A 53,467-nucleotide genomic window follows, 5' to 3' on the forward strand; every position below is an offset into this window, starting at 1 on the left:
TACCCGACGCCCACATTCATCCCTTGACCGGAAGACGCCGGATCAGGCTTACTTCAACGCGCTGACGCCAATGATGGTGGCGGCATAATCGAGGCGGATATCCACTTAACAAAACGCCCGGAACTGTTCAGACAAACCGAGCCACCTCTGACTAGGGCTGCTTTTGCCGCTTCCGTGGTTGCGACAGCCTCACGATTGGGTTGGGCTGCACGGGATTTTGGACACGCTGCCGGCGTCGCTGACACTGATCGTCTTCGGGGGGAATTGTTCGCCTCGCTGGCCGCGGTGCAGCGAGTTAATGACGAGAAAGACTCATAACACGAAATACTGGTCGCTTTAGCAAAGTGGCGAGCCCCAGCAAATATAAGGTTGTTTCTATTTTCTGAGCCTACTATCGCAAGTGGACGAATCTACCTATGACTTGAAAAAAGTGGGTGGAGCGTGTGAGTTCAGAGAAATTCGAAAAGGCCATACACGCATGGCTGAACGACGCACATGGCAGGATCTACAGATTCCGTCGCGGCGCTATGAGCCTGTATAATAATAAACTCCCGCGAGAGTTCCGGTTCTTCGGCGTTTTCCATTGGCTCACCAAGACAAGCATAGCGTCGTCGGCACCAGGCTTTGCTTGGTTCTATGGGTCGATCGCGGGGACGGTTGCGGTCGCGGCCTCAGTGGTCATTTTCTCTGCGAACTCTTTCGCTGGCTTTATGGATCGGATGTCGCGCGAGAAAGCTTCGAACCCTTCTGACAACCAGGCAGACATCTTGGTGCGATTTGGCGACCTTTTGAGCGCGATCAAATCGAAAGCCTCACAAACGAGAGATAAAGATGAAGCGATAACCGCTTGTCTGAGCATTCTGGAAATCTTTTCTCGGCAGATCACGAAAGCCAAGAAAGGCGACATCTCCGTGTCCCTTGCTCTCTACAGCGGAAGCAGTCGAAGCAAGATGAAGATCCGGCATCGGAACCTGGGCAACGAGAGACCTCGCAACCGCGAATTCGACTCGGCCAATGTGCTAGGTCATCATGCCTGCCAAAGCGGCGCATTCCCCCGAGTCGTCCACGATATCCGTCATTTTGGTTCAGTTGCGATGAAAAGCCCCACGCAATCCAAGGTGAGTTATAAGTCAATCTTCATTATTCCTTTGGAAGTCGAGGGAATTAATGAGACGGTAATACGCGGGTTTGTTTCGATAGATGCCAAGCTGCCATATGCATTCTATGGGAACAGAGCCAACGTCATCATCGTTACGTGTGAGCCAGTCATCAATCAGCTTCGTGAACTGATTCAGGAGGGTAATGGTGTCCGCACTTACAAAAAATGACTCCGGTGTAATTCAATCGAACGTCTCAAGGCATGCCAAGCGCCTCAAGGATTTAAGCGATGAAGCCGCGGAAATCCGGAGGAAGCATCGCAGCGGGGAGTTAACGGCCGCACAGGCTGAGAAACTTCTCGCCGAACTCCGCAACAGGCATGTCTCGTTGATTGACCGGTTCTTCTAAGGCCTGGTGGAAGCGCCACTCAATCCCGGTCGGTCGGCGGCCTTGCCTTCGTCCCGATTGAGGTAGTCAGCCAGGCGGCGAACATCTGCGCTGACGTTGATCAAAGGGAACAATACAGAGCCTGCATCATCGCAGCCCCACCAGCGCACGCTGATAGTATGCTGACCGTAAACACGACACGATGAGCAACCGTGAGGGCAAGGATACGCTTCGCGTCGCGCTCGACCTGCCGCAAACGCATTGGCTCGAAATCTTCAACCGAGACCATGTTTTGAAAGATGTGGCCCAATTCTCCGACCGCCTTAAGGCGCACGGCAAGTATCACGTAGATCTCCCATAGCACGAAGAGCGAGACGGAAATCATACCCATTAGGCCAACGAACGAAGTCATCTCCCTACCGAGATTGTCTTTTACCAATCCCCACGTGGCAAAATATGCCGCGTAACCGATGACCGAGACGGCACTGATGTAACGAGCACTTTCCTCGTTCACCGCCTTGATGTTGCCGGCTAGCTCACTTCGATAGCCCTTGATCTGTTCCTCAATTGCCCGGGCCTTTTCTCGATACTCCCGGGCTCTTTCTCGGTATTCGTTGGCATCGCTCATCTGCTCAAGCTTTTTCCAGAGAACTTGAATTTCGTCGTCCAGAGCAAGCATATATCGCGCGGTCTCGGGGTCCATTTCTGCTCCATGATTCGGCATCGACATTTTGGAGCAACGTAGATGGCGAGACTAGATGTGCCTCGCTTTGCGAAGGCGCCCCTGATCGATCGCTTTTTGCCATCTCCTCGTCAACGATGGCCTCGCCAGTCTGCAGCAGCCAGCGGGACAGGTAGAACATGCGGCGCGCGGTGCGCAGGCGGATGATGCTCCAGATCATGCTTAAGCCCTCCTGCGCATGCGAGGCGACTGGCAAAGAACCTTGATGCCTTGAAGCAGCTCCTGGGCAATTTCTCTCCCGCTGCCGTCGAAGTGCAGGCCATCAGCACTTCCGCTTTCGGCAATGAAGACGTCGAGTGCATCCCGATCAGCGAGGCCGGACTCTGCCGGGTCGAGTTCCCTGTCTCCGCCTTCTTCGAGATCTGCCTCCCCGTCCATGACATCGAGGAGCGCGATCAGCTCCTCAATCCGGTGCTCCAGTTCGGACCGCCGTAGGCGATAGATTGCAGAAACCCTCATGACCCGGACCCCTCCATCATTTTTTCAAGCTCACCGTGGATATCGGCAAGCTTGTCGTGAACCTCGCCGGCTACGGCGCCAAGCGCATCGCCAGCTTTTCGCGTAACACCAGCACGGTTGCCGACCGCCATGATGATGGCCTGGTTGAGAGCGATAGCGGCATCAAGCCTATCAACGAGGTCGAGAGGCCCAAGGTATTCTGTCGAAGGCCGGGTCATGCTGCGGCTCCTTGCAAGTAGCCGAGCGCGGCCTTCATCATCGCATCGCCGGCATCGCTGTTATAAACGCCGCCGTCATCGGTCATGGCGATCTGAAGGGCTGCAATTGCCGCGTCCCGGGTTTCTGCAGGTTTCGACCAATTCTTCAGCACTTCGAGCTTAGGACCGTACGAAACGTTGCTGTAGGCATTCGCGCCAGCGTCGTCGCGGGGAGCGTTATTGTTGAAGTCCTCAAGGCTGGCCTGATAGTCGCGAATTGCCTGGAGAAGGATGCTCGGCTCTCGCTCCGCTGCGCGGCGATCGAAGCAATCCGAGTTGATCGGATCCCACATCTCGCGGATCTTCGCGACCATCTCCTCGCAGTGGAAGGCAGCAAAGACAAGGTTCTCGCGTTGATCCGGCGTGAAATGGTAGAGGTCATGTTGGCCCGGCCACTTGCAACGATTGCCGCCTACCATCTCCTTGACCATATCCGAGAGGATCGACACCATGCGGCGTGCATTCTCAATCGGATCTTCCAAATCTGACACATCAAGCTTTCGCGCGGACATAGCTCCGCCGGCCGACTGAATCGGGTCCTTCATTTCCAATCTCCTTAAAGGGTGTGGGTTATCGGCGGCTCGATGAGACGGCGACCCTCTCAAGCGATGAAATTTCGACAAGCACTGCGAGGCGATCGGCGCTACCGGCAACCCCCCAGCCGCGGGCGTCATCCCGCATTAGTTCGGTAGTCAGCTCCTGCACCCGATCAGCGGCGCGCTGCTGGACGGTCTTGCGGGCTTCGGCAATCTTGTATTTGGCCGTCATCCATGCGGACTTCAGGGCACGAGAGAAGGCTTTTCGGCGGGCTGCAGCGTTGGCAGGACGAGCGAGCGCCGTATCGCGGCGGTAGAATTTCCAGGCCATGCCCATTATGCGACCCAGGTCGAATTTAGTCATACCTTCGGCGGCGGCCGGAATCGGTGAGATCGGCATTTGCTTTGTCCACTTGAGAAATTATCAACCGTGCTTGAATTAACCTTAATTGCAGGTTCAGTCAAGCGGACTTGATAAAAAATCAATTGCAGCTTATAAAATTCGCATGGTCACATCCGAACAAATCCGAGGCGCTCGCGCCATGCTGGGCCTCACTCAAGCCGAACTCGCATCCGCAGCCGGTATATCGACGACCGGCCTGAACAATATTGAGCGGGGTACAGCCGACCCCAAAGCTTCGACATTGCGAGCGATCCAACAGGCGCTTGAGAGCGCCGGCGTCGTTTTCCTTGACGGCGCCTATTCAGGTTCCGGTGGCCCTGGCGTGCGGCTCGCTCGCCCATCTGGCAGAAGCATAGACACTGACGAAAGCCAGACGATCCAATACCGAGACATGTACGAGAACGATGCTCCACCCGGAGCCGGCGGCTAACAAATGAACGAGGGCAAAAATAGTCCTGGTCCCGAGCCAGAAATCAGCGCCATGATTTTTGGCTGCGGCGTGCTCGGCGGAGTAATGGCGACCGTTTTCGGGATTGTTGCTGCCGGTTCGTCCAGTTCGCCCTGGATCAGCGCCGCGGATTCAGCGACGTTGATTTCGGGCTTTGGCGGCGCCGCTCTCGGCGGCGGGATATCTTGGCTCCTTGCAGGCCAAGCAGCACGCCAAAGCATGGCGCGGGAAGAGAAGCAGCGCCTTGATGCATCTATGGCGGTCGCGGCGTCTGCAAGCCTAAAGCTGCTAGTGATAACGAACGCGCTCTATACTTTTCAGCGGCATATAAGCAGCGCGCGCGCTACCCGCCCACCCAATGCGCGGCCACATGAGGTAATCCGCCCAATCACGGGGCTCGTTTCCTATCGCTCGCACTTCCTAGCGACAGACTTCCAGCCTTTTTTCCAAGTTGATCGAGGCGACATTCCAAATCGAGCGTTGCGTTTGGAAACCCGTTACGAGGCGTTGGTCAGCACAATTCAAACCTATAACCGTGAGCATCTTGAGTTGCAGCAGATGCTGGCCCCTTATCGCCCCCTTAATCACGATGGCCTTGAGCGCATTCGCATCGCCGCTGACGAAACAACGATTTCCCTCATCGCGACAAAGACGCAGGTTCTCGACGATCTGATGACGGCGGTTATTAAATTCGTGGATACAGATTACGGAGAAGCCCAGGCAATTTGCTCCGAATGGGACGAGATATTGCACGGACTGTTCGGCAAGCGGTTCCTGGGCCTACCGTCAACCTGAGGGTAATTCGCCTGCAGGCGGAGAAGGGCGGGGCCGCGATGTTGACCTCTGTCTCTCGGCGGGCCGGGTCAGCCACAACAAGCGAGTGGGTCCGCCAAACCCTTATCGAGGCAGCCGCCAAGTTGGCGCTTACGTCGCCGCGGACCTGACGGCTGCGGTGCCGATCCTTATTCAAACACCATAACAAACCATAACCGTGACGGGACGAGGCGCTAACTTTTGCTAACAGGCGAGCGCTGTTTTGGCTTGATTAATTTTGATTAAAATCAAGTTGCCTCACGTCGAGATCCGGGCAAATCAGTTTTGTATCAATTGTGGGAAACCCTAACAGCGAGGTTCGCGCCACCGCGGCGCAGATTCCCGGCGCGACCTGCCCGCTACTGGGCGAGAGGTTTCCTCTTGAGTGAACCTGACCGGCCGCGGAGACAAAACCACGCCCGGAATGCAAAGCTGGCTTCAGGTTTTCAGGTCAGACATCACACGAAATTCTTATCATGCCGCCACCTACCTAATTGACGGTCTGCAGCCGAGGGGCAAGCGAATGCTTGGCGTCAGCTTCGGCAAGGGCGCTTAGAACCCGATCTACATACACGAAGGACTGCGCGGCTTCGGCGAGCCCTTCTGTTTGCGGATTTACAGCCAAGCGATCAATGGCAACGCCGAGCAGTTCTTTCGCCAAGCGGAGGAGGGCCTGCGCATCTGCCAGGACTACGAGTTCGGTCTCGTCGATCGAGGCGAGGGCGGCGCGCATCTTGTCTCGGGTATCGTCTCCGCTCCTGCCTACTTGTTCCCGCAGGAGGTCCACGAAGTCGACCAGATCGGCAACCGATTGAAATTTGTCGTAACCTGTGCGCATCTTGGCGTCCTTCTTCCTGAAAACCGGAAACCGGCAATGGCCTATCGTCTGATCCAGATCGTTTGCATCGCCTTGATGGCAGCGGCCATTTATGCGGTGAATGTAGTGACGGACGGCATCGGGCATCTCCTGGGAGACAACTTCGATGCCGGCTTCCTTGTCGGCATGGGCTTCACCATTTTGGTCTACCTGCTTATTTGCTGGGTAGACCCATCATCTCGCCCCAGAGGGGCCGGACACAAGCAGAGCCCGAACGACCGGACTTACTAGCCGGTCCGCTTGGCTCTGTTTGGATCCAGCAATCAGCGCCTTGATGATTTCGGCGTTGGGGTTGCCTACAAGCGACCGGGCTAAGCTTTCCCTCGTTGCCTCGCCCCGGTTCGGGGCGATCAGCCGGATTATCTCTTCCAGCTTATCGAGGGCCATTGAGCGAGCGGCGCCGAGTGTTCCGCCGGCCTTCCAGGACTCTTTCAGCCCGAAACCATCCGTGCCGCCACCGAGTTCGCGTTCAGCAGCCTGTCGCGCAAAGGTCTCGCTGTTGCCGGTGACAGTGTTCGCTGTTTTGGCAAATGCCGTCTCGTTTTCCAGGACGCGGAAGAGCCGATCGGCTCGCTCCTGCCCAAAGAGCGTGGCAAGGCGCTCGCGGTTCCAATCGCCAGAGGATTTGATTTCCCGGTTCAGTGCCGCGATGTCGTTGGCATTGTTACCGAGGATCCGATCCAGTTCGGCGCGGGCGCCCTGAGATAGGCGGAGCGGAACGGCAGATGGGCCGACCATCTCGCCTTGCGGCTGGACGCCTCGCTCCACCTCGTCGACGAGCTCGGAAGGCCGCGGCGCTGTCCTCCCGCTGTCCAGGACCGTCTGCCCACGCTGCAGCGCCTCGTTCTGCCTCTCCAGTTCGGCAAACCGGGCATCTACTTCCTTCAGACCGGGAACGCTGTTTGCCAGCACCTCGTCAACGCTCTGGCGGGCCATGGTGAGGGCGCGTAGCGCGTTAGGGTCCGTTTCCGCTGCTCGCATGCCGTCGAGCGCCTGGCGCGTCTGGAAGAGCGTCTGAGGGTTCGGATCGAGAGTATCGGTGCCGGTGATGTTCAGCATTTCTCGAGCCCGTTGAACCGCGCGCTGCGCAGGACCGCGAAGATTGACCGCTTGAGCTTCCAAGGCTTCGGCGACAGGGGCCGTATCGGCAGCACGGGCATTCTGGAAGACGTTCGCATACTCCTGTCCAAGCGCCTCTTGGTTGGCTCGAATTCCGGCGGTGACTTCGGACGGGATGACGGCAGGACCAAAGCTTTCATCCACGGCGGCGCCGATACGGGCGTTCGCGCCGGTAGAGCGATCTAGGAGCGCCTTGCGGACAATCTCCTGCCCACGGCCGGGAGCGCCAGCCAGTGCGCCCGCCTGCTTCTGCAGGTTAGGCCCAAGATCGGCGAGCATGGCGTCCGGGCCCATCTCTGCCAGCCGCGATTCCAGCGTGGCCGGATCGATATCATCCGCCGTCACGGCGCGGCGCAGGAAAGTGAAGGCCTTCGGATCGATACCGGCGCCGCGAGCTGCAAGGCGTGTGCGGCCTACGTCGATAAGGGATTTGACGCCCTTGCCGACAGCTTGGCCGATGAGAGGACCGGCGAGACCGCCAGCCGCTCCCCACTTGCCGCCTGATAGGATTGCGTCCTCGTCACCCCCAGAACGGACGGCAGCGTCCGTGGCGCCGAGGATTCCCCCAGAAGCGGCGGAAGCACCGCTGCGTAGCAAGAGACCGCCACCACCTGCGCCGAAGGCAGCCGGCGCGGCCATGACCATAGGAACGGTACCGCCGACAGCGCCAGCGACCTCGCCGGCCGTGTGCACGACAGGGTGAGCATCGGCCGCATTCTTCGAGGCATCCTGCGCCTGCTGCAGGTTCGCTGCATAGCTGTCGCCATCGACCAGAGTGGCGAGCGCAGCCGCACCGCGCTCGGCGCCAGCCTTCAGGATGGGACCAGCGATCGGGATACCATCCAGCGCGCCGGTGAGGCCCGCACCAACGGCACCGTTCGCGCCTTCCATATCCTGCTGAGCGATGAGCTTCTGGCTCTCCTCAAAGGACGGATGCGACTTGGACTTGGCCTTGATGTTCAATTTCGCTGCGATTTCATCGACCGTCGCATTCTGTTCTTCCGGCGAGAGGTTCATGAAAGAGCCGTCTACGCGAACTCTGACGCCATCGATGTTTAAGACTTTGCCGCCGACCGCGGCCGGAGCTGATGACTGAGGAGACGCGGCGTTGATATCTGTCGCGTTGTCCAGGCTGAGGCCCGCACCCGGTTGATTGCCTTGGACCTTGCTGCGCGCGTTCTGGATGGCAAGGATCTGCTGAGCATCGAGGCCAGTGCTTCCCATCGATGCTTTTAGGTTCAAGGCCGCTTTCTGCGCAGACTCATCGTCCGGTGCCTCCATCTCATATTTCTGGCCGTCGATATCGATCTGGTACCGGTTAGGCGCAGTCTGGGTTGGTAGCCCGCGCCGGCGGCTAAGTTCCGCCTGCGCCTGCCGGCGCCGCATTTCCTGTTGCGCCTGGCTCACCAGATCGTCGTTTCGCAGAACATCGGCCATTAGCGCGCTCCCTCGTTCAAGTCGCCTGGATGGAAAAGGCCGGAAAACTCCCGGCCCGATGACTTCAGCTTGTCGGCCGTCGCCTGCAGCACGAACTCGTTGACACTCATGCCGGCGCGGTTCGCCGCATCGAAGAGATTATCCCTGAAGCCGGACATCACCTTTGCCCCTCGAAGCATAACGGGAACCCGCGACTCTCGTGATGGCGCTGCTTGCGTGTTCATCGAAACCTTCTTGTTCGGATAGTGCATTTGACCACAGGGGAGGACGCAAGGGGATAGACGCTGTGCGGACATGTGTGCCATCCTGAGCGCGAAGGATCGACAGGATGCATCCGCTGGTAGGTGTATAATGTGGCTGTGGGGCACATTATACCTTCACCCCGATCCGATCGAGATAGAACTGGACGCGCGGATCGTCCCGCCTGTTGAGACGAAGCCGCTCGATCGCGTCATCATCGCCGCAAGCACGCATTTCAAGCGCCACGGCAGAGACCTGAATAGGCGCTCCGGTCTCCGCCTGCCTCCCTATGCCGTGCTTGAAGCACCATCGGCGCACGGTTCGTTCTGAGGTGTCCGCACGGTATGCCGCCTCTTTGATGGATATTATCTCGTCAGGGAACATCGGAACTGGAATAGGTCGCATTACGCTCTCGCCCTTTCAGCTCGAATGGCATTAGCGCGGGCAATTGCCTCGCACGCTTCCCTAGCCGTGAAACCAAAGCGCGATTTCAGATCGGGGATGATGCGCGCATTGCCGGCCGGCTGATCAGCAAGCCACCGTGCGGCGCTTTCAACGGAGCGGTCGCTCATGCTGCAAGCTCCATTTCCCGCCAGCCGACGCCGTCGTTAGGCTGGAGAAGGTGATCGGGAACGCGGCAGTTAGGGAAGCCCGGAGCCGGACCCCAGTTCGCGGTGTTCCATCTGCCGATCCGACGGCCATAGCCCAAGCGCTTGAGCCAATCTTCGTCGGTCGGTGGCGCCTCAGGTCGGATCGTGGCTGCAGCGATGAAGCCCTCGAAGCGGCGCTCGTTAATGAAAGTCGCCGCGTGCAACACCGGGTGATCGGGTTTCGAGGCTAAGAACGCCTTGTAGGGATTCACAGCCTTCGCACACTGTTCCTGCTCTTCGATCATCATCCGTCGCCAGCCAGAATAGGCTTTGGACTTCGACATATTGGGGGTTCGAGGGTACTCCAGCCAGAATGCTTCATATGCTTCTGAATAGGGTTTCCCCGTCTTGGATTTGCCCCGCTGATCCGAACTCGTTTCGGACAAGAGAGAAGAAGATTTATCTTCTTCTATGGATATGGATATGGATAGTTGATCTGCCGTTGGGTGCGCCGTTGGTAACGGCTTGACGACAGCCGTTGATGCCGCATCCTTGTTTTTCAACCCTTTAGAACGCGAAGACGCAAACCCTGCGGCGACTTTTTGTTCGCGAGTTCGTTCAACCTTTTCGCGCTCGGCCGTCAGCTTTTTTTGCGTCCACCCACCTTCCGAGAGCGTCCAGAACCGCATGACCACTGGCTTAAGAGTCGCCCACTTCTTGGCGGTCACTCCAACCATAAGAGCGAGGCGTCGGTCGTCATCGGGCAGGGCACATTCAGCGGTCCGCCAGGCAAACATCAGCAGTCTGAGATAGACGCCATGCTCTTCGTTGGTGAGATGTTGCGTGTCCGCAATGTAGGCATCGGTCCAGATCGGCAGAATTGGGAATTGCGCCATGGGTGTTACCTCGCGGCATTTCGAACCGCCGAGCATGCGATATCGACGAACAGGTCAACCGTCCTGACCGCGCCGTTTCGCTGCTTGGCGATGATGAATTCGAGCTTGTGCTGGCAGGCGTCCAGACGCTCCGAACGCTCCATCTCGGCGTCCTCGTCCTTGCCCTTGGCCTTTTCCAGGTAGTAGGCCTCGCGGTACAGGAAGGCGACGGTGTCCGCGTCTTGCTCCAACGAACCGGAGTCGCGAAGGTCTGCGAGCTGCGGTCGTTTGTCCTCCCTGCTCTCGACTTGTCGGGACAGCTGCGAGAGCGCGATAAGGCCTAGATTGTTTTCCCGGGCGATCTGGCGAAGGCCAGCACTGATCTCCGAAACCTCGTTGTTGCGGTTCCCGGAATAGCGCGAAGATGCGGCGAGCAGCTGCATGTAGTCGACGATAAGCAGATCGAGAGGGTTGCCAGCTTGATCGGCGACGTCCTGCATGCGATCCACCTTGACGCGGAGGTCCGCGATAGAGAGCCCTGACTGCTCCTCGATCCACAGGGGAAGTCGGTTCATTTCCTGCTTTGCGGCTACCAGATCCTCGAAATTCTTCTCGGTCACCCGGCCGGTGATCAGATCGGTGTAGGGGATACGGATATTCCGGTCGTAGGCGATATCGGTAATGGCGCGCATCGCAAGGCGAGGGGAAGCCATCTCCAAAGAGATGAACCCGACACCTGCGCCGGCCTGAGCGGCCTTGATGCCGATCCCCAGGGCAACGGCTGTTTTGCCCATAGACGGTCTTGCTCCGAGCAACAGCATCTCGCCACGATGGATACCGCCCGTCAGAGCGTTGATGTCGGCTAGCCCCCATGTGATGCCAGTTATGCCGCTTCCGGACTGAATGGCCTGCTGCGCCTGGTCCAATGCAGCATCAGCAGCCTCGGAAATGGAGAACCGTGTCTTGCCTCGGCCATTGCCGCGCAGCTCCGTAGCAACGCCGTCGAGGGCGCGCGTTGTGGCCTTGATCAGCTCCGACGCGTCGGTGGCAGGATCTGTTGCGGCGATAGCGATACGCTGAGCCTCGGCACCGACCGATACCCGTGCCCATTGCTGGATAAGATTGGGCACGCTGATCTTCAGGCCGCCGGCGCCGTAGACGCTGTTGGACACCAGCCGCGCCATGTAGGTTGCCAGCGGCTCTTTGAGGAAGTCCGACCAGTTCTTCGCTTCCTCCGGCGGAAACATCTTGAAGACGAGACCGATCGAGGCGCTGTTATATCGCTCGGCGGCAAGCTCGATCATCTCATAGAGCCGCCTGTGAAGCGGCTCGATGAAATATTCAGCTCGGACAGTGCCGCGCACGGCGCTATGCTGCCCAGAGGACAATACGGCGCCAAGCACTTCCTGTTCGATTTCGATGACGTGACCGCACTTTTCCAGGTCGATTGATGCAACGATCTGGTTCATGCTGCGGCACTCTCGGTCTCGTCTGCCGAGATAATCTCGGCTTCAGAGCGGAGGACATATCGTGCATGCGTTCCCGCGAACGGGCCGCCGTGCTGCTCGTCGATGGTTTCAATGATGAAGCCGAAGCGGCGCAGCTTGAACACATAGTGGGACCAGCGCGGGCCGGGGTGGTCGATCGGCGTGCATCCGCGAACCCCGGCATTGACGAGATTGCGGAGTGCCCAGGCATCGCGGCCAACAACCTTGATCGGCTTGCCGTCGGGAAGAATGCGGGCGGTGATTACAAGACGCTTTGCCATCAGTAGCGGCCTCCGAGTCCGGAAAGCTCGCAGATGACTTGTGCGTGTGCGACAGACACGGGAAACCGCTTGAGAACGGCTCGGACTGCGAGCGATGGAGATTGAATTTTGAGGGTGGGTGAACTAGGTTCCTGAGTATCGAGCGGCGTGGTGGTTGCTGCGATATTCGGAACCCGGTTAGCGCTTGCCCGCGCTGCCGGGTTTTTCCTTGGCTGCATGGCTCGTCACCTCATGCAGCTTTGGAAGTCGGAAGGGAGTGGACATAGGCGTCCAACTCTTCCGTGAGGAGCAAAGTCCGCTTTCCGGACTTTCGGGGAGCGAAGTGGCCTTCGCGGATGAGCTCATAAAGCTTGGTGCGGCCAATACCGCAGTAATTGGTGGCGTCATCGATGGTAACCGAGACAGGCTTGACCGAGATGGTTGCGGACAACATTTGCGGATTTCTCCGCCGGAGTGCTTAGCGTCCGGTGGCGCATCCAAGACCGTTCGTGCTTGGACGCCTCCCACATTATGCACGGTTTCGATCAGATCACCGCCATCCTAAATGGCCGCTTTAGATTGGCGCCCTCTCTTATCTATCGCCACCGACGAGCGGCCCGCCAAAGCATACCGCTCGCCAGCCTCTTGCATCTGATCACGGATAAAGCGGGGTGACAGATCCTCGATCGGCAATAACGAAGCGGGCGGGCGTAACTTTGCCCAGGCCTGAGCCGTCTGACGCTCGACGCCATAAGTCTCACATATCGTCTTGTTCGGACTGCTGTCGGCGATCATGCCGATGCGGACGGCCATTAGGTAAACGGTCGCCCAACCGATATCACTCTCTTCGAGCCTGCTGGCCTGTGGCCTGCCTCTTGCCTTCACATCGGAAACGGAAAGGGGGACGATGCCCCTGGCAAAACTGTCAGTCATCGCGGCCAAGACCGCGAATAGCTCGGCGGGGGGCGACAAGGCCAGCGAACCAGTCCGACACGACGAGGCGCACACTGACATTATATGAGAGGCGACGGAGTACCAGCGCCGCAGATACTCGCCCGTCCGACAATCCTCATTGTCGTGAATCTCAGCTCGCAGATGGCGTTCGGTGTCTAGAAGCTGCGACCAGGTGGGAGGCAAGTGATCGCTCATGCTTTGCGGCTTTCGAGCTGAATGACGTTCGAAACCTTCGGAGCCAGAAACTTTTCCCAGGCCTCCATCAGCTTGCGCCGCTTTGCCAAGGCGTCGCCGCGCCGGTACGCTCGCTCTGTCTCATCGCCAACGGCATGGGCTAGCGCTGCTTCGGCAACTTCCCGAGGGAATGCGGTCTTGTCGCCCGCCCAGTCTCGGAAAGCCGATCGGAAGCCGTGGACGGTGTAGCTGTTGAATTTCATCCGCCGCATGAGCATTGCCAATGCCATGACCGATAGCGGCTTTCCTTTCTTGGTGCCGGGGAAGATGAATGGATTGTCGTCAGTCCGCTCCTCCTGCTGCTGTCTGATCAGCGCGTAGGCTACATCGGAAAGGGGAACGCGGTGCTCTCGGCCTGGCTTCATCCGCTCGGCCGGCACGGTCCAGACCTTGGCCTCCATATCGATCTCGTCCCACTTTGCTTCTCGAACTTCGCCGGTTCTCGAAGCGGTCAGGATCAAAAAATCGAGTGCGCGGGCGGATGTGCCGGTCCAACCCCGAAGTGCGACCATGAAGGCGGGGACATCATCGTATGCGAGTGCGGCATGGTGACCACGGGCGAGCTTCTGCCGTTTAGGGAGAAGGTGGTCGAGATGACCGCGCCAGCGCGCCGGGTTCTCCCCCGACCTGTGTCCTTTCGCCTTCGACGAATCAAGCACGCGCTCGATACGCCCGCGCACGCGAGAGGCCGTCTCTGGCTTGTCGGCCCAGATCGGCTTCAGAACCTTGAGCACATCATCCGTGTTGATCTTATCGACTGTCTTCGCTCGAAGGGGCTTGGCATAGACCTTCAGCGTCATTTCCCATTGAGCAATATGCTTGGGGTTCCGAAACTGCGGCTTCATTGCTTCAATGAAATCGTCCGACGCATCGCCGAACGTCGGCGCCTCCTCACGGTCTCGCTCCTCAATGGGGTCTTTACCTTCGGCCACCAGCGCGCGGCATTCGCTCGCGCGCGTACGTGCTTTAGATAGCGCGATGTCCGGATAAGGTCCGAGACCCATCTCCCGACGCTTGCCATCACGTGACCACATGAAGATCCAGGACTTGCTGCCTGCATCAGAGACATTGAGATAGAGGCCGCCACCGTCGCTGTGACGTCCAGTCTTCAGTTTTGAGGACTTAACCACCACGTCGGTGAGCTTCTGCAAAGACCGTCCCAAGGGGTTTCCCCATACTTTTCCCCACTTCAAAGTGGGGATGACCATGAACATCTGCGAACACTCTAGAACAGATGAGCAGGGGGCGCCACAGAAATCCAGCGAACGCGGACGTTAGCGGACGGCCATGCACGATAGTATTGCGGACATCTTCTCCGCCATCCTTCCCAAAAAAGATCATTCAGCATTTCGTTTGTGACGCCCGGCTGCGAATCCGCATCGGGCGTTTTGCCGTTCGAATGGAATCGAATTCAGTTCCCCGCAGAATCAAAAATGGGAATCACCGCAGGCCGGATGTGATTCACGAGCCTCCATCTCTGGTCATCGGCGCAAACCAAATCCTCCGGCACGACAAGCAAGATGTGCCGAAAACCCCGAATCCGGCGGAAAATCGGTATCATTGCGGCACATAACGCCTGTTCATCCACATGTGAGATCCCGCTAAACCCCTGCAAAACCGGGCGTTTCTTAACGAAGTATAAAGAAGCCGGCGGGGCGTATGTCGATTTTGTGTCCTTTGAGCAACAGGGGTCTGTGAAGGCAGATGCAAACAGCACAAAGGAGGCAGTTGGTGATTGCGTGACGGACGGCGTCTTGTATTTTCAACCTCGGAAGCGAGGGCGGTTGATCGTCCGACTTCTTGAAACATGGGGATGGGGCAGGGAACGCTGCTCTAACGGCGAAAAATCCCAGACCCGATCGAAACTTTGAATTGGAGGTCACCAATGACAATCAAGAGCCTTCTTCTCGGCTCCGCTGCTGCTCTCGCAGTAGTATCCGGTGCACAGGCTGCCGACGCTATCGTTGCAGCTGAACCGGAAGCAGTAGAATACGTTCGCGTTTGCGACGCATACGGCACTGGCTACTTCTACATCCCGGGCACCGAAACCTGCCTCAAGATCGAAGGCTACGTTCGTTTTGACGTAAACTTCGGCTTCGGCGATGCATACGAAAACGGTGGCCTGGAAGACTGGGACGTCCGCACCCGCGGTCAGGTTCAGTTCACTGCCAAGAGCGACACCGAATACGGCCCGCTCACCGGCGTTATCGTCTACCAGGCTAACTACCGCCCGGCTGGCGTTCTCGGCGACGTTCAGAACGAAACCGTTCTCGACACCGCTTACATCGACATCGCTGGCCTCCGCGTTGGTAAGTTCGTCAACTGGTGGGATGATGACTTCTCGGGCGAGTTCGACACGCTGAACTCCGGTTCGACGAACTTCAACACCATCCGTTACCAGTATGAGTCTGGCGACTTCTACGCTGGTATCGCTGTTGAAGAACTCGGCGGCCAGGATTTTGCTTGGGAAACCAATGGTAACGACGTCGGTATCGACGTTGGCGTTGGTGGCACGGCTGGTGCCTTCACGTACCAGGTCATCGGCGGCTACGACATCGACGCTGAAGAAGGCGCTGTTCGCGTTAAGCTCGGTGCTGACATCGGTCCGGGTACCTTCGGTATCGCTGGTATCTACTCCAGTGGCCAGAGCGCTTACTACACGGCTGGCGAATGGTCGGTTGCTGCTCAGTACGCTGTCAAGGCTACCGACAAGTTCACCATCACTCCTGGCGTTCAGTACATCGGCAACACCGAACTTGATGCAGACGGCAACTACGACGACGGCCACACCTGGCTCGCTGGCGTAACGCTCGACTACCAGATCGCAGAGAACCTCTCCACGAAGCTGGCAATCAACTACGGCAATGCTGACGACGGCGCTGGCAACAGCACGGACGGCGTAAACGGCTTCTTCCGCCTGCAGCGCGCATTCTAATCTGATCTGACTTCGGTCTAATCAGGAAAGCCCGGCTCTTGAGCCGGGCTTTTTGCTTGTGTGGAGTTCAGGATCTAAGCGCTTAGCCTGTGGACCGTGGTCGCCTAAGCGCATTCCTCGATAAACCGCTCCAACTGTGATGGAATGGAATCGACATGCAGCAGCGGCGCGTGCCCCTGCTGCCGGGCGGTCAAGCGCACACTGTCAGGATGGCGCCTCAGCATCGCCGCAACTGTCTCCTCGGACAAAAGCTTTGAATTCTCGCCGCGCACGACCAAGAGCGGCGCAACCATCATCGCCGCAAACTGCGTCCAAAGATCCGGCAATGGCTTGCTGAAATCGGCGGCCGTCATCGCTTCCGCGATAGCGGTATCGAAGTCGCTCACGATTCCATCTCCGGTCTCACGATAGATTGCCTGCGCCATCTCCAGCCAGTCTGCTGCCGACAGTGCCGCAAAGTCTCTGCCATGCAGCTCCCGCAGCATTCTTCCCGCGTCGTCCCAGCTATCGGGCTGCCGTGCCTTGCCGAGATAGTCCTGGATATGCCGCAAGCCTGCCAGTTCCAGCACCGGTCCGACATCGTTCAACACCACGCCTGCCAATAGCTCCGGCTTCATCACGGCAATCAGATGCAGGATCAGTCCGCCGCGGGAGGTGCCGATGAAGATGGCGTGGTGGATGCCAAGGGTCTCGCAGAGGGCGAGCACATCCTGTGCCTCGACGGCGATGTTGTAATTGGCCTTGTTGTGATCCCAGTCGGAGAGCCCGCGGCCGCGATAGTCGAGGGCGATGACGCGGCGGGGTGATTTTGGGTTGGTCGAGAGCACAAACGCCAGCTGATGGAAGTCGCGGGAGTTGCGCGTCAGGCCGGGCAGGCAGATGACGGGAAGGGTGCCTGCATGGGCGCTGCCATAGTCCCGCGCATGCAGGCGCAGGCCGTCGGCCGTGGTGATCGTCCGTGCCACAAAGCCAGTTCCGAAATCGGTCGACATCGCCATCTCCCTGTCGAGAGAGAGGTTAGCGCCGGCGCATCATTGCGCAAGCGCTCTCAGGAGGAACGGCCGCCGATCATGTCGCGCACGATATCGGGCGTCTGTCCGAGGCGAGCTTTGTAGACTTCGTAGTTCTCCAAAACCCGCTGCACGTAGTTGCGGGTCTCGGGGAAGGGGATGCGCTCGATCCAGTCGACGATCTCGTCGATATTCTTGCCACGCGGGTCGCCATAGCGGGCGATCCATTCGGGCACGCGTTTCGGGCCGGCATTATAGGCGATGAAGGTGAGGATATAAGAGCCGCCGAAAGCGTCGATCTGCTCACCGAGATAATGGGCGCCGAGCGTCGCGTTATAGCCGGCGTCACCTGTCAGCTTGTCGGCGGAATAGGCGATGTTGTGCCGCTTGGCGACGGCCTTGGCGGTGCCGGGCAGAAGCTGAAGCAGACCGCGGGCGTTGGCGGCAGAGACGGCAGCGGGGTTGAAGGCGCTTTCCTGGCGGGCGATGGCGTATGCCAGTGCCTTGCCGGAGCCCGATATGTTGGCGCTCGCCGGAATGACGCCGACGGGGAAGGCAAGCGCTGCGACATCGATGCCGCGCGAATAGGCAATCTTGCCGATCTGCAGCGACAGGTGATGGTCACCGGAGCGCTCGGCCTGCGCGGTGAGAATCGCCAGTTCGCCGGGGCTCTGGATCTGGTCGGCAAGCGCCAGATAGAGTGCTGCGGCCCGCCAGCCGTGACCTGCCGCTTCTAGGCGCGCAATGGCCTGCACCGCCTCGCGCGATTGCAGGTTCTGCCGGTCCTCATTGGTCGGCGACGGATAGGAAACATTCAGCGTCTTGCGGCCCAGCCGTTCGCTGGCGAGCTGCCCGTAGAAGGTGCTCGGAAGGCTCGCGGCCTTGGTGTAGAACTCCTTCGATTGACCGGGACCACCGGCTTCCGCCGAGCGTCCGAGCCAATACCAGGCGCGTGACACGGAGAGTGGCCCGCTGGAAATCTGCAGGATCTTGCGGAAATGCTGTTCGGCCGCATTCGGGTCCTGAAGGCCGCGCAATGCATACCAGCCGGCATGGAACTCGGCCTCGACGATATCGGTCGGGCTCGTCGCCACGCTGTTGGAAACGATGCGGTAGGCAGCGGCAAACTGTCCCTGATCGACCAGCCCGCGGCTGATGATCCGCTGCTCGTTCCACCATTCGCCGGCATTCACCAGCTCGTCGCGCTTCGATGGCATCTGCGCCAGAAGCTTTGCTGCCTCGGCATATTTCTCCTGTTTGCGGAGGTATTCGATGCGGGCGAAGAGATAGCCGGGGTCGGTGCCCCATGTCTTGTCGACGCCGTTGAGCAGCACCGCGGCGTTCGGCGCCTTGGCGGCGACGGCCGCCCAGGCCTTGTAGAGCGATTGCGCCTGTCCCATGTCGCCGAAGCGCTTGGCTTGTGCCGTGCGGCCACGATACATGAGATAGTCCATGCGCGCCTTATGGTCGGCAGGCGTGATCAGGCCCGAAAACTCGGCCAGGATCTTGTCTTCGGTTGCCTTGTCCAGCCCCTGGCCGCGCCAGACCTTGCGGATATATTTGGCTGCCTGCGCCTGCTTGCCGGCCGAAACCAGCGCGCGCGACAGGATGATGGCGCCCTCGTTTGTCTCCGGCGCGGTATCGCCGAAAGCGGCAAAGACAGCCGCCGGGTCAGGGTTTTCGTCGTAGAGTGCGCGTTCCGAATTGGCACGCAGCCGCGAAAGACCGGGCCAGCCTTTCAGCTCCTGCGAGGCGCCGGCGATCTCGTAGGAGGGTATACCCTTCTGCCCGGACATGGCGATCGCCCAGGTCAGGATATGGCGGTCGAGCGTTCCCTTCGCCATGCCGTCGCGAATGGAGATCGCCTGCTGCGGATCCTTGGCAGATAGCGCGTCGAGGCCGCTCTTCAGGTCGCCGTTAACAGGCGCGACCGTGCGCGGAATGGCGCCGGTCATGATCGATTCCGGCATGGATGTCTGCGGCACATAGCCGATCGGCTTGACGTCGGGGACCGGAACATCTGTCTGCGGTAATGGCGACGCGACGCTGCTCCACGCGGCGGCCGATAGGCCGAGGGCGGTCAGGGTCAGGACAGCTCTTCTCATCCGGGATACTCGCAACGAAAACGTGGCCCCAAGTCTCGCAAACGGCATCTTAATGAAAGCTTACCGGAACCGGTAAACTTCGTTCACATTTGATATCGGAATTTGCCCTAAACCGATCTCAGCATGCTTGTCGCGGCGTTTTCACCGCTCTATGGTGCGCAACTCTTATCCAAAGAATGCGGCCGAAGCGTGGATTTCGGCCTTAGGGAGTTCTGCATGTTCAAGGGATCCATTCCCGCCCTCGTCACCCCCTTCACGGATTCTGGCAATGTCGATGAAGCGGCTTTCGCCGCCCATGTCGATTGGCAGATCAAGGAAGGAAGCAGCGGCCTCGTTCCTGTCGGCACGACCGGCGAATCGCCGACGCTGTCGCATGCCGAGCACAAACGGGTGGTGGAACTCTGCATCGAGGCGGCCGCCAAGCGCGTTCCTGTTATGGCCGGTGCCGGATCGAACAACACGCGCGAAGCGATCGAGCTTGCCCAGCATGCCGAAAAGGCAGGCGCGGATGCCGTTCTCGTCGTTACGCCCTATTATAACAAGCCGACCCAGAAGGGCCTGATCGCGCATTTCTCGGCGATCGCCGAGGCGGTCAAGCTGCCGATCTATATCTACAACATCCCCGGCCGTTCGGTGATCGACATGTCGCCGGAAACGATGGGGGCGCTCGCCAAGGCGCATTCCAACATCGTCGGCGTCAAGGATGCGACGGGCAAGATCGAGCGCGTCTCCGACCAGCGCATCACCTGCGGCAAGGATTTCCGCCAGCTTTCGGGTGAAGACGCAACGGCGCTGGGCTTCAACGCCCATGGTGGCGTCGGCTGTATTTCGGTCGTTGCCAATGTGGCGCCGCGCCTCTGTGCGGAGTTCCAGGCGGCAACGCTGGCTGGTGATTACGTCAAGGCGCTGGAATATCAGGACCGGCTGATGCCGCTGCACAAGGCAGTGTTCATGGAGCCGGGCGTCTGTGGCGCGAAATACGGTCTCGCCAAGCTTGGCCGCATGAGCCGCAACGTTCGCTCGCCGCTGGTCGCCTCGCTGGAAGCCGGTACTGAAGCCGCCATGGACGCAGCGCTCCGTCACGCCGGCCTGTTGAACTGAACAGCAGATGAGGGCGGGCTCGCCCGTCTTCACAAGCACGGGTGGTTCCCCTACATAAGTGGCAGGAAATGAGGGCGCGCCGTCGTGCGCCCCAAGCAGTTGGAATTTCGTCATGGCCCCCAAAGGCAGCCAGCGCATCGTCAAGAAGGTCGTCGCCGAAAACCGCAAGGCGCGCTTCAACTACGAGATCATCGATACCTATGAGGCCGGGCTCATGCTGATGGGCACCGAGGTCAAGGCGCTGCGCGACGGCAAGGCCAATATCGCTGAATCCTACGCATCGGATGAAGGCGGCGAAATCTGGCTGATCAATTCGTATCTGCCGGAATATCTGCAGGCCAACCGCTTCAATCATGAGCCGCGCCGCCGCCGCAAGCTGCTGCTGTCGGCACGTGAAATCAATCGCTTGCGCTCCGGCATCAACCGCGAAGGCATGACGCTCGTGCCGTTGAAGATCTACTTCAACGAACAGGGCCGCGCCAAGATGGAGCTCGCCCTCGCCAAGGGCAAGAAGCTGCACGACAAGCGCGAGACGGAGAAGGAACGCGATTGGAACCGGCAGAAGAGCCGGTTGCTCAAGGATAATCGCTGATCCTCAGCGCCTTCGGGCATTGCCCGCGCGCTAAAGGACAATCGGACCGTAATCGAAGATCACGGTCCGATGGAACAAACTCATCACGGAAGAAGGATGCAGCCGGATCACGCAGGTGAACCGGCCAGCCGGTCTTATTCGTCGGTCTCGGCAGCTGCGGGAGCCTCGACCTGCCTCTGCGGCCGCTCGGAAGGATCGCGGCCGATTTCCGCCTTGAGCGACAGGAGATCGATGAAGTGATCGGCCTGGCGGCGCAGGTCGTCGGCGATCATCGGCGGCTGGGTTGCCATTGTTGAGATGATCGAAACCTTGCGGCCGCGGCGCTGCAGCGCTTCGACCAGCGTCGTGAAATCGCCGTCGCCGGAGAAGATGACGAGGTGATCGACGGTCTCGGACTGTTCCATCGCGTCTATCGCGAGTTCGATATCCATGTTGCCCTTGATCTTGCGGCGGCCCATGGAGTCGGTGAATTCTTTGGCAGGCTTGGTTACAACCTTGTAGCCGTTGTAATCGAGCCAGTCGATCAGCGGGCGGATCGAGGAATATTCCTGGTCTTCGATCAACGCCGTATAATAGTAGGCACGCAGCAGGTAGCCGCGTTTCTGGAATGCTTTCAGCAGCTTGCGGTAGTCAATATCGAAGCCGAGGCTCTTGGATGCCGCATAAAGGTTGGCGCCATCGATAAAGAGCGCAATTTTTTCCCGTGGGTCGAACATCGCCTGCCAATCCAATTAGAGTAATCCAAATAGTCTCTCGTCAAAAACACATAAAAACAATGGCTTAACTGGCGAGAGGAATAATCCGTAATTTATGAATTATTCATATACAGGAGATTTAGGGCACGATTCGGCATATTCCAAGCAACTATTGGTGGAAATGTCATATTCTCCGTGCGATTTTAACAGGATAGGCCGTAAACCGCAGGCTTACGCACGAAAAACTTGAATTCGCCGGGTTTTAATTGTATCGGGCGTACCAATCCCGAGATCACGACCGCAAAGGACAGGCAATGGCCCGTGTCACAGTTGAAGATTGCATCGACAAAGTAGAGAACCGCTTCGAGCTGGTTCTGCTTGCCAGCCACCGCGCCCGGCTGATTTCCCAGGGTGCCTCGATCACCATCGATCGCGACAACGACAAGAACCCGGTTGTGGCTCTGCGCGAAATCGCAGACGAGACCCTGTCTCCCGACGACCTGAAGGAAGACCTGATCCATTCGCTGCAGAAGCACGTCGAAGTCGACGAGCCCGAGCCCGATCCGGCCAGCCTGATTGCTGCTGGCGGCGTATCGGCTGCCGATGGCGAGGATCAGGACGATCAGCCGGAAACCATCACGTTCGACCAGATGTCGGAAGAAGAGCTTCTGGCCGGTATCGAAGGCCTCGTGCCGCCGGAAAAGAGCGACGACTACTAAGTCGCTGCCTGTCCGGTGCGCCAAATGATTTGACGATTACCAATCGTCAATCTTGCGCCTTTATTGCTACGGCATAATATTGATGATCCGTGCGCCAATCGTTGATTGGCGCGCTTTTATTTTTGTCGGAGTATTTTCGGGATGATGCGTCAGTACGAGCTCGTGGAGCGGGTGCAGAAATACAAGCCCGATGCCAATGAAGCTCTGCTGAACAAAGCCTATGTCTACGCCATGCAGAAGCACGGCCAGCAGAAGCGCGCCAGCGGCGATCCCTACATCTCCCATCCCCTCGAAGTCGCCGCCATTCTGACCGACATGCATCTCGATGAATCGACGATTGCGGTCGCATTGCTGCACGACACGATCGAGGATACGACAGCGACCCGCGCCGAGATCGACGAGCTGTTCGGCGAGGATATCGGCCGTCTCGTCGAGGGTCTCACCAAGATCAAGAAGCTCGACCTCGTCACCAAGAAGGCTAAGCAGGCCGAGAATCTGCGCAAGCTGCTGCTTGCCATTTCCGACGACGTGCGCGTGCTGCTCGTCAAGCTGGCCGACCGTCTGCACAATATGCGCACGCTCGACCATATGGCCGCCGACAAGCGCGCCCGCATTTCCGAAGAGACGATGGATATCTATGCGCCGCTCGCCGGCCGCATGGGTATGCAGGACATGCGCGACGAGCTCGAGGAGCTCTCCTTCCGCCACATCAACCCGGAAGCCTATGAGACCGTCACCAAGCGCCTGGAGGAGCTCTCCCAGCGCAACGAAGGCCTCGTCAAGAAGATCGAGACGGAACTGCGTGATCTGCTCGTGGCGAACGGCATGGCGAGCGTTTACGTCAAGGGCCGCCAGAAGAAGCCCTATTCGGTCTTCCGCAAGATGCAGTCGAAGTCGCTGTCCTTCGAGCAGCTGTCGGATGTCTACGGTTTCCGCATCCTCGTCGATGAAATCCCGGCCTGCTACAGGGCGCTCGGCATCGTCCACACCCGCTGGCGCGTCGTTCCCGGCCGCTTCAAGGATTATATCTCGACGCCGAAGCAGAACGACTACCGTTCGCTGCACACCACCATCGTCGGCCCGTCCTCGCAGCGTATCGAGCTGCAGATCCGCACCAAGCGCATGCACGAAATCGCCGAATACGGTATCGCCGCCCACACACTCTACAAGGACGGCGCGACGACGCCCGACGGCGATATCCTGTCGCGCGAATCCAATGCCTATTCCTGGCTGCGCCATACGATCGAGGCGCTGGCCGAGGGCGACAGCCCGGAAGAATTCCTTGAGCACACCAAGCTCGAACTCTTCCAGGACCAGGTCTTCTGTTTCACGCCCAAGGGCAAGCTGATCGCCCTGCCGCGCGGCGCCACCCCGATCGATTTTGCCTATGCCGTCCACACCAATATCGGCGACACCACTGTCGGCGCCAAGATCAACGGCCGCATCATGCCGCTGGTGACGCGGCTGGCGAACGGCGACGAAGTCGAAATCATCCGTTCCGGCGTGCAGGTGCCGCCGGCCGCTTGGGAAGAGATCGTCGTCACCGGCAAGGCGCGTGCTGCCATCCGCCGCGCAACCCGCATGGCCATCCGCAAGCAATATGCCGGCCTCGGCCACCGTATTCTCGAGCGCACCTTCGACCGCGCCGGAAAGATCTTCTCGCGCGATGCGATGAAGCCTGCACTTCACCGTCTCGGCCAGAAGGATGTCGAGGATGCGATTGCCGCTGTCGGCCGCGGCGAGATGTCGTCGCTTGACGTGCTGCGCGCCGTCTATCCGGATCACCAGGACGAGCGCGTCACCGTCAAGCCGAGCGGCGACGAGGGCTGGTTCAACGTCCGCAGCGCCTCGGGCATGATCTTCAAGGTTCCGGGCAAGAACAAGGAAGGCGCCGAAGCGGGCCTTCTCGCAGGCGAGCCCGGTGTCGACGCGGTTCCGATCCGCGGCATCTCCAGCAACATCGCCGTGCAGTTCGCGCCGACTGGCGCCGTCCCCGGTGATCGCATCGTTGGCATCATGGAGAAGGGGAAGGGGATCACCATCTATCCGATCCAGTCCTCCGCCCTCCAGCATTTTGACGACCAGCCGGATCGTTGGATCGATGTTCGCTGGGATCTCGACGAGGCCAACAAGTCGCGCTTCATGGCCCGCATTCTGGTCAATGCGCTGAACGAGCCGGGCACCCTTGCAAAAGTGGCGCAGACGGTTGGCGGTCTCGACGTCAACATCCGTATCCTGAATACGGTGCGTGTTGCCGCCGATTTCACCGAAATGACGCTGGATATTGAGGTCTGGGACCTGCGCCAGCTCAACCAGATGCTCGCTCAGCTCAAGGAACTGGACTGCATTGCGACGGTGCGGCGCCTCTACGACTGAGGCGTCTGCACATTTTATGATCGTTTTGTGACCACAATTGCACGACGATAAGGCCATGTATGCGCAAGGCGCATGGCTGCACTCGTATTAGAGCGTTGGTAATTGTGCGCTGCAGCACCTATCTTCCGTGTCATCAGAGAATGAACGAAAGAAAGAGACAACGCTATGTTTGGTCCTATCAAGAAAATCGCCCGTGCCCTTCGCGCTCCGAGCGCCCAGGAACGTGAAATGGCCTACCTGAACGGTTCGCATGACCGTATTGATCTTGAGTATCGTCAGCGTCAGGTTGACCGCGGTCTGTTCCGCGCCCGTTAATCTGCGAATAATACTTCCGAAATTGTGATGGGGCGCTCTATGTGATGTGCGCCCTGCGCGAAGAGACTGGACGGCGCGGCTGGCGGTAACCGTGATTATTCGCCGCTCTTGTCATGGTGAGGTGCCCTGCACTAAATAGCCGCCATGTTGTTCCGCCGTAGAAAACCCGCAGGATTCCGAGAAAGAATGCGCGAGGCCTTTTGGCCCCGCAAAGGCTTTCTGCGCCCCATGCGTTACTTGAAGATGCGCGTCCTCAGATTGACGGCCTCGCCGCATGCCGTTGCGGCGGGCGTGGCTGCCGGCGTCTTCGTGTCCTGGACGCCATTCATCGGCGTGCATTTCATCATGGCCTTCGTCATCACCTACTTCCTGTCGGGAAGCATGGTGGCCGCCGCACTCGGATGCGCCGCCTTCGGCAATCCGCTGACCTATCCCTTCATCTGGGGCATCACCTGGGAAATCGGGCATCTGCTGCTGGCGCGCAAGGATACGCTGGCCGGCCAGCAGATCGATCTCCACGAGATGTTCCATCAGCTGCATTTCACCGAGCTCTGGCGCCCGGTGCTGGAGCCGATGCTGATCGGCGCCATCCCGCCGGCCGCCGTCACATCCGTTGTGCTTTATATGCTGACATACTACACCGTCAGCGGCTTTCAGTCGCGCCGCCGCACACGGTTGATGGATCGCGCCAAGCTCCGTCTCGCCATCGCCGAGCATGACGTGCCGACGGTATGACGTCTCGCCCGCAGAAGGACCTTTCATGATCATCGGCATTGGCAGCGATCTCATCGATATCAGGCGCGTCGAGAAATCGATCGAGCGTTTTGGCGAGCGTTTCACAAATCGCTGCTTTACCGATGTCGAGCGGGCGCGTTCGGACCGCCGGGCAAACCGGGCCGAATCCTACGCCAAGCGCTTTGCCGCCAAGGAAGCCTGCTCGAAGGCTCTTGGAACGGGCATCGCCCAGGGTGTCTTCTGGAAGGACATGGGCGTCGTCAATCTGCCGAGCGGCAAGCCGACGATGCGCCTGACGGGCGGGGCGGCCGAAATCCTGCAGGCAATGATGCCTGCAGCGCACCGGCCGGTCATTCATTTGACAATAACCGATGATTATCCGCTTGCTCAGGCATTCGTGATCATCGAGGCGCTGCCGGAAGGCATCTGAGCCGCGGCCTGTCGTCGCTTTTAATGTTCGCGCCATTGCCGCCACCGGCCGAAGCCGCTAGAGAGAAGCAACTATAGAATTGCGCCGCTTCGGCGCCTTTGAGGAATAAGACTGCGTGTCCGAAAAAGCCGATACCAAGCCGAACGCTCTGTGGGAAAACATCAAGGTCATCATCCAGGCATTGCTGCTGGCGATGGTCATCCGCACCGTCTTCTTCCAGCCTTTCACCATCCCGTCCGGCTCCATGATGCCGACGCTCCTGGTTGGTGACTACATCTTCGTCAACAAGTTCGCTTACGGCTATTCGAAATACTCGCTGCCTTTCTCGCCGAACCTTTTCAGCGGCCGCATCTTCGAAAGCGAGCCGAAGCGCGGCGATATCGTCGTCTTCCGCTTCCCGCCGAATCCGGAAGTCGATTACATCAAGCGTCTCGTCGGCCTGCCGGGTGACAAGATCCAGGTTACCAACGGCGTGCTCTTCATCAACGGCAAGCCAGTTCCGAAGGTCGCCGACGGCACCTTCAATTCCGACTATGCGCAGGATCCGGGCCAGGACGTTCCGGTCTTCCGCGAAACGCTTGATGACGGCAAGACCTATGACACGCTCGACCAGTCGCCGGTTTCGCGCGGTGACAACACCCAGGAATTCGTCGTCCCCGAAGGCCATTACTTCATGATGGGCGACAACCGCGACAACTCGCTCGACAGCCGTTTCGACGTAGGCTTCGTTCCGGCTGAAAACCTTGTCGGCCGCGCCAGCGTCATCTTCTTCTCACTCGGCAACGACACCTCGTTCCGCGAAATCTGGAAATGGCCGTCCAACATGCGTTGGGACCGCCTCTTCAAGGTTGTTGAATGACGAAGGCTCAGACGCTCTCGGCGGCCGACCGTTCCAAGCTTGAAAGCTTGATCGGTCATGAGTTCGCCGAGAAGGGGCGCCTGGACCGTGCCTTGACACATGCCAGCGCCCGCACGCAAAAGGGCGGCAATTACGAACGTCTCGAATTCCTCGGCGACAGAGTGCTCGGCCTCTGCATCGCCGAGCTGCTTTTCAAGACGTTCGGCAATGCTGCGGAAGGCGAGCTCTCGGTGCGGCTGAACCAGCTGGTCAGCGCCGATACCTGCGCTTCCGTTGCTGACGAGCTCGATCTGCATCTTTTCATCCGCACCGGTTCGGATGTGAAGAAGCTGACCGGCAAGCGAATGATGAATGTGCGCGCCGACGTGGTCGAAAGCCTGATCGCCGCGCTCTATCTCGATGGCGGGCTGGAGATCGCCCGCAGCTTCATCCTGAAGTATTGGGAGAAGCGTGCGGTCCGGGCCGATGGTGCCCGCCGCGACGCGAAAACCGAATTGCAGGAATGGGCGCACGCGAAATTTGGCGTGACGCCCCTATATCGTGTTGAAGAACGCAGCGGCCCGGATCATGATCCGCGCTTTACAGTGACCGTTGAAGTGGCCGGTGTGGCTCCTGAAACGGGCGTGGACCGTTCCAAGCGCGCAGCCGAACAGGTGGCTGCGACGAAGATGCTGGAACGTGAAGGTATTTGGCAGAAACCCTCTGCCGGGAATTGACGGAACAATGACCGAAGAAAATGACATCGCGCCTGACGGCGCCGCAGAAACGCATGGCCCGACCCATTCCGGTTTCGTTGCCCTGATCGGGCCGACGAATGCCGGCAAGTCGACGTTGGTGAACCGCCTCGTCGGCGCCAAGGTATCGATCGTCAGCCATAAGGTGCAGACGACGCGTGCCGTTGTCCGCGGCATCGCGATCCACAACAACGCCCAGATCGTCTTCATGGACACGCCCGGTATCTTCAAGCCGCGCCGCAGGCTGGACCGCGCCATGGTCACCTCCGCCTGGGGCGGGGCCAAGGATGCCGACGTCATCATGCTCTTGATCGACAGCGAGCGCGGATTGCGCGGTGATGCCGAGGCTATTCTGGAAGGGCTGAAAGACGTCCCACAGAGGAAGATCCTGGTTCTGAACAAGATCGACCGAGTCAACCGCGAACTGCTTCTGGCGCTCGCGGCAACGGCGAACCAGACAGTCCAGTTCGACCAGACCTTCATGATCTCAGCCGAAAACGGTTCGGGTTGCGACGACGTGATGAACTATCTGGCGGAGACCCTGCCTGAAGGCCCCTGGTATTATCCGGAAGACCAGATCTCCGATCTGCCGATGCGCCAGCTGGCCGCCGAAATCACCCGCGAGAAGCTCTTCCTGCGCCTGCATCAGGAGCTTCCCTACTCGTCCCACGTCGAGACCGAGAAATGGGAAGAGCGCAAGGACGGCTCGGTGCGCATCGAGCAGGTCATCTATGTCGAGCGCGACAGCCAGAAGAAGATCGCGCTTGGCAAGGGCGGCGAAACCATCAAGGCGATCTCGTCGGCCTCCCGCCGCGAGCTCTCCGAAATCCTCGAGCAGAACGTCCATCTTTTCCTGTTCGTGAAGGTGCGCGAGAACTGGGGCGACGATCCCGAGCGGTTCCGCGAAATGGGACTGGATTTCCCGCGATAGGGGGTAGTAGCGGCGTTAAAGGTGAGTTGGCGTTAGTAGCCCCCTCATCCGGCTGCCGCCACCTTCTCCCCGCCGGGGAGAAGGGGACTTGCCTCAACCTCTCTATCCCTTCTCCCCGCGGGGAGAAGGTGCCCGAAGGGCGGATGAGGGGGCTCCGGGCGCTTCGCTGGCAGAAAACCACCTAGCCACACCCACATCCTTGTTTTTCAATAAAAAATCCCAGCTGTTCGCGGAACAAAACCACCATCCCGCGCATTTTTCGCCTTGAACGGCGCGCTGGACATGATGCGCCGCTTTTTTCGGGCGCAGGGCTGGGATGGCAACGTCAAAACCGACACACTCTTTCAAGACACCGTGCGAGCAGTGTCCTCTGCGGCCCTTGCCGCATTTTCGTGAATTCAGCGGTGACGAACTGGATTTCGTCTCGCGCTTCAAGAAGGGGGAACTGGCCGCCGATGCCGGTGCGACGATCCTCGTCGAGGGCGCCAACAGCGCCCATCTCTTTACGGTGCTCTCGGGCTGGGGTTTCCGCTACAAGTCTCTGGAAGACGGACGCCGTCAGATCCTGAACTATATCATGCCCGGTGACCTGATCGGTCTGCAGGGCACGATCATGGGCGAGATGCAGCATTCCGTCGAAGCCCTGTCGCCGGTCTCGCTCTGCGTCTTCGAGCGCGATAAGCTGATGACGCTCTATAACAAGCACCCCTCGCTCGCCTTCGACATCACCTGGATCGCCGCGCAGGAGGAGCGCATCCTCGACGAACATCTGCTGAGCATCGGCCGTCGTACCGCGCTCGAGCGCGCCGCCTATCTCGTCGCCTTCCTCTATGAGCGTGGCAAGCGGCTCAATCTCTTCAACGGGCGGAAATTCATTCCGATCACCCAGCAGCACATCGCCGATACGCTCGGCCTGTCGATCGTCCACACCAACAAGACGTTGAAGAAGCTTGCCGAGCGGGGGCTGATCCGCTGGCAGGAACGGGGTTGCGAAGTGCTGAACGGCGAGGGGCTGCTGGATATCGCCGGCTGGGAAGGACTGCCTAGCGGGAAACGCCCTTTCATATAAGCGTTTCAGCAACTATGTCTTTTTTAAATGCAAATCAGTGCTATGGAAAATAAGGTCCGGACATGCCACTTTTTCTCCCGGTTCGCTGTCTTATGGAGCGAAGGGGACGTCGGGTTGCAGGTCGAACCGTTTCCGGTGCGGCGAGCACCCGTCCAAGAGGGCATCTGAGGTAAAAATGCGGTTTGATAAGACGGTGCGCGCCGTCAGCGGCGCACAGCGAGGGGCATAAATCATGAACGCAACCCGTGTTCTGGTTCTGGAAGACAGTCTTATCATTGCCATGGAAGCAGAAGACATTCTGCGCGCCGTCGGCGTCGAGACAATCGACATTGCCAACAGCCTGGATCAGGCCATGGAGGCCGTGAACGCCGAGAGCTACGATTTCGCGCTTCTCGATGTGAACCTCGGCGAATCCATGAGCTTCGGCTTTGCCCGCCATCTGAATGACCGCGGCATTCCTTTCGGCTTCGTCAGCGGCTATTCCGATAGCCAGGATTTTCCAGCCGACCTGCAGCAGGTGCCTCTGCTCGTAAAGCCCTTCGACGAAGGTGCGATGCGCGATTTTCTGGACAAGCTCTTTCCGGGCGAATGACGGCTTCCATGACATTTGCGACGCCTTGCTCTAGGATTGATTCCTAAGTCTGAGGTTTGTTGCCGATGCAATGGCAGGATCATGCAATCGTTCTGGGCGTAAAGCGCCACGGCGAGACAAGCGTCATCGCCGAGGTGATGACGCGCGATCGCGGTCGCCATCTCGGTCTCGTCCGCTCCGGCCGTTCGCGAAGCATGCAGCCGGTGCTGCAGCCGGGCAATGAAGTCGATGTCATCTGGCGCGCGCGTCTCGACGAGCATCTCGGCGAATTCAGGATCGAGCCGCTGCAGCTGCGCGCCGCGCGGCTGATGGAGAGCGCCACCGCCGTCTACGGCGTGCAGGCGATGGGTGCATTGCTGCGCCTGCTGCCCGAGCGTGATCCGCATCCGCATCTCTACGACGCGCTGGAGGTCATTCTCGACAATCTCCACAATCCTGCCGATGCAGGCGAGCTCTTCGTCCGCTTCGAACTCGCGGTGCTGAACGACCTCGGTTACGGCATCGATCTCAGCGAATGTGCGGCGACAGGCGTCAAGACCGATCTCGCCTATGTCTCGCCGAAATCCGGCCGCGCGGTGTGCCGGGCAGCAGGTAGGCCCTATGCCGACAAGATGCTGCTGCTGCCGTCGTTTCTGGCGGGCGAGGGCAATCACGCGGCCGATTACGACAATCTCGCCGCCGCCTTCCGCCTGACCAGCTTCTTTCTCCACCGCCATGTCTACGAGCCGCGCGGCATCGAGGCGGCATCGGCCCGCGACGGTTTCATCCAGTCGGCACTGAAGGCGATCAACGCCTCGGCAACAGCCCTGCCGCCGGATGGCAAACTCTCCGCCTGAAGCGCGGTTTTTCACCGGTGGAAGACATGCTGCGGATTTGGCGGTTTACCGCGCCGCTCTTGTTCCCTATCTCTCCGGCAACGGCAGATGGTGGAGGAATAGGACATGCTGACCAAACCTGACGACACGACCGCGATCACTCTCTGGAACAGCCGCGAGATCCCACGTCTCGGCATGGGCTGCTGGGCGATCGGCGGGCCGTTCTATGCCGGCGATATCCCGCTTGGCTGGGGCGAAGTGGACGACGGCGAATCGATCCGCGCCATCAACCGTGCGGTCGATCTCGGCATCCGCTTTTTCGATACCGCCTCGAATTACGGGGCAGGGCATTCCGAGGAGGTGGTTGGCCGCGCCATCGGCAATCGCGACGACATCGTCATCGCCACCAAGTTCGGCCATGCGACCGACGAAAAGACCAGGCAGGCGACCGGCGCCTTTGCCGACCCGGCCTTCATCCGGCAATCGGCGGAAACCTCGCTGCGTCGCCTGCGCCGCGAGCGGCTGGATCTGCTGCAGTTCCATCTGAACGACTTTCCGCTCGAAGCCTCAGACGAGGTCTTCGGGACGCTTGAGACCCTGAAGGCCGAGGGCAAGATCGACGCTTTCGGCTGGAGCACCGACTATCCGGACCGGGCGGCCCGCCATCTCGATCGCAACGGCTTCGTCTCCGTGCAGCATACGATGAATGTCTTCGAGCCGGTGCCAGAGATGATCGCGCTCATCGAGAAGAACGGCCTGATCTCGATCAACCGCGGCCCGCTGGCCATGGGGCTGCTCAGCGGCAAGTTCACGCCGGGCAAGACTGTCGGCGAAAAGGACGTTCGCGGCGCAAGCCTCGACTGGATGATCTATTTCAAGGACGGAAAGATCGCCCCCGAATTCGCCGCCCGTCTGGAGGCGGTCAGAAATCTCCTGACCGATGGCGGCAGGACGCTGACGCAGGGCGCGCTCGGCTGGCTCTGGGCCCGCTCGCCCCGCACCCTGCCGATCCCGGGTTTCCGGACGGTCGCCCAGGTCGAGGAAAATGCCGGCGCCCTGGCGAAGGGCCCGTTGCCATCAGATGTGATGAGCAGGATCGACGAGGCGCTATCCGGCCTCTAGGTGCGGTTGCGCACCTTGAAAGCCCAGCCTTCCGGCCGTTCCTCGATCACCGTCACGGTGTCGCCGATGGCGATCGTGCCGGTGCCGCGCGGTGTTGCGTTCCAGCCGAACAGCGGCCCCGGTACACGCCGGTCCGCCGACATGCGCACACGGCCCATCGCCGGCATCGGGTTCGGCACGTCGCGCGAGCCGGTGACCTGGTCCTGGGTCGTCATGATGCAGCGGGCGCAGGGCTTGACGAGATCGAGCCGGATGCCGGCGATCTCAATCGCCGCCCAGCGGTCTTCGGGCCAGGGTTCGTCGACATCGATGACGATGTTGGGGCGGAAACGTTCCATGCCGATTTCGCCTTCCGCATGGCTGGCCAGATCGGCATTCAGCGCCTTCAGCGATCCCGTCGTCGTCACCAGGATCTGATAGCCGTCGGCAAAGGTCACCGGCGTGTCCGGCCCGGCCCATTCCGGGCTGGCAATTCGCTCGGCGGCGGCATCGAAGAACACCAGCTTGACCTCGCGCCCCAGCCATTCCGACAGCCGGCTGTTGCTCCCGTCATCGGCAACGGCGGCATTCACAGGTGTCTTCCAGATGACGACAGCCATCCGCCTGTCCGGTTGCGGCGGCGGAACCGCGATCTCGCCCTTGCCATCCATAAGCAGACGGAACGCTGCGGCTTCCGGACGGACGTCGATGCGCGCCAGATCCTGCAGTTCGCGCTGGGTGATGCATTGTCCTTCAGCGTCCGTGATCATCGCCCGCCGGTCGCCCGGCAGGCCGAATGCGTCGATCGCAGAAGAGGGAAGCGCAATGCCCCTGGCGCTCTTGAGCGGGTAGATGAAGAGATCGCTGACCTGCATGCTGTCTCCTGAAGCCTAGATTTCGTCCATGAAGTCGGCGAGGAAATCGCGCAACCGCTTGTCGCGTTCCGCCGCCAGTTCGCGTCCGGCTCCCGTCTGGAAGCCGTCGGCCAGTTTGAACAGTTTGGTCTGGAAATGGTCGATTGCATAGCGCTTGTCGTCGAGCGGGCGTTCCTTGGCGCCGGGGTCGAAGGGGTCGTAGAGCCCGGAGACCATGCGCCCGGCGATGTAGAAACAGCGGGCAGCGCCGACAGCGCCGATCGCGTCGAGCCGGTCGGCATCCTGCAGCATCTTCGCTTCCAGCGTCTCGGGCGTCACGTTGGCGGAGAAGCTGTGCGCGGTGATCGCATGGGCAACGGCTGCGATATCCTCTGCCGTCCAGCCAAGCTTCTGCAAGATCCCGGATGCCTTCTGCGCCGCGAGCGCCGAGGCCTTGGAGCGGAGCGGCGAGCTCTTCTCGACGGCAACGCAATCATGCAGCAGAACAGCTGCGGCCAGAATGCGCGCATCGCCGCCTTCGCTCTTCTGGATGCGCATGGCGTTCTTGAAGACGCGCAGCACATGCGCCAGATCATGCGAACCGTCGTCGCCCTCGGTGGCAAATGGAATAAGCTCAGCCGCAAGGCTCTCGAAGGGGGCAAAGGCTTCGGCCTGATGCATTCTCGTCACCACAATCGTTGGTATGGAGGCCCGCAATAGGGCTTCGGGCAGAGAGTTGCAATGCGCCTTTCGCATGAGGGGCGAAGCCGTGGAAAACCCGGCGCCGGGATCACTCCTGAACGCTTTGTCAACCTTCCTTAATGGGAAGTTAACAGCTTATTGACCCGACTCACTATTCGGGGTATCCCCGGACCAGTTCGATTTTCCCCATTTGTATTGCGTACAGACAGCACCGAAGAATTAAGGCGGTGGACGGAGGTTTGTATGGCCCAAGTTACATCTGTTTCAGACACGGCATATGCCTATTTGGCAACGCTTTCCCGGCTCGACACGAATGGCGACGGCGTTTTGAGCCGTGGCGAACGTGCAGCTGACGAGAAGCCTGGTATTCTCGCTGAACTGAGTGAAGAGCCGAAGCATGAGCCGCGCTCGACAGCAACCGACAATGTTCTTGCCCTGATGATGGGCATGCGTACGACCGGTACCGATATGACCTTCGCGGCATCCAATGATGATGGTTCGCCCGATCTCTATCGCAGCACCTACGGCCAATACGATCTCGATATCGCCTCCTGAGGCGTACGGAGATTGTATTCACGAAGCCGGCCATTTGGCCGGCTTTTGTTTTTGCCGGAACCCCTTCGGCAGTGAGGCGTTGGACAACGATAGCCAAGCGGAAGGGAACCCTCATGAAAACGACCATCGTCATTGCTGCGCTGACGCTCGCAGTCCCAGCCTTCGCCGCCAATGCGCAGGACAAGCAGACCGCGACCGCCAATTTCGTCGATGGCAAAGGCAAGGAGAGCGGCCGGGCAACGCTGACCGCCGCAGCTAACGGCGGCGTGATGCTCGAAGTCGAGGTCTCCGGTCTGCCCGCCAACAAGTGGGTCGCCTTCCACGTCCACGAAACCGGCAAATGCGACGCCGCCACCCATCACGAATCGGCCGGCAAGCATTTCAACCCGACAGATGCCGAACACGGCTTCCTAGCGGCAAAGGGTCCGCATGCGGGTGACATGCCGAACCAGTATGTCGGTCAGGACGGCATCCTCCGCGCCCAGGTCTTCGACAGCATGGTGACGCTGGATGGCAAGAAGGACGGCATCCGCGGGCGGGCGCTGATGATCCACGCAAATTCGGATGACTATCGCAGCCAGCCGTCGGGCGATGCTGGCGAAAGGCTGGCGTGTGGGGTGATTAAATAGCCGTCCCGCATTCCTGTGAAGAGCATAGGAATGCGGGAAACTCATCCATAATAATACCGCTCCGCATACCAATCGGCCGATGCCATCGGCTTTTCCTGCGCCACCCAGCGAGCGATGTCGCTTTCCTCCAGCAGCTCCGATGTTATCTGATCTTCCAGCCCGACGAAGATCAGGTTGGTGTTTTCCCTGAGCCGCGGATCGCGGGCGAAGCCCATCTTGCTGTCGCTGGCCGTGTGCAGCAGGTTCATCCTGACGTAGAAGAACTCCGGATGGTAATCCATCTCGCTCGCTTCGGTGAAGGCATGAGCGACTTCGATGACCGATTTCTGCGGCCCGCTATAGGCGGTGATTGCTTCGTTGAGCCCGAAGGTCGCGCCATAGAGGCCGACCGATTGCGCCGGGACGATGCTGACCTCGCCGCTGACGAGGTCGATCTGCTGGCCCGAAAACCCGGCGCTGGTGCCATCGAGCGCACCGCGGAAGAAATAGGAGAACTGGCCGCGCGTCAGATAGATCGCCTGCCAGCGAAACCGCACATACTCGCCGGAATCGCCGGTCAGCCCCTTGAGCGTCTGCAGGCTTTGCAAAAATGTATCGCGGTAGTTCGGCAGTGGCATCGATCAATCTCCTTGGAAGATTAACCGGCAGCGAGTCAAAACGTTCCGTTCGCGCTATGGCCTGGACGGCTGGTTCTTGGCCGCTGCGCGTCTGCTCAGACCTGTTGTCTTCTCCTCGACAGGAGCGGCTTCGGGAAGCGCGTTGCCATTGGCCGCCGTCACCGGCAGCAGATGGCCGCCTTCGTCGAAGCTGAGCTTGATCCGCTTCACCATATCGCGGCTGAGCAGCCACCAGTCGCCGGTCTTTGCCCAATAGCGCAGCGTCACGCTGATCGTCGCGCCGCCGATCGTATCGACGAAAGCGCTGGGAGCCGGCGATTTCAGCACACGCTGATCCTGCTTGGCCAGCGACACCAGCCGCTCCATCGCCGCATCCAGATCGTCGGCATAGGCGACCGCGACCTTCACCTCGTTCTGGCGCGTCGGTTCGCGGCTGTAATTGGTGATCGGCGTGTTCCAGAGAATGGAATTCGGCGCCAGCCTGTAGAGCCCATCGCCGGTCTTGAACTCCGTCGCAAACAGGCCGATCTCACGGACTGTGCCGGAGATACTGCTGGTTTCTATATACTCGCCCACCCGGAACGGCCTGAGGATCAACAGCATGATCCCCGCGGCGATATTCTGCAGCGTGCCCTGAAGCGCCAGCCCGATGGCCAGACCGGCAGCGCCGAGTGTGGCGATGATCGAGGCCGTCTGCACGCCGAACTGGCCGAGCACGGTGATGAAGACGAGGATCAGCAGCGCATAGCGCAGGACATTGGTGAAGAAGCGCGCCAGCGTTTCGTCGATGCCGCGAACGCGGGAAATCCCCTCATAGGCCCAGCGGCTGAGAAAGCTCGCCATCGCCCAGCCGACGATCAGCAGAATGATCGCGCCGAGAATCGAAAAGGAATATTGAACTGCGAGCGCGCTTGCCTGGCTGAGCGCCGTGCGCGTTGCGACGATGACGTCTGTTGCCTGTTCCATGCCTGCTGTCATACCTCGAATTTCCATTGCCCTTCGCTAGATGGGGCAGGGTACCGGGGCGTCAACCAGTTTTATCAGGGGCAATGGACAGTACGAAAGGCGCGTTGCCGTCGGCATCGGCGCCGCGGCCTATGGCGCGGACTGCGGCAATCAGCCTGCCATCGCGCCTCAGCAGGTTGTCGCCGATCTCGATGATCCGGGTATTCGGCGTTGCATGGGGCGAGGCGGCGCGCAGCCGCTGAACAAGCTCCCGGTCGTCCTGATCGGGCACCCGCGCAAGGACGGCAACGAGTGCTGCGGCAGGTGAGCGCGACACGCCCATCCAGCAATGGACAAGCAGCGGGGCGCTGTCGTCCCAGCCGGCAGCGAAATCGATGATCTTCTTCACATGGGCCTCATCGGGCGCGACGAGATTGCCGGTGCCCTTGAAGGCGATGTCGTTCATGTGCAGCAGCAGATGGCGGTCGGCGGCGATGACGCCCGGCCGGTGAAAGGCCTGTTCCTTGGCCATCAGGCTGACCATCTCGCGGGAGCCGTGGCGCACCGCCATCTCGGCGATCCGCGAGAGCGGTGAAACGACGATACGGGGGGTCACGGCCTGGCGTTCCGGAGAGCTTCGATCGCCTCGAACCGTTCGCAGAACAGCCGTTGCGCCTCGACCGCCGGAAGCGGCTCCATCGGCAGCATCTCGCGGGTGATCCCGCGCGGCTGGCCGAAGAATTTCTGCGCCTCGGCTGGTGTGAAACCGGCAAGGCAGGTCGCCTCGAAATAGGCGGCGATCGTGTCGGCCTTCTTGATCTTGTCCTTCAGCTCGCGCGAGGGATGCGGCGGCAGGCCGAAGCGCAGATGAACGGCCGCTTCCAGCCGCTTCTCCACCGTCTTGTAGCCACCGCCGACGACGGATTTGAACGGCGAGATCATATCGCCGATCACATATTCCGGCGCATCGTGCAGCAGCGCCATCAGGCAGTCGTCGGGGCTCGCTGCATTGAGGCGGCGAAAGATATCCTCGACGGCAAGACTATGCTGCGCCACCGAAAATGCATGATTGCCCGAGGTCTGGCCATTCCACCGTGCAACGCGCGCAAGGCCATGTGCGATGTCGCTGAGTTCGACATCGAGCGGCGAGGGATCGAGCAGATCGAGACGCCTGCCGGAGAGCATGCGTTGCCAGGCACGGGGCGGCTTTGTCACGCGCTTGCCTCGTCGGAGGCGGCCGGGAAGGTGAGGCCGGTCCAGGCGGGAAGCGTCAGCGATACCGCGGTGTCGCCCGCCATCAGCGGCGTGCCTGCAGCCATGGCTTCACCTGCGCGATCGATACGGACGATGGCAAGACCGGTCTTGCCGCTAACGGTGCCGAGCGCGCCGACAGGCTTGCCTGCGGCCGTGATTTCCGTGCCCGGTGCTGGGAGGACGCCAGCCGCAGTGACGGTCACCACACGCCGGCGCGCGGTGCCGCGGTGCTGCATGCGGGAAACCACTTCCTGGCCGACATAGCAGCCCTTCTTGAACGACAGGCCGCCATTGAGGTCCATCAGCGCATCATGCGGGAAGATATCCTGCAGCGCGTAATCGGGGCCTGAAGTGACTATGCCATGTGCTGCCCGCAAGGCGTCGTAGAGCAAGGCGTCATCCGCACCATGCTTGCCTTCGCGGCGGTGCAGGGTGATTCCGGCCTTGGCAAAGCGGCTGTCGGCCGCACCGTCAGCGGTTGCATCATCCCAGGAAACGGTCACACCATCGGCCTCGATGGTCGAAAGCGTCACGGCGGCGCGCAGCTTGTACATCGTCAGCCGCTTCACCAGCGCATCGTGCTGATCGCGATCGGTCTCGATGATGAAATCAGTGCCGTCGCGCCAGATCATGAAGTCGAACAGAATCTTGCCCTGCGGCGTCAGCAGCGCGCCGGGGCGCGCCTCGTTTGGCGCCATCGAGACGATATCGGTGGTGATCAGGTTCTGCAGAAAGGATTCGGCATCCGCGCCGCCGATGCGGAAAAGCGCGCGGTGCGGGAGAAAGACGGATGGCATGGCGAGACCTGTCGCGTTCGTTGTCGCTCAGAGTTAAGTCTTCCGCGCCGCCGCTGCAAGCGGCGGGGGAGAGGGCTTGCGATCAATCGCCTGCGGTGAAGAACTTCCACTTGCCGTCAGGCGTGATGCCCAGACGGTAGAAATTGTAGCCGCCGAATTCCTGCATGTCGGAGAGATCGCCGGCGGTGACGATGCGCAACAGCTCGACACGCTCGGGCGGCGTCAATGCCTTCAGGTCCTTCTCGGCGAAATAGGGCCAGACATAGGCTTCATCGGCCGTTCCGGCGCCCACATGTACGAAGCCGGTGGAGATGACGTCGAGCATGATGGCGAGGATTTCGTCGCCATCAGGGTCGCCGGAGAGATCCTTCAGCGTTCCGATCGGGTCGTCCGTCGGCTCGCCGACGGTCACCTGCGTCTGCTGCGCGCCTGTGCCCATCAGCGGGCGCAGCCGCTCCAGATCGCCGGAAGCCGCCGCCTCGACGATCTGCTGGCGCATTTTGCGCACCGGCTCCGGCGCCTTGCTGATGTCGTAGATCACCTCGACAGGCTTGGCGTCGTCGGTGGCGCCTGGCGTCTTGTCGGTGCTCTTGCCGGCATTGTCCTTGTTAACAAGCGGATCCGGCATCGGCACGCCCGGCGCCGTTGCCGGCGGGGTCTGCGTCTGCTGCTGTTGCTGGCTGTTTTTCTGATCGGTCGCCTGCGGGTCGGGCTGGCCCGGAACCTTGTGCAGCTCGGAAAGCGCATGCGCCACCGGCGCTGGCAGAACACCTGCACCAACGCATAAAGCAACGAGAAGCGGCGCCATCAGCCGCCGCGGGGCCTTGTCCTTACCGGTTTGCATCGGGCTCTCTAATTCTACTGCAGTCTGCGGTTGGGAGAAAACTCACCAGCAAGCATCCGTTCGCGCAGCGAATCGAGCAAGGCTTCCGCGTTGTTCTCGCCGTGGAGGCGAATCGTCTCGCGCAGGGCATGGATGATGGCGGTGTCGGCAATGATTTCGGGCTCGATACCGTCGGCCATGCCGTCAGCCCAAGCCTCGTTGTGGTACTCCAAAGCCGCCTGCATCTTTTCGTGGACGATCATGTCGTCGATGTCGTTGAGGCTTGGTTCCATTTTCTTTTCCTCGAACTGCATGCCTTACTGCCTGGTTAACAACTCTATCAGCCTTTTCCCAAAACGACACGCGCGGGAGTGAAAACAGGTTAATTAAACGTCAATTTCCAAAACGCGAAGTAATTTCTGTGGCCAGTGTTGCACCTTCGTTACGGTAGCGCTCTTCTGCCACGATCGCGGATGCCGTGCAATCGGTATAGACGGAGGCGAAGGCACGGTATCCACGGTTGAAGGCCGCGGTCAGTCTTTCCTTGCGCTGAGGCTCGTCTTTCGCTTCAGAATCAAGCAGTTGCTGCATCTCATCGCGCCATTCGTCCCCGCCCGGGGCCTTGCACAGCGTTCGCAGATAATGCACCGAACCGATCACTTCGGCAAAGCGCAGCAGCTTGTCGTCATAGGGCACAGCAGCCGGTGGGGGCGGCGGCGCCTCGGGAACCGCAGGCGGTGCCTTCTTGCCCTGAGCCCACACAGGTGCGGATATCGCCGCACCGGCGCATAACAACAGAGACAAGAAAACGCGTCGTACGGGAATCATGCTGATAGTTGATACGCAAGCGATGTCGGGAACAAGGCGCAGCGCCAAGTTTCCACGCGGTTATTGTCGAAGCGCCAGCCGTTCCACGCATTCGAGCACCGATTGCGGAACCGGCAGGCGCCGGATCTCGTCGAGACTGTACCAGCCGATCGCCGCGGCATCGTCTGCAGCTTCCGCGACCGCGTCGGCATCTGCCTCCACCGTGAAGACCGAAAGATAGAAATGGCTGCTGATGCTGCCGTCGGCCGCGTGGGTCTTCAGGTCATACTCGGAAAACAGCTTCGGATTCCGGGCTGCAATGCCGGTTTCCTCACGGAATTCGCGAAGCGCCGTCTGATCCGGGGTCTCTCCGGGTTCCGCCCGGCCGCCGGGGAAGGCGTACATGTCGGCAGAGGGGGGATTGCGGCGCAGCACCAGCAGAAACCTGCCGTCCCGCTCCAAAATGGCAGAGGATGCCGCCTTGGCCGTCGATGCCGTCTCTGTCATGTCAGCTGCTTTCAAGGTTGCGCACCATGTTCCGATCGCCGAACGTGGCTATCAGCCTGAGTACCGGACGTTCGATTCGAAGGAAAGACCGCTGACCTACCTGATCTATGCCTTTGCTGCCCTCTTCGAGATCGCCGGCTGCTTTGCCTTCTGGGCCTGGCTGAAAATGGGCAAGTCCGTCTGGTGGCTGGCGCCCGGCATGGTGTCGCTGGCGCTGTTTGCCTGGCTGCTGACACTCGTGCCCAGCGAGGCGGCCGGGCGCACCTTCGCGGCCTATGGCGGCATCTATATCGCCGCGTCGATCCTCTGGCTCTGGCTGGCCGAAAACCGGGTGCCCGATCGCTGGGATATCGGCGGCGCGGCGGTCTGCCTGGCGGGCACGGCGATCATCCTCTTTGCGCCGCGCAGCTGACGCAACCGACCCTTGACCGTCGCCTGACGGGGTGCAAAGACAATCTCATGTGCGGACGCTATGCCCTGACATTGACGCCGGAAGAGCTGCAGGACCTGCTGGGAGTGGTCGAGCTGGAGGACTTTCCGGCGCGCTACAATATCGCCCCGACGCAGCCGATCCTCGTCGTCGTCTCAGGCGAGACGCCGGAGAAGGGCAGCAACCAGCCGGATCGCCGCGCCGTCCTCGTGCGCTGGGGCTTCACGCCCTCCTGGGTCAAGGATCCCAAGCAGTTTCCACTGTTGATCAATGCACGGTCGGAGACGGCGATCGGCAAGGCATCGTTCCGCGCCGCCATGCGTCACCGCCGCGTTCTGGTTCCGGCGTCGGGCTTTTACGAATGGCATCGTCCATCGAAGGAAAGCGGCGAGAAATCGCAGGCCTACTGGATCAAGCCGAAGCATGGCGGCATCGTCGCCTTTGCCGGGCTGATGGAAACCTGGGCATCCGCCGACGGATCGGAAGTCGATACCGGCGCGATTCTCACGACCGCAGCCAACTCGGCCATCGCGCCGATCCACGACCGGATGCCTGTCGTCATCAAGCCTGAGGACTTCTCCCGCTGGCTGGATTGCAAGACGCAGGAGCCGCGCGAGGTTGCCGATCTGATGAGGCCGGTGGAGGAAGACTTCTTCGAAGCGATCCCGGTTTCCGACAAGGTCAACAAGGTTTCGAACATGGGTGAGGACCTGCAGACGCCTGTCGTCCTCGAAAAGCCCCCGAAGCCTGCTGCCGCCAAGCCCGGCGACGGGCAGCTCAGCTTCTTCTGATCTCAAATTCTCTCATTTCCGGACCATAATATGATCTCGATTTCGGCTGCCCTTTCGGGCTTCTTCCTCGGCGCATCTCTGATCATCGCCATCGGCGCGCAGAATGCCTTCATTCTTCGCCAGGGGCTGTTGCGCTCGCATGTCTTCATTCTCTGCCTGATCTGCGCGCTGTCGGATGCGCTGCTGATCGCCGCCGGTGTCGGCGGTCTGGGTACGCTGGTGTCGCAATCGCCGGTGCTGATTTCGGTGGTCACGCTCGGCGGCGCCGTCTTCCTCGGTTCCTACGCCTTCATGGCCTTCCGCCGGGCGCTGCATCCGGGCGCCATGCAGGCGGGATCGCCGCAGGCGCTGGGGCTGAGGGCGGCGGTCGCCACCTGCCTCGCCTTCACATTCCTCAATCCGCATGTCTATCTGGATACGGTGGTGCTGCTTGGCAGCCTGTCGGCCGCCTATCAGGGGCAGGACCGGATCGCGTATGGCGCGGGCGCCGCAATCGCGTCCTTCGTCTGGTTCTTTGGTCTGGGATATGGAGCGCGGCTGCTGCAGCCGGTCTTCGCAAAACCCGCCGCCTGGCGGGTTCTCGACGTCATCATCGGCGTCGTCATGAGCCTGCTGGCGATCAGCCTGCTCTGGCGCTTCTTCGCTGCTTAAGCAGGCTTCTTGATGAGGGCAGGCTTCTTCAGCATCAGTGCTGCTGCCAATACGGCCTTCAGGCCGAGCGGGCGGTAGTGGGTGCTGAGATCCTGCTTGGCCGGCTGTTCCGCTGCACCAGTTTTCTTCGAGGTCACGATACTCTCCTTACGTGTTCCCTGGATGTGTTCTGATTTGCTCTTTTGTCGCGAAAAACGACAAAAGAGAGGCATCCATCATCAGGAAGTGTGTAAGGCGAAAACTTTGCGCGAGGCTTGATGCAGAAAAGCACGCATGGGTAGCGTGCTAATCAAATCTCAGATGTGACGGCCCATGTCGTCTTCGCCGACGCCGGGTTCCTCGATCGTCAGCGTGCCGTATTTCTTCTTCCAGCGGTGGGCGCCGAAGGGCAGGGAGATCAGGTAGATCACCACGGTGAAGACCATGATTTCCCAGGTAAAGCTCATCAGCAACGCGACATAGAGAACGACGCCGAGCATCAGCGGCAGCACCAGATCGCGACGCAGCTTGCTGCCCTCCTGCTTGCCGGACCAGACCGGCAGGCGGCTGATCAAGAGGAAAGCGATCAGCACGGTGTAGGCCGAGGAGATGTAGGCGAACAGCCGGTCGCTCTCCATCCCCAGGAAGCCGAGGTAGACGGGCAGCAGCACCAGCATGGCGCCGGCAGGGGCCGGCACGCCGACGAAATATTCCGACTGCCAGGGCGCGCGGTTTTCGCGCTCCGACATGACGTTGAAACGGGCAAGCCGCAGGCCGGCGGCGATCGTATAGATCAGCGCCGCGATCCAGCCGATCGAGCGCGCCTGATCGAGTGCATAGACATAAACGACGAGGGCAGGGGCAACACCGAAATTGACGATGTCGGCCAGCGAATCCATCTGCGCGCCGAATTTCGACGTCGCCTTCATCAGCCGGGCGATACGTCCGTCGATGCCGTCGAGGAAGGCGGCGAGCAGCACCATCATCACGGCCAGTTCGTATCGCCCTTCAAAGGCGAGGCGGATGCCGGTCAGGCCGGCGCAGATCGCCAGGATGGTGATGAGATTGGGAACGACCAGCCGGAGCGGAATTTCACGCAGCCTCGGCCCGCGCGCTGAATCGTTCGGGCCGTTGGGTTCGAAAGGCGGAAAAGGCGTCTCCATGTGGCGCTCCTGATCGTCTTAGCTGCGGCGGCTGATGACAGGACCCTTGGCGGAGGCGAATTCGGCAAGCACCGTCTCACCGGCAATCGCCGTCTGGCCGAGCGCGACGCGCGGCGCCGAACCGGCAGGCAGGAAGACGTCGAGGCGCGAACCGAAGCGGATGAGGCCGAAGCGCTCGCCGGCGGCCAGCGGCTCGTTGGTGTTCGCCCAGCAGATAATGCGCCGCGCGACCAGACCGGCGATCTGCACGACGCCGATATTGCCATGGGCGGTTTCGATGACTAGGCCGTTGCGCTCGTTGTCCTCGCTGGCCTTGTCGAGTTCGGCATTCACGAAGCTGCCGGAGCGGTAATTGATGCTGACGATGCGGCCGCGCACCGGCGAACGGTTCACATGGCAGTTGAAGACGTTCATGAACACCGAGATGCGCAGCATCGGCTCGCTGCCGAGATTGAGCTCGGCCGGCGGCGTTACCATCTGGATCGAAGAGACCTTGCCGTCGGCAGGCGAGATGACCAGATCGTCGTCCTGCGGCGTCATGCGCTCGGGGTCGCGGAAGAAGTAGGCGCACCACAGCGTCAGGATCAGGCCGACCCAGAACAGCGGCTTGAACAGCCAGCCAAGCAGCAGCGATGCGACGAAGAAGGCGGCGACAAAGGGATAGCCTTCCTTATGGACCGGAACGATGGTGTTTCGAACGGTATCAAGCAGGCTCATATGCGCCGGTCTCCTCGGTTTTTTCGTTACCGCTGGTTATAGAAAAACTCCGGCCGGGGCAATGCCGTGGCCGCTGCGGCGGCCTTCATGAAAGGGTTCTAAACAGCAAAACGGCGGTTCGGCCGTTTTGCTCACGTGGTTAGGTGGCGGGAGCAAGGCGCGTGACAACGCCCAGATCGTCGCTTTCGCGCACCTGCTTCAGATGTTCCTCGGCCTGTGTCGCCTCGCGCTGGCGGTTCCACATCGAGGCATAGAGACCGTCCTTGGCGAGCAGCGCCGCATGCGTTCCGCGCTCGGCGATCTCGCCGCTCTTCAAGACGATGATCTCGTCGGCGCCGATGACGGTCGACAGACGGTGGGCGATGACAAGCGTCGTGCGGTTCTTCGAGACGGCGTCGAGTGCCGTCTGGATCTCGCCTTCGGTGGTGGTGTCGAGCGCCGATGTCGCCTCGTCGAGGATCAGGATCGGCGGTGCCTTCAAAACGGTCCGGGCGATCGCTACGCGCTGCTTTTCCCCACCCGAGAGCTTCAGCCCGCGTTCGCCGACCTTGGTCTCGAAACCCTCCGGTAGAAGATCGATGAAATGGGCGATCTGTGCGATCTCGGCCGCAGTCTTCACCTCGGCGTCGCTGGCGCCGGGGCGGCCATAGCGGATGTTATAGGCCACGGTGTCGTTGAAGAGCACGGTATCCTGCGGAACCATGCCGATCGCCGAGCGCAGGCTTTTCTGCGTCAGTCCGCGGATATCCTGGCCATCGATGGTGATCGCGCCGCTCTGGATATCGTAGAAGCGGTAGAGCAGGCGAGACAGCGTCGACTTGCCGGCCCCTGATGGCCCGACGACGGCCACCGTCTTGCCCGCCGGGACATCGAAGGAAATGCCCTTCAGGATCGGCCGTGCCGCATCGTAGGCGAAATGCACGTCCTTGAAGCTGATGGCGCCCTGCGCGATCGAAAGCGGCTTGGCATCCGGCGCATCCGTCACCTCGGCCTTGACCTCAAGAAGATCAAACATCTGCTCGATATCGGTAAGACCCTGGCGGATTTCGCGATAGACGAAGCCGATGAAGTTGAGCGGCACGGCAAGCTGCAGCAGCATCGAGTTGACGAAGACGAAGTCGCCGACCGTCTGTTCGCCGCGCTGCACGGCAAGGCCCGAGAGAACCAGCATGACCGTGGTGCCGAGGCCGAAGATCACGCCCTGGCCGAAGTTCAGCCAGCCGAGCGAAGTCCATACGTCGGTCGCCGCCTTCTCGTATTTCTCCATCGACTTGTCGAAGCACTTGGCCTCCATCTCCTCGTTGCCGAAATATTTGACGGTTTCGAAGTTGAGGAGGGAATCGATCGCCTTGGTATTGGCGTCGGTATCGCTGTCGTTCATCGACCGGCGGATCGAGATGCGCCAGTCGCTCGCCCGGATCGTGAACCAGATATAGGCCCAGACCGTGAAGGCGGTGACGGCGAGATAGGAGAAGCCGTAGCCCCACCAGAAGATGAAAGCGGTCAGCAGGAACTCGATGACCGTCGGGACCGAGTTCAGGATGGTGAAGCGGACGATCGTCTCGATGCCCTTGGTGCCGCGCTCGATGATGCGTGACAGGCCGCCGGTCTTGCGCTCCAGATGGAAGCGCAGCGACAGCTCGTGCATGTGGACGAACGTCTTGAAGGCGAGCTTTCGCACCGCATACTGGCCRACGCTGGCAAACAGCGCGTCGCGCAGCTGGTTGAGCGCCAGCTGGATCAGCCGCGTCAGGTTATAGGCGATGATCAGCGCGATGGCGCCGGTCAGCAGCGGCGGAAGACTGGTGTGGAGATCGGTCTTGCCGTTCAGCGCATCGGTCGACCACTTGAAGAAATAGGGGACAAGCAGCAGCACGAATTTCGAGATCAGCAGGTAGACCGACGCCCAGACGACGCGCATCTTCAGGTCAGGCCGCTCGTTCGGCCACATATAGGGCCAGAGATTGAACAGCGTGCGCAGCAGATTGGAATCAGAAACCGTCTTGTTTGCCATGCCCATCTCCAGCCCGGGGGTGGGCTTTGACCACGAATGCATCGTTTCGATAGCGGCAATTGCAAAAGGCGGAACCGCCCTTTCGAGGGCCTCCGCCAGACAGTCTCGCCGTCCCCCGCCACATAGGATTTGACAGCGGCGAATGCAACGGCAAACCGCCAAAGAGAAAAGGCCGGGCGCTATATTCGCCCGGCCTTCATCAATAGCCGCAGATCTTTCGAACCGGTTAGAGGTGAGCGCCCGCCTTCAGCTTGCGGTGCAACTCTTCCGAATTCGGCAGCGCGTCCTTGGGAACGCCGAAGATCTGGCCGGGCAGGATGCGATCAGGATTCTTGATCTCGTCCTCGTTGGCCATGTAGATCGTTGTGTAGCGCACGCCCGCGCCATAGACGCGGCGCGAGATCTGCCAGAGCGTATCGCCGCGGCGGATGATGACGGTGTTGTTGCTCGTCGTGAGCGGCGCCTGTTCGATCGTCTTCGGCTCGCTGCTGTTGCCCGACGCCACTTCGTTGGTGGCGGGAGCAGGTGCGGCGGCCGTCGCCGGAGCCGGTGCTGCGGGAGCGGCCGGAACCGTGGTCAGCGTATCGATCATCGCCGATAGCTTTTCGAGGGCTGCACCGACCGATTTCGCATCGCGGGGCAGGGCCTGGAGCGCCGACAAGGCGGATACCGCCGACTGCGATGCCTTTGCTGCCGTTTCCTTGAACGGTGCGCCTGCATCCACCGACGGACGGAACTCGGAGATCGAGCGCAGCGCGAATTCGGTTGCAGAGCGGGCGGCGGCGAGCTGTTCGGCTCCCGGCACCTTGGCATCGGCAAACAGGCCTTTCAGCAGCGCGAACGCCTTGCCGGCATCCATGCGCAGCTTGGTCAGTTCGCCCTCTTCGAGTGGCACCATCGACGGAGCCGTCGTGGCGGCACCCGTGGCAGGCGCCGTGGTCTGCGCCGCGACGGTCACCTGGTCACCTTCCGGACGGTTGAAGTTGACGGCGGCGCGTACGAGAACCTTGCCCGAACCATCGACGACATCGACGCGGATTTTGTGATCGCCGACCGCGAGATCCATCGCGCCGTCGATGACGAAGTGGCCGTCGCCACCGGCCTTCGCCTTGCCGATCAGCTTGTCGTCGGCATAGGCGAGCACGTTGGCATTTGCCTTGGCCGTACCTGCGACGAAGATCTTGTTGCCTTCGATCTCGACCGCATTGACCATGACTTCAGCCGGTGTTGCCGGAACGGCCGGTGCCGTATTGGCGATATCGGTGGAAGCTGCCGGTAGGGCGGGTGTTGAACCGTTCGCGGCAGGCGTTGCCGCAGCGGTCTGCTGCTCGGCCTTCGGAGCGGTGATGATGCGGCTTGCTTCACCCGGCTTGGAAACCATGGCCAGCAGCTCGGCACCGCTGCCGTCCTTCGGCACGGAAACGGTCGCGACTTCTTCCGAGGTCTGAACCTTGCCGTCCTTGCCGGTGACCTTCAGCACCAGCTGGTGATCGCCGGGGCCGAGCGGATTGTCGAGAACGGCTGCGAAGTCGCCGGAAGGGCCGACATCGGTGGTGGTGACCACCTTGTCGCCATCGACGACTTCGAGCTTGCCGTTCGGCTCTGCCGAGCCGGCAATGACGGTGGAGCCGTCGGGCTCGACGCGCAGAACGTCGAAGGCGGGGACCTTCGGACCGGCATTGGCCTGATCGGCGGCGGCCGGAGCATTCGCGTCGGCTGCCGGCTGCTGGGCGGTAGCGTCGGCCGCGGGCTGCGTTGCGGCAGGCTGGGCGGCCGGAGCGCCTGTCAGTTCGGCTTCGGCCTTGAGGAGGGCGGCGAGCGCGTCTGCAGCATTTTCAGGCAGCGCCTGGATCGTCGCCAGTGCCTTCGCAGCGCCGTCCTTGGCCTTGGTGATGATGGCAGAGGTTGCCGGGTCGATACCGTCAGGCGCGGCGAAATCGGCAATCGCCTGCAGCGCGCCGGTCGCCTTGGTCTTGGCGGCTGTGAGCGCATCGGCAGCCGGGGTCTTGCCGTCGGCAAACAGCGCCTTAAGTTCCGTGAGAGACTGTCCGGCGTCAGCCGTCAGGCGGCCGACCTTTCCGGTGGTTTCAGCAGCGTCGGCAACGGCGTTACGGGCCGTCTTGCTGGCTTCTTCGACCGTATTCTTGACTTCGGAGCCAGCCTGATTGATCGCATCACCAACTTTTGACGCGTCTCCGCCGATCCGGGGCATCACCACGAAGACCATCAAAAGGATTGCAATTGCAAGCACTGCGAGGGCCAGCAAGCCGGCGCGGTTTCTCATCATTCATTCTCCCCAGGCGGCAAATGTGCCGTAGTAATCAAAAATTGCTAGCGATTCCCTGTGCTTTTCACAAGCATCCAAGCCCGTCACCTACGCTTAAGACGTAGGTTTTGCCTCATTTTTCTTGACTGCTCAGCCCCGGAATAGTTGTTTGGCCCAATGACCGATCAATCACACTCGATAAAATCCATCTGCGTCTATTGCGGCTCCAGGCCGGGACGCGACGCTGCATACATGACTGCCGGACGCACGCTCGGCAAGGAAATTGCCGAATATGGGTTAAGGCTCATCTACGGCGGCGGCACCAAAGGCATCATGGGGGCGGTTGCCAGCGGCGTGCTTTCGGCGGGCGGTCAGGTGACGGGGATCATCCCGGAATTCCTGATCGACATGGAAGCGACGCGCCATTCTCTCGGCCAGCTCAACGAGTTGATTGTAACGCCGGACATGCATGCGCGCAAACACATGATGTTCGAGCGCTCCGACGCGTTCGTGGCGCTTCCGGGCGGCATCGGCACGCTGGAGGAGATCGTCGAGATCATGACCTGGGCGCAGCTCGCCCGTCACGAAAAACCGATGGTTTTCGCCAACATCAACGGCTTCTGGGATCCGATGATGGAGCTCCTGAAGCACATGACGGACGAGGGCTTCATCCACACCGCCCATCGCGTCCAGCCGCTGGTCATCGACAATATCGCCGACATCGTTCCGGCGATCATGGCGCAGGCCGCCGAAATTGCCGCCGATCGCGGCGGCGAAGACGAAGTTCTTTCGAAAATGTGATGGTGAGCGGGCGCTTCAGCGCCCGCGCGTCGCATTCAGCATCGACACTGTATAGAGCACCAAGCCCGCCCAGATCAGCGGGAAGGCGATCATGCGCGCCGTGCCGAGCGGCTCGTGAAAGGCGAAGATGGCGATCAGGAAGATCATCGTCGGGGCGATATACTGCATGATGCCAATGGTGGAGAGCTTCAGCAGCTTGGCGCCGTTGGCATAAATCATCAGCGGTGCGGCAGTGATAAGGCCGCAGCCGAGGAGCAGGGCGGTATCGCTCCATCCGGTCTCGATGAAATGGCCTTCGCCGGTCACGAGCTCCAGGTAGAGGATGTAGAGGATTGCGGGAACGCTGAGGATCAGCACCTCGAGCAGAAAACCCTGGTTCGGGCCGAGCGGCAGCGTCTTGCGGAAGAAGGCGTAGAAGGCCCAGCTGAAGGCGAGCGTCAGCGCGATCCACGGCAGGCCACCGCCATCGAAGGCGAGTACGACGACGGCAATGGCAGCAAGGCCGATCGCCGCGATCTGCAGCGGCCGCAGCTTTTCCTTCAACAGAACCGAGCCCATGAAGATGCTGATCAGCGGATTGATGAAATAGCCCATCGCCGCATCCAGCGAGTGCCCGGCGCCGATCGCCCAGACATAGGTGCCCCAGTTGACGGTGATGAGAGCGGCGGTCAGCGTCGCCATCGCGATCAATCGCGGCGAGCGCAGCGCATCACGGATTTCCTGCGTGCGGCCAAGCACAAGAAGCACGAGGCCTGCGATCGGAACCGACCAGAGGACGCGATGGGCAATGACTTCGGCCGGTGAAATATGCGCCAGCGCCTTCATGTAGATCGGCAGCAGCCCCCACAGCAGATAGGCAGTCAGCGCAAAGGCAAAGCCGCGCGGGCTGTCTTCGTTCTTAATGATCGGCGCGGTCGCATCGACGGACATGGGGGCGTTTCCATAATTTATCGTTATGGAACCCGCTCTAACCTAACCGCTATGAATAGGCCAATTCATTTCCGTGAATGGATGTGAAGGAGTTTTGATTTGCCAGAAACCAAAACTCTCACTCCGCCGCGATCTTCCCCGCCAGCTGCCGGTTCTTCATCAACTTGTAGATGACCGAATCCATCAGCGCCTGGAACGAGGCGTCGATGATGTTTTCGGATACCCCGACCGTCCACCAGCGCACACCGCTGGAATCAATGGATTCGATCAGCACGCGGGTGATCGCCTCGGTGCCGCCGTTGAGGATACGCACCTTGAAGTCGGCGAGCACGAGGTCGTCGATCTCATGCTGGTACTTGCCGAAATCCTTTCGCAGCGCGAGGTCGAGCGCGTTGACCGGGCCTTCGGCTTCGGCGACCGACATCAGCGTCTGGCCGTCGATGGTGATCTTCACCACGGCTTCCGAGACAACCTTGATACGGCCGAGGCTGTCGAAGCGCCGTTCGACCATGACGCGGAAGCCTTCGATGCCGAAGAATTCCGGGATGGTGCCGAGCGTGCGGCGGGCCAGCAGCTCGAAGCTGGCATCGGCGCCCTCATAGGCGTAACCCGACGCTTCGCGCTCCTTGACGATGGAGATCAGTAGGTCGAGCTTCGGATCGTCCTTGCCGACCTCGATGCCGCGGCGCTTCAGGGCATTGATGAAATTCGCCTTGCCGCCCTGGTCGGAGACCATGATCTTGCGGAAATTGCCGACGCTTTCTGGCTGCACATGCTCGTAGGTGCGGGGATCCTTGAGCAGCGCCGAGGCGTGGATGCCGGCCTTGGTCGCGAAAGCCGAGGCGCCGACATAGGGCATCTGGTGATCGGGCGAGCGGTTCAGCAACTCGTCGAAGGCATGCGACAGGCGTGTGAGATTGAGCAGCCGCTCCGCATCGATCGCCGTTTCGAAACGGGTCGCATAGGTGTCCTTCAGCGCCAGCGTCGGGATCAGCGTCACCAGATTGGCGTTGCCACAGCGCTCGCCGATGCCGTTCAGCGTGCCCTGGATCTGCCGCACGCCGGCCTCGACGGCGGCCAGCGAATTGGCAACCGCCTGGCCGGTATCGTTATGCGCATGGATCCCGAGACAGCCGCCGGGAACGCCAGCCGAAATCAGCGCCTCGACGATTGCCCGGATTTCCGGCGGCTGCGTGCCGCCATTGGTGTCGCAGAGCACCACCCAGCGCGCACCGGCCTCGTAGGCAGTCTTGGCGCAGGCGATGGCATATTCCGGATTGGCCTTGTAGCCATCGAAGAAATGCTCGCAATCGACCATCGCCTCCTTGCCGGCTGCAACCGCCGCCTTGACGCTTTCGGCGATCGATTCCAGATTTTCCTCGTTGGTACAGCCGAGCGCCACCTTCACATGGTAGTCCCAGCTCTTGGCGACGAAACAGATAGCGTCGCTCTCGGCCTGCAGCAGTGTCGCCAGTCCCGGATCGTTGGAGGTCGAGATCCCCGCGCGCTTGGTCATGCCGAAGGCGACGAACCGGGCGTCCTTGGTGCGCTTCTCGCTGAAAAACGCCGTGTCGGTCGGATTGGCGCCGGGATAGCCGCCCTCGACATAGTCCAGACCGAATTCATCGAGCATCGCCGCGATCGCAATCTTGTCCTCGACCGAAAAGTCGATGCCGGGGGTCTGCTGTCCGTCCCGGAGCGTCGTGTCGAAGAGGTAGATGCGTTCTCTCATTATTTTGTCCCTAACTCCAAACCATCCCCAAGAGGCAACTCATTCCACTTGTCCTCCTGTGCATAAGCCGTAGTCCAATTGAAGCCCGAAAAACGAGGATCGAATCTAACGCCGCTTTTCTCATACTGATCTAAACGCTCATTGAGCTGTGACTGGCTAAATATAAAAAATCTATTCCTGCCAACCGTCGGAACATAAGCCAGCACATAGAAGAGGTTGTCTATCAGCTCTTTCTTTTTGATCTGCCAGAAATTTGCGGTCTTTTGCCCTTTAACATCCACCAAGAACGTAGTTTTCCGACTCGGAGAAAGCACGAATAAGTCAGCTAGTGGTGTATTGTGCCCCATTGTGAAACCGACATCGCAGCCAAGCTTACAAAGCTCGCTGGCAACAGCAAATTGCGCTGCCCATTGTGTGTGATGCCTACGCACGCTCATCACGCCATTTCCCCGCAAACCTGTCCGTCGCCCGGATCAGCTGATCCAGAATCCCCGGCTCCGAAAACGCATGGCCCGCGCCCTCGACCAGATGAAACTCCGCCTTCGGCCAGGCCTTGTGCAGCTGCCAGGCATATTTGGCCGGGCAGGGCATGTCGTAGCGGCCATGGACGATGACGCCGGGGATGTCCTTCAGCTTGTGCGCGTCGCGCAGCAACTGCCCTTCGTCCATCCAGCCGGCATTGACGAAGAAATGGTTCTCGATGCGGGCGAAGGCATAGGCGAACTCGGCTTCCTCGAATTTGCCGCTGGTCGATTTCTCCGGCAAGAGTGTGATCGTCTCGCCTTCCCAGATGCTCCAGGCATGCGCCGCCTCGAGCGCCACCGCCCGGTCGGGACCGGTCAGGCGGCGGTGATAGGCCTGCATCATCTCGTGGCGCTCGTCCGGCGGAATCGGTGCTACGAAGCGCTCCCACTTGTCGGGGAACATCTCGGAGACGCCGAACTGATAGTACCAGTCGAGCTCGGCCTTGGTCAGCGTGTAGATGCCGCGCACGATCAGTTCCGAAACGCGTTCAGGGTGCTTTTCGGCATAGGCGAGCGCCAGCGTCGAGCCCCAGGAGCCGCCGAAGACCTGCCATTTGTCGACGCCTGCCATCTCGCGCAGCCGTTCGATATCGGCGACGAGGTCCCAGGTGGTATTGGCGTCAAGGCTCGCATGCGGGGTGGACTTGCC

62 protein-coding genes and 2 pseudogenes (1 of these 64 cut by a window edge) are annotated in these 53,467 nt (G+C 60.4%); 26 read left to right on the forward strand and 38 right to left on the reverse strand.

Features of this window, described 5'->3' with window-relative positions:
• The first annotated feature begins 443 nt into the window (after positions 1–443).
• Positions 444–1,328: a hypothetical protein gene (locus AC1DNK_RS14700; RefSeq protein ID WP_477941824.1), complete on the forward strand. Its 885-nt coding sequence runs from the start codon at positions 444–446 to the stop codon at positions 1,326–1,328.
• 278 nt (positions 1,329–1,606) lie between these two features.
• Here the strand turns inward: AC1DNK_RS14700 and AC1DNK_RS14705 are convergent, their stop codons facing one another.
• The 5 genes from AC1DNK_RS14705 to AC1DNK_RS14725 all read right to left on the reverse strand — a co-directional run bounded on the left by AC1DNK_RS14705 (position 1,607) and on the right by AC1DNK_RS14725 (position 3,879).
• On the reverse strand, positions 1,607–2,188 hold the full coding sequence (locus AC1DNK_RS14705; RefSeq protein WP_477941825.1) for a hypothetical protein: 582 nt from the start codon (positions 2,186–2,188) through the stop codon (positions 1,607–1,609).
• A gap of 201 nt (positions 2,189–2,389) precedes the next feature.
• Positions 2,390–2,686 (reverse strand): hypothetical protein, encoded by a 297-nt coding sequence (locus AC1DNK_RS14710; RefSeq protein ID WP_477941826.1) that lies wholly within the window; start codon positions 2,684–2,686, stop codon positions 2,390–2,392.
• Positions 2,683–2,904, reverse strand: a complete 222-nt coding sequence (locus AC1DNK_RS14715) for a hypothetical protein (protein ID WP_477941827.1) — start codon at positions 2,902–2,904, stop codon at positions 2,683–2,685. The genes AC1DNK_RS14710 and AC1DNK_RS14715 overlap by 4 nt, the downstream gene beginning before the upstream one ends.
• On the reverse strand, positions 2,901–3,488 hold the full coding sequence (locus AC1DNK_RS14720; RefSeq protein WP_477941828.1) for a hypothetical protein: 588 nt from the start codon (positions 3,486–3,488) through the stop codon (positions 2,901–2,903). The genes AC1DNK_RS14715 and AC1DNK_RS14720 overlap by 4 nt, the downstream gene beginning before the upstream one ends.
• Before the next feature lie 25 nt (positions 3,489–3,513).
• Positions 3,514–3,879 (reverse strand): hypothetical protein, encoded by a 366-nt coding sequence (locus tag AC1DNK_RS14725; RefSeq protein ID WP_477941829.1) that lies wholly within the window; start codon positions 3,877–3,879, stop codon positions 3,514–3,516.
• Positions 3,880–3,928: 49 nt separating this feature from the next.
• Here AC1DNK_RS14725 and AC1DNK_RS14730 point away from each other — a divergent pair, with 49 nt between their 5' ends.
• Both AC1DNK_RS14730 and AC1DNK_RS14735 read left to right on the forward strand, forming a co-directional pair.
• Positions 3,929–4,312, forward strand: a complete 384-nt coding sequence (locus tag AC1DNK_RS14730) for a helix-turn-helix domain-containing protein (protein ID WP_477941830.1) — start codon at positions 3,929–3,931, stop codon at positions 4,310–4,312.
• A gap of 3 nt (positions 4,313–4,315) precedes the next feature.
• Positions 4,316–5,125 carry a hypothetical protein gene (locus AC1DNK_RS14735; protein ID WP_477941832.1) on the forward strand — a complete coding sequence of 270 codons (810 nt, stop codon included), beginning with the start codon at positions 4,316–4,318 and terminating at the stop codon, positions 5,123–5,125.
• 508 nt (positions 5,126–5,633) lie between these two features.
• Here AC1DNK_RS14735 and AC1DNK_RS14740 read toward each other — a convergent pair.
• Complete coding sequence (locus AC1DNK_RS14740) at positions 5,634–5,981, reverse strand: hypothetical protein (RefSeq protein WP_477941834.1); 348 nt, start codon at positions 5,979–5,981, stop codon at positions 5,634–5,636.
• 36 nt (positions 5,982–6,017) lie between these two features.
• On the opposite strand from AC1DNK_RS14740, the gene AC1DNK_RS14745 reads away from it, so the two are divergent.
• Complete coding sequence (locus AC1DNK_RS14745; protein ID WP_477941836.1) at positions 6,018–6,251, forward strand: hypothetical protein; 234 nt, start codon at positions 6,018–6,020, stop codon at positions 6,249–6,251.
• On the opposite strand, the gene AC1DNK_RS14750 is transcribed toward AC1DNK_RS14745, so the two are convergent.
• From AC1DNK_RS14750 to AC1DNK_RS14790, 9 genes are all read right to left on the reverse strand, one after another.
• Positions 6,195–8,576, reverse strand: coding sequence for a hypothetical protein (locus tag AC1DNK_RS14750; protein WP_477941837.1), 2,382 nt, complete (start codon positions 8,574–8,576; stop codon positions 6,195–6,197). The genes AC1DNK_RS14745 and AC1DNK_RS14750 overlap by 57 nt on opposite strands.
• Entirely contained in the window at positions 8,576–8,800 is a 225-nt protein-coding gene (locus AC1DNK_RS14755; protein ID WP_477941839.1) for a hypothetical protein, read from the reverse strand. The genes AC1DNK_RS14750 and AC1DNK_RS14755 overlap by 1 nt, the downstream gene beginning before the upstream one ends.
• A 420-nt stretch (positions 8,801–9,220) precedes the next feature.
• On the reverse strand, positions 9,221–9,388 hold the full coding sequence (locus AC1DNK_RS14760; protein WP_477941841.1) for a hypothetical protein: 168 nt from the start codon (positions 9,386–9,388) through the stop codon (positions 9,221–9,223).
• Complete coding sequence (locus AC1DNK_RS14765) at positions 9,385–10,302, reverse strand: YdaU family protein (protein WP_477941844.1); 918 nt, start codon at positions 10,300–10,302, stop codon at positions 9,385–9,387. Before AC1DNK_RS14765 ends, AC1DNK_RS14760 begins: the two co-directional genes overlap by 4 nt.
• Positions 10,303–10,307: 5 nt before the next feature.
• Positions 10,308–11,750 carry a replicative DNA helicase gene (locus AC1DNK_RS14770; RefSeq protein WP_477941846.1) on the reverse strand — a complete coding sequence of 481 codons (1,443 nt, stop codon included), beginning with the start codon at positions 11,748–11,750 and terminating at the stop codon, positions 10,308–10,310.
• Entirely contained in the window at positions 11,747–12,049 is a 303-nt protein-coding gene (locus tag AC1DNK_RS14775; RefSeq protein ID WP_477941848.1) for a winged helix domain-containing protein, read from the reverse strand. The genes AC1DNK_RS14770 and AC1DNK_RS14775 overlap by 4 nt, the downstream gene beginning before the upstream one ends.
• Before the next feature lie 229 nt (positions 12,050–12,278).
• The gene (locus AC1DNK_RS14780) at positions 12,279–12,482 is read right to left on the reverse strand and encodes a helix-turn-helix domain-containing protein (protein WP_477941850.1); all 204 of its coding nucleotides are present in this window, start codon (positions 12,480–12,482) and stop codon (positions 12,279–12,281) included.
• A 107-nt stretch (positions 12,483–12,589) separates the two neighbouring features.
• Complete coding sequence (locus AC1DNK_RS14785) at positions 12,590–12,961, reverse strand: hypothetical protein (RefSeq protein WP_477941852.1); 372 nt, start codon at positions 12,959–12,961, stop codon at positions 12,590–12,592.
• A gap of 212 nt (positions 12,962–13,173) precedes the next feature.
• Positions 13,174–14,424, reverse strand: a complete 1,251-nt coding sequence (locus AC1DNK_RS14790) for a tyrosine-type recombinase/integrase (RefSeq protein WP_477942180.1) — start codon at positions 14,422–14,424, stop codon at positions 13,174–13,176.
• Between the two features lie 677 nt (positions 14,425–15,101).
• Between AC1DNK_RS14790 and AC1DNK_RS14795 the strand changes: the two genes are divergently transcribed.
• Positions 15,102–16,151: a porin gene (locus AC1DNK_RS14795; RefSeq protein ID WP_477941853.1), complete on the forward strand. Its 1,050-nt coding sequence runs from the start codon at positions 15,102–15,104 to the stop codon at positions 16,149–16,151.
• Positions 16,152–16,255: 104 nt separating this feature from the next.
• On the opposite strand, the gene AC1DNK_RS14800 is transcribed toward AC1DNK_RS14795, so the two are convergent.
• Together AC1DNK_RS14800 and AC1DNK_RS14805 are read right to left on the reverse strand one after the other, a co-directional pair.
• Positions 16,256–17,143 carry an alpha/beta fold hydrolase gene (locus AC1DNK_RS14800; RefSeq protein ID WP_477941855.1) on the reverse strand — a complete coding sequence of 296 codons (888 nt, stop codon included), beginning with the start codon at positions 17,141–17,143 and terminating at the stop codon, positions 16,256–16,258.
• A 56-nt stretch (positions 17,144–17,199) separates the two neighbouring features.
• Positions 17,200–19,266 carry a lytic transglycosylase domain-containing protein gene (locus AC1DNK_RS14805; protein ID WP_477941857.1) on the reverse strand — a complete coding sequence of 689 codons (2,067 nt, stop codon included), beginning with the start codon at positions 19,264–19,266 and terminating at the stop codon, positions 17,200–17,202.
• A 216-nt stretch (positions 19,267–19,482) separates the two neighbouring features.
• Here AC1DNK_RS14805 and dapA point away from each other — a divergent pair, with 216 nt between their 5' ends.
• A complete protein-coding gene (gene dapA / locus AC1DNK_RS14810; RefSeq protein ID WP_112390787.1) occupies positions 19,483–20,367 on the forward strand; it encodes a 4-hydroxy-tetrahydrodipicolinate synthase in 885 nt (294 codons plus the stop codon).
• Positions 20,368–20,479: 112 nt separating this feature from the next.
• Positions 20,480–20,959 (forward strand): SsrA-binding protein SmpB, encoded by a 480-nt coding sequence (smpB, locus tag AC1DNK_RS14815; protein WP_112390788.1) that lies wholly within the window; start codon positions 20,480–20,482, stop codon positions 20,957–20,959.
• Between the two features lie 134 nt (positions 20,960–21,093).
• Here the strand turns inward: smpB and AC1DNK_RS14820 are convergent, their stop codons facing one another.
• Positions 21,094–21,675, reverse strand: a complete 582-nt coding sequence (locus AC1DNK_RS14820) for a LabA-like NYN domain-containing protein (RefSeq protein ID WP_112517113.1) — start codon at positions 21,673–21,675, stop codon at positions 21,094–21,096.
• A gap of 293 nt (positions 21,676–21,968) precedes the next feature.
• Between AC1DNK_RS14820 and rpoZ the strand changes: the two genes are divergently transcribed.
• The 13 genes and pseudogenes from rpoZ to AC1DNK_RS14885 all read left to right on the forward strand — a co-directional run bounded on the left by rpoZ (position 21,969) and on the right by AC1DNK_RS14885 (position 32,351).
• On the forward strand, positions 21,969–22,373 hold the full coding sequence (gene rpoZ, locus AC1DNK_RS14825; RefSeq protein ID WP_112390789.1) for a DNA-directed RNA polymerase subunit omega: 405 nt from the start codon (positions 21,969–21,971) through the stop codon (positions 22,371–22,373).
• Positions 22,374–22,514: 141 nt separating this feature from the next.
• On the forward strand, positions 22,515–24,749 hold the full coding sequence (locus AC1DNK_RS14830) for a RelA/SpoT family protein (protein ID WP_112390790.1): 2,235 nt from the start codon (positions 22,515–22,517) through the stop codon (positions 24,747–24,749).
• 165 nt (positions 24,750–24,914) lie between these two features.
• The gene (locus tag AC1DNK_RS14835; RefSeq protein WP_112390791.1) at positions 24,915–25,064 is read left to right on the forward strand and encodes a DUF3563 family protein; all 150 of its coding nucleotides are present in this window, start codon (positions 24,915–24,917) and stop codon (positions 25,062–25,064) included.
• A 144-nt stretch (positions 25,065–25,208) separates the two neighbouring features.
• Positions 25,209–25,799, forward strand: coding sequence for a DUF2062 domain-containing protein (locus AC1DNK_RS14840; RefSeq protein WP_112390792.1), 591 nt, complete (start codon positions 25,209–25,211; stop codon positions 25,797–25,799).
• A gap of 25 nt (positions 25,800–25,824) precedes the next feature.
• Positions 25,825–26,229, forward strand: coding sequence for a holo-ACP synthase (gene acpS / locus AC1DNK_RS14845; RefSeq protein WP_112390793.1), 405 nt, complete (start codon positions 25,825–25,827; stop codon positions 26,227–26,229).
• Between the two features lie 115 nt (positions 26,230–26,344).
• Entirely contained in the window at positions 26,345–27,088 is a 744-nt protein-coding gene (lepB, locus tag AC1DNK_RS14850) for a signal peptidase I (RefSeq protein WP_112390794.1), read from the forward strand.
• A complete protein-coding gene (rnc, locus tag AC1DNK_RS14855) occupies positions 27,085–27,804 on the forward strand; it encodes a ribonuclease III (protein WP_112537559.1) in 720 nt (239 codons plus the stop codon). The genes lepB and rnc overlap by 4 nt, the downstream gene beginning before the upstream one ends.
• A 7-nt stretch (positions 27,805–27,811) precedes the next feature.
• Entirely contained in the window at positions 27,812–28,753 is a 942-nt protein-coding gene (gene era / locus AC1DNK_RS14860; RefSeq protein WP_112517110.1) for a GTPase Era, read from the forward strand.
• A gap of 26 nt (positions 28,754–28,779) precedes the next feature.
• Positions 28,780–28,919 (forward strand): annotated as a pseudogene (locus AC1DNK_RS14865) (endonuclease domain-containing protein); the annotation flags it as partial.
• A 150-nt stretch (positions 28,920–29,069) separates the two neighbouring features.
• Positions 29,070–29,822 carry a Crp/Fnr family transcriptional regulator gene (locus AC1DNK_RS14870; protein ID WP_477941860.1) on the forward strand — a complete coding sequence of 251 codons (753 nt, stop codon included), beginning with the start codon at positions 29,070–29,072 and terminating at the stop codon, positions 29,820–29,822.
• Between the two features lie 232 nt (positions 29,823–30,054).
• Positions 30,055–30,414 (forward strand): response regulator, encoded by a 360-nt coding sequence (locus AC1DNK_RS14875; RefSeq protein ID WP_112537558.1) that lies wholly within the window; start codon positions 30,055–30,057, stop codon positions 30,412–30,414.
• Between the two features lie 65 nt (positions 30,415–30,479).
• The gene (gene recO / locus AC1DNK_RS14880; protein WP_112517106.1) at positions 30,480–31,250 is read left to right on the forward strand and encodes a DNA repair protein RecO; all 771 of its coding nucleotides are present in this window, start codon (positions 30,480–30,482) and stop codon (positions 31,248–31,250) included.
• Positions 31,251–31,355: 105 nt separating this feature from the next.
• Positions 31,356–32,351 carry an aldo/keto reductase gene (locus tag AC1DNK_RS14885; protein WP_477941863.1) on the forward strand — a complete coding sequence of 332 codons (996 nt, stop codon included), beginning with the start codon at positions 31,356–31,358 and terminating at the stop codon, positions 32,349–32,351.
• Here the strand turns inward: AC1DNK_RS14885 and AC1DNK_RS14890 are convergent.
• Together AC1DNK_RS14890 and AC1DNK_RS14895 are read right to left on the reverse strand one after the other, a co-directional pair.
• On the reverse strand, positions 32,348–33,205 hold the full coding sequence (locus AC1DNK_RS14890; protein WP_477941865.1) for an MOSC domain-containing protein: 858 nt from the start codon (positions 33,203–33,205) through the stop codon (positions 32,348–32,350). The two genes, AC1DNK_RS14885 and AC1DNK_RS14890, sit on opposite strands and share 4 nt — an antisense overlap.
• Positions 33,206–33,220: 15 nt before the next feature.
• The gene (locus tag AC1DNK_RS14895; protein ID WP_477941867.1) at positions 33,221–33,865 is read right to left on the reverse strand and encodes an HD domain-containing protein; all 645 of its coding nucleotides are present in this window, start codon (positions 33,863–33,865) and stop codon (positions 33,221–33,223) included.
• 264 nt (positions 33,866–34,129) lie between these two features.
• On the opposite strand from AC1DNK_RS14895, the gene AC1DNK_RS14900 reads away from it, so the two are divergent.
• Positions 34,130–34,441: a hypothetical protein gene (locus AC1DNK_RS14900; protein ID WP_112390823.1), complete on the forward strand. Its 312-nt coding sequence runs from the start codon at positions 34,130–34,132 to the stop codon at positions 34,439–34,441.
• Between the two features lie 113 nt (positions 34,442–34,554).
• Positions 34,555–35,070 (forward strand): superoxide dismutase family protein, encoded by a 516-nt coding sequence (locus AC1DNK_RS14905; protein ID WP_477941869.1) that lies wholly within the window; start codon positions 34,555–34,557, stop codon positions 35,068–35,070.
• Between the two features lie 41 nt (positions 35,071–35,111).
• On the opposite strand, the gene AC1DNK_RS14910 is transcribed toward AC1DNK_RS14905, so the two are convergent.
• The 9 genes from AC1DNK_RS14910 to AC1DNK_RS14950 form a co-directional block, all read right to left on the reverse strand.
• Positions 35,112–35,687, reverse strand: a complete 576-nt coding sequence (locus AC1DNK_RS14910) for a hypothetical protein (RefSeq protein ID WP_477941870.1) — start codon at positions 35,685–35,687, stop codon at positions 35,112–35,114.
• 54 nt (positions 35,688–35,741) lie between these two features.
• Complete coding sequence (locus AC1DNK_RS14915; protein ID WP_477941872.1) at positions 35,742–36,653, reverse strand: mechanosensitive ion channel family protein; 912 nt, start codon at positions 36,651–36,653, stop codon at positions 35,742–35,744.
• Positions 36,654–36,714: 61 nt separating this feature from the next.
• A complete protein-coding gene (locus AC1DNK_RS14920; protein WP_477942182.1) occupies positions 36,715–37,203 on the reverse strand; it encodes a tyrosine phosphatase family protein in 489 nt (162 codons plus the stop codon).
• Between the two features lie 41 nt (positions 37,204–37,244).
• Positions 37,245–37,817, reverse strand: a complete 573-nt coding sequence (locus AC1DNK_RS14925) for a YfbR-like 5'-deoxynucleotidase (protein ID WP_477942183.1) — start codon at positions 37,815–37,817, stop codon at positions 37,245–37,247.
• A gap of 26 nt (positions 37,818–37,843) precedes the next feature.
• Positions 37,844–38,683 carry a CAF17-like 4Fe-4S cluster assembly/insertion protein YgfZ gene (gene ygfZ, locus AC1DNK_RS14930; protein WP_477941873.1) on the reverse strand — a complete coding sequence of 280 codons (840 nt, stop codon included), beginning with the start codon at positions 38,681–38,683 and terminating at the stop codon, positions 37,844–37,846.
• Positions 38,684–38,765: 82 nt separating this feature from the next.
• The gene (locus AC1DNK_RS14935; RefSeq protein WP_477941875.1) at positions 38,766–39,527 is read right to left on the reverse strand and encodes a hypothetical protein; all 762 of its coding nucleotides are present in this window, start codon (positions 39,525–39,527) and stop codon (positions 38,766–38,768) included.
• 14 nt (positions 39,528–39,541) lie between these two features.
• Positions 39,542–39,799, reverse strand: coding sequence for a hypothetical protein (locus AC1DNK_RS14940; RefSeq protein ID WP_112390884.1), 258 nt, complete (start codon positions 39,797–39,799; stop codon positions 39,542–39,544).
• Between the two features lie 100 nt (positions 39,800–39,899).
• A complete protein-coding gene (locus AC1DNK_RS14945) occupies positions 39,900–40,358 on the reverse strand; it encodes a TIGR02301 family protein (RefSeq protein WP_477942184.1) in 459 nt (152 codons plus the stop codon).
• Positions 40,359–40,394: 36 nt separating this feature from the next.
• The gene (locus AC1DNK_RS14950; protein ID WP_477941876.1) at positions 40,395–40,820 is read right to left on the reverse strand and encodes an NUDIX hydrolase; all 426 of its coding nucleotides are present in this window, start codon (positions 40,818–40,820) and stop codon (positions 40,395–40,397) included.
• Between the two features lie 91 nt (positions 40,821–40,911).
• Here AC1DNK_RS14950 and AC1DNK_RS14955 point away from each other — a divergent pair, with 91 nt between their 5' ends.
• The 3 genes from AC1DNK_RS14955 to AC1DNK_RS14965 are packed head-to-tail and all read left to right on the forward strand — an operon-like array spanning position 40,912 to position 42,692.
• Positions 40,912–41,232 carry a YnfA family protein gene (locus AC1DNK_RS14955; RefSeq protein ID WP_477942185.1) on the forward strand — a complete coding sequence of 107 codons (321 nt, stop codon included), beginning with the start codon at positions 40,912–40,914 and terminating at the stop codon, positions 41,230–41,232.
• Positions 41,233–41,279: 47 nt separating this feature from the next.
• Entirely contained in the window at positions 41,280–42,041 is a 762-nt protein-coding gene (locus AC1DNK_RS14960) for an SOS response-associated peptidase (RefSeq protein WP_477941877.1), read from the forward strand.
• Positions 42,042–42,071: 30 nt separating this feature from the next.
• Positions 42,072–42,692: a LysE/ArgO family amino acid transporter gene (locus AC1DNK_RS14965; RefSeq protein WP_477941879.1), complete on the forward strand. Its 621-nt coding sequence runs from the start codon at positions 42,072–42,074 to the stop codon at positions 42,690–42,692.
• Here the strand turns inward: AC1DNK_RS14965 and AC1DNK_RS14970 are convergent.
• The 5 genes and pseudogenes from AC1DNK_RS14970 to AC1DNK_RS14990 form a co-directional block, all read right to left on the reverse strand.
• Positions 42,689–42,829, reverse strand: coding sequence for a hypothetical protein (locus AC1DNK_RS14970; protein ID WP_310298710.1), 141 nt, complete (start codon positions 42,827–42,829; stop codon positions 42,689–42,691). The genes AC1DNK_RS14965 and AC1DNK_RS14970 overlap by 4 nt on opposite strands.
• A 159-nt stretch (positions 42,830–42,988) precedes the next feature.
• Positions 42,989–43,834, reverse strand: a complete 846-nt coding sequence (pssA, locus tag AC1DNK_RS14975; RefSeq protein WP_112517094.1) for a CDP-diacylglycerol--serine O-phosphatidyltransferase — start codon at positions 43,832–43,834, stop codon at positions 42,989–42,991.
• Between the two features lie 18 nt (positions 43,835–43,852).
• Positions 43,853–44,554: pseudogene (locus AC1DNK_RS14980) on the reverse strand (phosphatidylserine decarboxylase); the annotation flags it as partial.
• A 136-nt stretch (positions 44,555–44,690) separates the two neighbouring features.
• Positions 44,691–46,565, reverse strand: a complete 1,875-nt coding sequence (locus tag AC1DNK_RS14985; RefSeq protein ID WP_477941881.1) for an ABCB family ABC transporter ATP-binding protein/permease — start codon at positions 46,563–46,565, stop codon at positions 44,691–44,693.
• 226 nt (positions 46,566–46,791) lie between these two features.
• Positions 46,792–48,852: a LysM peptidoglycan-binding domain-containing protein gene (locus AC1DNK_RS14990; RefSeq protein WP_477941883.1), complete on the reverse strand. Its 2,061-nt coding sequence runs from the start codon at positions 48,850–48,852 to the stop codon at positions 46,792–46,794.
• Between the two features lie 156 nt (positions 48,853–49,008).
• Between AC1DNK_RS14990 and AC1DNK_RS14995 the strand changes: the two genes are divergently transcribed.
• Entirely contained in the window at positions 49,009–49,632 is a 624-nt protein-coding gene (locus AC1DNK_RS14995) for an LOG family protein (protein ID WP_112390837.1), read from the forward strand.
• A gap of 15 nt (positions 49,633–49,647) precedes the next feature.
• Here the strand turns inward: AC1DNK_RS14995 and rarD are convergent, their stop codons facing one another.
• The 4 genes from rarD to pip all read right to left on the reverse strand — a co-directional run.
• Complete coding sequence (rarD, locus tag AC1DNK_RS15000) at positions 49,648–50,562, reverse strand: EamA family transporter RarD (RefSeq protein WP_112390838.1); 915 nt, start codon at positions 50,560–50,562, stop codon at positions 49,648–49,650.
• Between the two features lie 118 nt (positions 50,563–50,680).
• Positions 50,681–52,294 (reverse strand): citramalate synthase, encoded by a 1,614-nt coding sequence (cimA, locus tag AC1DNK_RS15005; protein WP_477941884.1) that lies wholly within the window; start codon positions 52,292–52,294, stop codon positions 50,681–50,683.
• Positions 52,294–52,731, reverse strand: coding sequence for a hypothetical protein (locus AC1DNK_RS15010; RefSeq protein ID WP_477941885.1), 438 nt, complete (start codon positions 52,729–52,731; stop codon positions 52,294–52,296). The genes cimA and AC1DNK_RS15010 overlap by 1 nt, the downstream gene beginning before the upstream one ends.
• Positions 52,718–53,467, reverse strand: partial view of a prolyl aminopeptidase gene (gene pip / locus AC1DNK_RS15015; RefSeq protein ID WP_477941886.1) — the 3' portion only. The gene runs 225 nt beyond the window's last position; the window shows 750 of its 975 coding nt (coding positions 226–975); its start codon lies off the right edge, out of view — the gene reads right to left on this strand; its stop codon occupies positions 52,718–52,720. Before pip ends, AC1DNK_RS15010 begins: the two co-directional genes overlap by 14 nt.

It is taken from the genome of Rhizobium sp. 01N424, from assembly GCF_056399485.1.

Excerpts from the sequence above, each read along its gene's own strand:
- cimA (WP_477941884.1), bottom strand. The coding sequence starts at position 52,294 with ATGAGAGAACGCATCTACCTCTTCGACACGACGCTCCGGGACGGACAG.
- AC1DNK_RS14875 (WP_112537558.1), top strand. The coding sequence starts at position 30,055 with ATGAACGCAACCCGTGTTCTGGTTCTGGAAGACAGTCTTATCATTGCC.
- AC1DNK_RS14820 (WP_112517113.1), bottom strand. The coding sequence starts at position 21,675 with ATGTTCGACCCACGGGAAAAAATTGCGCTCTTTATCGATGGCGCCAAC.
- era (WP_112517110.1), top strand. The coding sequence starts at position 27,812 with ATGACCGAAGAAAATGACATCGCGCCTGACGGCGCCGCAGAAACGCAT.
- AC1DNK_RS14830 (WP_112390790.1), top strand. The coding sequence starts at position 22,515 with ATGATGCGTCAGTACGAGCTCGTGGAGCGGGTGCAGAAATACAAGCCC.
- AC1DNK_RS14720 (WP_477941828.1), bottom strand. The coding sequence starts at position 3,488 with ATGAAGGACCCGATTCAGTCGGCCGGCGGAGCTATGTCCGCGCGAAAG.
- AC1DNK_RS14960 (WP_477941877.1), top strand. The coding sequence starts at position 41,280 with ATGTGCGGACGCTATGCCCTGACATTGACGCCGGAAGAGCTGCAGGAC.
- AC1DNK_RS14805 (WP_477941857.1), bottom strand. The coding sequence starts at position 19,266 with ATGAGAAGAGCTGTCCTGACCCTGACCGCCCTCGGCCTATCGGCCGCC.
- AC1DNK_RS14705 (WP_477941825.1), bottom strand. The coding sequence starts at position 2,188 with ATGGACCCCGAGACCGCGCGATATATGCTTGCTCTGGACGACGAAATT.
- AC1DNK_RS14915 (WP_477941872.1), bottom strand. The coding sequence starts at position 36,653 with ATGGAACAGGCAACAGACGTCATCGTCGCAACGCGCACGGCGCTCAGC.
- AC1DNK_RS14935 (WP_477941875.1), bottom strand. The coding sequence starts at position 39,527 with ATGCAAACCGGTAAGGACAAGGCCCCGCGGCGGCTGATGGCGCCGCTT.
- AC1DNK_RS14775 (WP_477941848.1), bottom strand. The coding sequence starts at position 12,049 with ATGGCAAAGCGTCTTGTAATCACCGCCCGCATTCTTCCCGACGGCAAG.
- AC1DNK_RS14800 (WP_477941855.1), bottom strand. The coding sequence starts at position 17,143 with ATGTCGACCGATTTCGGAACTGGCTTTGTGGCACGGACGATCACCACG.
- AC1DNK_RS14770 (WP_477941846.1), bottom strand. The coding sequence starts at position 11,750 with ATGAACCAGATCGTTGCATCAATCGACCTGGAAAAGTGCGGTCACGTC.
- dapA (WP_112390787.1), top strand. The coding sequence starts at position 19,483 with ATGTTCAAGGGATCCATTCCCGCCCTCGTCACCCCCTTCACGGATTCT.
- AC1DNK_RS14905 (WP_477941869.1), top strand. The coding sequence starts at position 34,555 with ATGAAAACGACCATCGTCATTGCTGCGCTGACGCTCGCAGTCCCAGCC.
- AC1DNK_RS14760 (WP_477941841.1), bottom strand. The coding sequence starts at position 9,388 with ATGAGCGACCGCTCCGTTGAAAGCGCCGCACGGTGGCTTGCTGATCAG.
- AC1DNK_RS14790 (WP_477942180.1), bottom strand. The coding sequence starts at position 14,424 with ATGGTCATCCCCACTTTGAAGTGGGGAAAAGTATGGGGAAACCCCTTG.
- AC1DNK_RS14965 (WP_477941879.1), top strand. The coding sequence starts at position 42,072 with ATGATCTCGATTTCGGCTGCCCTTTCGGGCTTCTTCCTCGGCGCATCT.
- AC1DNK_RS14940 (WP_112390884.1), bottom strand. The coding sequence starts at position 39,799 with ATGGAACCAAGCCTCAACGACATCGACGACATGATCGTCCACGAAAAG.
- AC1DNK_RS14745 (WP_477941836.1), top strand. The coding sequence starts at position 6,018 with ATGGCCTATCGTCTGATCCAGATCGTTTGCATCGCCTTGATGGCAGCG.
- ygfZ (WP_477941873.1), bottom strand. The coding sequence starts at position 38,683 with ATGCCATCCGTCTTTCTCCCGCACCGCGCGCTTTTCCGCATCGGCGGC.
- AC1DNK_RS14920 (WP_477942182.1), bottom strand. The coding sequence starts at position 37,203 with ATGGCGGTGCGCCACGGCTCCCGCGAGATGGTCAGCCTGATGGCCAAG.
- acpS (WP_112390793.1), top strand. The coding sequence starts at position 25,825 with ATGATCATCGGCATTGGCAGCGATCTCATCGATATCAGGCGCGTCGAG.
- AC1DNK_RS14740 (WP_477941834.1), bottom strand. The coding sequence starts at position 5,981 with ATGCGCACAGGTTACGACAAATTTCAATCGGTTGCCGATCTGGTCGAC.
- AC1DNK_RS14890 (WP_477941865.1), bottom strand. The coding sequence starts at position 33,205 with ATGCAGGTCAGCGATCTCTTCATCTACCCGCTCAAGAGCGCCAGGGGC.
- AC1DNK_RS14910 (WP_477941870.1), bottom strand. The coding sequence starts at position 35,687 with ATGCCACTGCCGAACTACCGCGATACATTTTTGCAAAGCCTGCAGACG.
- AC1DNK_RS14840 (WP_112390792.1), top strand. The coding sequence starts at position 25,209 with ATGTTGTTCCGCCGTAGAAAACCCGCAGGATTCCGAGAAAGAATGCGC.
- AC1DNK_RS14870 (WP_477941860.1), top strand. The coding sequence starts at position 29,070 with ATGGCAACGTCAAAACCGACACACTCTTTCAAGACACCGTGCGAGCAG.
- AC1DNK_RS14795 (WP_477941853.1), top strand. The coding sequence starts at position 15,102 with ATGACAATCAAGAGCCTTCTTCTCGGCTCCGCTGCTGCTCTCGCAGTA.
- AC1DNK_RS15010 (WP_477941885.1), bottom strand. The coding sequence starts at position 52,731 with ATGAGCGTGCGTAGGCATCACACACAATGGGCAGCGCAATTTGCTGTT.
- AC1DNK_RS14710 (WP_477941826.1), bottom strand. The coding sequence starts at position 2,686 with ATGAGGGTTTCTGCAATCTATCGCCTACGGCGGTCCGAACTGGAGCAC.
- AC1DNK_RS14765 (WP_477941844.1), bottom strand. The coding sequence starts at position 10,302 with ATGGCGCAATTCCCAATTCTGCCGATCTGGACCGATGCCTACATTGCG.
- rarD (WP_112390838.1), bottom strand. The coding sequence starts at position 50,562 with ATGTCCGTCGATGCGACCGCGCCGATCATTAAGAACGAAGACAGCCCG.
- rnc (WP_112537559.1), top strand. The coding sequence starts at position 27,085 with ATGACGAAGGCTCAGACGCTCTCGGCGGCCGACCGTTCCAAGCTTGAA.
- AC1DNK_RS14925 (WP_477942183.1), bottom strand. The coding sequence starts at position 37,817 with ATGCTCTCCGGCAGGCGTCTCGATCTGCTCGATCCCTCGCCGCTCGAT.
- AC1DNK_RS14995 (WP_112390837.1), top strand. The coding sequence starts at position 49,009 with ATGACCGATCAATCACACTCGATAAAATCCATCTGCGTCTATTGCGGC.
- AC1DNK_RS14785 (WP_477941852.1), bottom strand. The coding sequence starts at position 12,961 with ATGACTGACAGTTTTGCCAGGGGCATCGTCCCCCTTTCCGTTTCCGAT.
- smpB (WP_112390788.1), top strand. The coding sequence starts at position 20,480 with ATGGCCCCCAAAGGCAGCCAGCGCATCGTCAAGAAGGTCGTCGCCGAA.
- AC1DNK_RS14780 (WP_477941850.1), bottom strand. The coding sequence starts at position 12,482 with ATGTTGTCCGCAACCATCTCGGTCAAGCCTGTCTCGGTTACCATCGAT.
- AC1DNK_RS14895 (WP_477941867.1), bottom strand. The coding sequence starts at position 33,865 with ATGCATCAGGCCGAAGCCTTTGCCCCCTTCGAGAGCCTTGCGGCTGAG.
- AC1DNK_RS14950 (WP_477941876.1), bottom strand. The coding sequence starts at position 40,820 with ATGACAGAGACGGCATCGACGGCCAAGGCGGCATCCTCTGCCATTTTG.
- AC1DNK_RS14900 (WP_112390823.1), top strand. The coding sequence starts at position 34,130 with ATGGCCCAAGTTACATCTGTTTCAGACACGGCATATGCCTATTTGGCA.
- AC1DNK_RS14750 (WP_477941837.1), bottom strand. The coding sequence starts at position 8,576 with ATGGCCGATGTTCTGCGAAACGACGATCTGGTGAGCCAGGCGCAACAG.
- recO (WP_112517106.1), top strand. The coding sequence starts at position 30,480 with ATGCAATGGCAGGATCATGCAATCGTTCTGGGCGTAAAGCGCCACGGC.
- AC1DNK_RS14990 (WP_477941883.1), bottom strand. The coding sequence starts at position 48,852 with ATGATGAGAAACCGCGCCGGCTTGCTGGCCCTCGCAGTGCTTGCAATT.
- AC1DNK_RS14835 (WP_112390791.1), top strand. The coding sequence starts at position 24,915 with ATGTTTGGTCCTATCAAGAAAATCGCCCGTGCCCTTCGCGCTCCGAGC.
- AC1DNK_RS14755 (WP_477941839.1), bottom strand. The coding sequence starts at position 8,800 with ATGAACACGCAAGCAGCGCCATCACGAGAGTCGCGGGTTCCCGTTATG.
- AC1DNK_RS14735 (WP_477941832.1), top strand. The coding sequence starts at position 4,316 with ATGAACGAGGGCAAAAATAGTCCTGGTCCCGAGCCAGAAATCAGCGCC.
- pssA (WP_112517094.1), bottom strand. The coding sequence starts at position 43,834 with ATGGAGACGCCTTTTCCGCCTTTCGAACCCAACGGCCCGAACGATTCA.
- rpoZ (WP_112390789.1), top strand. The coding sequence starts at position 21,969 with ATGGCCCGTGTCACAGTTGAAGATTGCATCGACAAAGTAGAGAACCGC.
- AC1DNK_RS14885 (WP_477941863.1), top strand. The coding sequence starts at position 31,356 with ATGCTGACCAAACCTGACGACACGACCGCGATCACTCTCTGGAACAGC.
- AC1DNK_RS14715 (WP_477941827.1), bottom strand. The coding sequence starts at position 2,904 with ATGACCCGGCCTTCGACAGAATACCTTGGGCCTCTCGACCTCGTTGAT.
- AC1DNK_RS14725 (WP_477941829.1), bottom strand. The coding sequence starts at position 3,879 with ATGCCGATCTCACCGATTCCGGCCGCCGCCGAAGGTATGACTAAATTC.